The 55,365-nt window shown below is 67.3% G+C and carries 52 protein-coding genes (2 of these 52 running past the window's edge); 29 read left to right on the top strand and 23 right to left on the bottom strand.

All coding sequences use genetic code 11. The features are described 5' to 3' along the window. Together ACSFBF_RS30625 and ACSFBF_RS30620 are read right to left on the bottom strand one after the other, a co-directional pair. On the bottom strand, positions 1-665 hold the 5' portion of the coding sequence (locus ACSFBF_RS30625) for an NAD/NADP octopine/nopaline dehydrogenase family protein (RefSeq protein WP_435473607.1). Its footprint begins 415 nt before the window's first position; 665 of the gene's 1,080 nt are visible here — the first part of the coding sequence; the start codon lies at positions 663-665; its stop codon lies off the left edge, out of view. Further along, the gene (locus tag ACSFBF_RS30620) at positions 658-1,632 is read right to left on the bottom strand and encodes a Bug family tripartite tricarboxylate transporter substrate binding protein (RefSeq protein ID WP_435473605.1); all 975 of its coding nucleotides are present in this window, start codon (positions 1,630-1,632) and stop codon (positions 658-660) included. Before ACSFBF_RS30620 ends, ACSFBF_RS30625 begins: the two co-directional genes overlap by 8 nt. Before the next feature lie 161 nt (positions 1,633-1,793). On the opposite strand from ACSFBF_RS30620, the gene leuS reads away from it, so the two are divergent. The 6 genes from leuS to ACSFBF_RS30590 all read left to right on the top strand — a co-directional run bounded on the left by leuS (position 1,794) and on the right by ACSFBF_RS30590 (position 10,923). After that, positions 1,794-4,424, top strand: a complete 2,631-nt coding sequence (leuS, locus tag ACSFBF_RS30615) for a leucine--tRNA ligase (protein ID WP_435473603.1) — start codon at positions 1,794-1,796, stop codon at positions 4,422-4,424. An 11-nt stretch (positions 4,425-4,435) separates the two neighbouring features. Continuing rightward, positions 4,436-4,981, top strand: a complete 546-nt coding sequence (locus ACSFBF_RS30610) for an LPS-assembly lipoprotein LptE (RefSeq protein WP_435473601.1) — start codon at positions 4,436-4,438, stop codon at positions 4,979-4,981. A gap of 28 nt (positions 4,982-5,009) precedes the next feature. Next, positions 5,010-6,083, top strand: coding sequence for a DNA polymerase III subunit delta (gene holA / locus ACSFBF_RS30605; RefSeq protein WP_435473599.1), 1,074 nt, complete (start codon positions 5,010-5,012; stop codon positions 6,081-6,083). A 79-nt stretch (positions 6,084-6,162) separates the two neighbouring features. Then, positions 6,163-7,455 carry a glutamate-5-semialdehyde dehydrogenase gene (locus ACSFBF_RS30600; protein WP_093076969.1) on the top strand — a complete coding sequence of 431 codons (1,293 nt, stop codon included), beginning with the start codon at positions 6,163-6,165 and terminating at the stop codon, positions 7,453-7,455. 97 nt (positions 7,456-7,552) lie between these two features. Next, entirely contained in the window at positions 7,553-8,875 is a 1,323-nt protein-coding gene (gene gshA, locus ACSFBF_RS30595; protein ID WP_435473596.1) for a glutamate--cysteine ligase, read from the top strand. A 179-nt stretch (positions 8,876-9,054) separates the two neighbouring features. Further along, positions 9,055-10,923 (top strand): potassium transporter Kup, encoded by a 1,869-nt coding sequence (locus ACSFBF_RS30590; RefSeq protein WP_435473594.1) that lies wholly within the window; start codon positions 9,055-9,057, stop codon positions 10,921-10,923. 17 nt (positions 10,924-10,940) lie between these two features. On the opposite strand, the gene ACSFBF_RS30585 is transcribed toward ACSFBF_RS30590, so the two are convergent. Together ACSFBF_RS30585 and ACSFBF_RS30580 are read right to left on the bottom strand one after the other, a co-directional pair. Continuing rightward, the gene (locus tag ACSFBF_RS30585; RefSeq protein WP_435473592.1) at positions 10,941-11,864 is read right to left on the bottom strand and encodes a polysaccharide deacetylase family protein; all 924 of its coding nucleotides are present in this window, start codon (positions 11,862-11,864) and stop codon (positions 10,941-10,943) included. A 13-nt stretch (positions 11,865-11,877) separates the two neighbouring features. After that, complete coding sequence (locus ACSFBF_RS30580) at positions 11,878-12,306, bottom strand: nuclear transport factor 2 family protein (RefSeq protein ID WP_435473590.1); 429 nt, start codon at positions 12,304-12,306, stop codon at positions 11,878-11,880. 242 nt (positions 12,307-12,548) lie between these two features. Here ACSFBF_RS30580 and gshB point away from each other — a divergent pair, with 242 nt between their 5' ends. Further along, positions 12,549-13,508 (top strand): glutathione synthase, encoded by a 960-nt coding sequence (gene gshB / locus ACSFBF_RS30575; protein WP_093076974.1) that lies wholly within the window; start codon positions 12,549-12,551, stop codon positions 13,506-13,508. Between the two features lie 12 nt (positions 13,509-13,520). Here the strand turns inward: gshB and ACSFBF_RS30570 are convergent, their stop codons facing one another. The 4 genes from ACSFBF_RS30570 to ACSFBF_RS30555 form a co-directional block, all read right to left on the bottom strand. Further along, positions 13,521-15,737: a TonB-dependent receptor gene (locus tag ACSFBF_RS30570; protein WP_435473588.1), complete on the bottom strand. Its 2,217-nt coding sequence runs from the start codon at positions 15,735-15,737 to the stop codon at positions 13,521-13,523. Positions 15,738-15,854: 117 nt separating this feature from the next. Further along, positions 15,855-16,622: a class II glutamine amidotransferase gene (locus ACSFBF_RS30565; RefSeq protein WP_435473586.1), complete on the bottom strand. Its 768-nt coding sequence runs from the start codon at positions 16,620-16,622 to the stop codon at positions 15,855-15,857. A gap of 70 nt (positions 16,623-16,692) precedes the next feature. Beyond that, positions 16,693-17,832: an ABC transporter substrate-binding protein gene (locus tag ACSFBF_RS30560; protein WP_435473584.1), complete on the bottom strand. Its 1,140-nt coding sequence runs from the start codon at positions 17,830-17,832 to the stop codon at positions 16,693-16,695. Positions 17,833-17,901: 69 nt separating this feature from the next. Next, complete coding sequence (locus ACSFBF_RS30555; RefSeq protein WP_435473582.1) at positions 17,902-19,413, bottom strand: DHA2 family efflux MFS transporter permease subunit; 1,512 nt, start codon at positions 19,411-19,413, stop codon at positions 17,902-17,904. Between the two features lie 128 nt (positions 19,414-19,541). On the opposite strand from ACSFBF_RS30555, the gene ACSFBF_RS30550 reads away from it, so the two are divergent. After that, positions 19,542-20,867: a zinc-binding metallopeptidase family protein gene (locus tag ACSFBF_RS30550; RefSeq protein WP_435473580.1), complete on the top strand. Its 1,326-nt coding sequence runs from the start codon at positions 19,542-19,544 to the stop codon at positions 20,865-20,867. Here ACSFBF_RS30550 and ACSFBF_RS30545 read toward each other — a convergent pair. The 4 genes from ACSFBF_RS30545 to ACSFBF_RS30530 are packed head-to-tail and all read right to left on the bottom strand — an operon-like array spanning position 20,858 to position 23,575. Then, a complete protein-coding gene (locus ACSFBF_RS30545; protein WP_435473578.1) occupies positions 20,858-21,094 on the bottom strand; it encodes a cysteine-rich CWC family protein in 237 nt (78 codons plus the stop codon). The two genes, ACSFBF_RS30550 and ACSFBF_RS30545, sit on opposite strands and share 10 nt — an antisense overlap. Further along, on the bottom strand, positions 21,091-22,347 hold the full coding sequence (locus tag ACSFBF_RS30540) for a 6-phosphofructokinase (protein ID WP_435473576.1): 1,257 nt from the start codon (positions 22,345-22,347) through the stop codon (positions 21,091-21,093). Before ACSFBF_RS30540 ends, ACSFBF_RS30545 begins: the two co-directional genes overlap by 4 nt. A gap of 55 nt (positions 22,348-22,402) precedes the next feature. Continuing rightward, entirely contained in the window at positions 22,403-23,218 is an 816-nt protein-coding gene (locus ACSFBF_RS30535; protein ID WP_435473574.1) for an enoyl-CoA hydratase-related protein, read from the bottom strand. Between the two features lie 33 nt (positions 23,219-23,251). Next, complete coding sequence (locus tag ACSFBF_RS30530; RefSeq protein ID WP_435473572.1) at positions 23,252-23,575, bottom strand: DUF2917 domain-containing protein; 324 nt, start codon at positions 23,573-23,575, stop codon at positions 23,252-23,254. A gap of 82 nt (positions 23,576-23,657) precedes the next feature. Here ACSFBF_RS30530 and ACSFBF_RS30525 point away from each other — a divergent pair, with 82 nt between their 5' ends. Continuing rightward, on the top strand, positions 23,658-24,593 hold the full coding sequence (locus ACSFBF_RS30525; protein ID WP_435473570.1) for a LysR substrate-binding domain-containing protein: 936 nt from the start codon (positions 23,658-23,660) through the stop codon (positions 24,591-24,593). 7 nt (positions 24,594-24,600) lie between these two features. Here ACSFBF_RS30525 and ACSFBF_RS30520 read toward each other — a convergent pair whose 3' ends face one another. Continuing rightward, complete coding sequence (locus ACSFBF_RS30520; protein ID WP_435473568.1) at positions 24,601-25,173, bottom strand: fasciclin domain-containing protein; 573 nt, start codon at positions 25,171-25,173, stop codon at positions 24,601-24,603. Positions 25,174-25,574: 401 nt separating this feature from the next. Here ACSFBF_RS30520 and ACSFBF_RS30515 point away from each other — a divergent pair, with 401 nt between their 5' ends. The 3 genes from ACSFBF_RS30515 (at position 25,575) to ACSFBF_RS30505 (ending at position 27,102) form a co-directional block, all read left to right on the top strand. Further along, positions 25,575-25,799 carry a hypothetical protein gene (locus tag ACSFBF_RS30515; protein ID WP_435473566.1) on the top strand — a complete coding sequence of 75 codons (225 nt, stop codon included), beginning with the start codon at positions 25,575-25,577 and terminating at the stop codon, positions 25,797-25,799. Continuing rightward, positions 25,792-26,583: a hypothetical protein gene (locus tag ACSFBF_RS30510; protein ID WP_435473564.1), complete on the top strand. Its 792-nt coding sequence runs from the start codon at positions 25,792-25,794 to the stop codon at positions 26,581-26,583. Before ACSFBF_RS30515 ends, ACSFBF_RS30510 begins: the two co-directional genes overlap by 8 nt. 81 nt (positions 26,584-26,664) lie before the next feature. Beyond that, on the top strand, positions 26,665-27,102 hold the full coding sequence (locus ACSFBF_RS30505; RefSeq protein ID WP_435473562.1) for an EamA family transporter: 438 nt from the start codon (positions 26,665-26,667) through the stop codon (positions 27,100-27,102). Here ACSFBF_RS30505 and ACSFBF_RS30500 read toward each other — a convergent pair. Further along, on the bottom strand, positions 27,092-28,399 hold the full coding sequence (locus tag ACSFBF_RS30500; RefSeq protein WP_435473560.1) for an MFS transporter: 1,308 nt from the start codon (positions 28,397-28,399) through the stop codon (positions 27,092-27,094). The two genes, ACSFBF_RS30505 and ACSFBF_RS30500, sit on opposite strands and share 11 nt — an antisense overlap. A 145-nt stretch (positions 28,400-28,544) precedes the next feature. Here ACSFBF_RS30500 and ACSFBF_RS30495 point away from each other — a divergent pair, with 145 nt between their 5' ends. Then, positions 28,545-29,753: a PDDEXK nuclease domain-containing protein gene (locus tag ACSFBF_RS30495; protein ID WP_435473558.1), complete on the top strand. Its 1,209-nt coding sequence runs from the start codon at positions 28,545-28,547 to the stop codon at positions 29,751-29,753. Between the two features lie 59 nt (positions 29,754-29,812). Here ACSFBF_RS30495 and ACSFBF_RS30490 read toward each other — a convergent pair whose 3' ends face one another. Then, positions 29,813-31,999 carry a malate synthase G gene (locus ACSFBF_RS30490; protein WP_435473557.1) on the bottom strand — a complete coding sequence of 729 codons (2,187 nt, stop codon included), beginning with the start codon at positions 31,997-31,999 and terminating at the stop codon, positions 29,813-29,815. A 206-nt stretch (positions 32,000-32,205) separates the two neighbouring features. Between ACSFBF_RS30490 and hisC the strand changes: the two genes are divergently transcribed. Continuing rightward, the gene (gene hisC / locus ACSFBF_RS30485) at positions 32,206-33,183 is read left to right on the top strand and encodes a histidinol-phosphate transaminase (RefSeq protein WP_435473555.1); all 978 of its coding nucleotides are present in this window, start codon (positions 32,206-32,208) and stop codon (positions 33,181-33,183) included. A 46-nt stretch (positions 33,184-33,229) separates the two neighbouring features. Continuing rightward, complete coding sequence (locus tag ACSFBF_RS30480) at positions 33,230-34,198, top strand: Bug family tripartite tricarboxylate transporter substrate binding protein (RefSeq protein WP_435473553.1); 969 nt, start codon at positions 33,230-33,232, stop codon at positions 34,196-34,198. A 9-nt stretch (positions 34,199-34,207) separates the two neighbouring features. On the opposite strand, the gene ACSFBF_RS30475 is transcribed toward ACSFBF_RS30480, so the two are convergent. After that, positions 34,208-34,948: an IclR family transcriptional regulator gene (locus ACSFBF_RS30475; protein ID WP_435473551.1), complete on the bottom strand. Its 741-nt coding sequence runs from the start codon at positions 34,946-34,948 to the stop codon at positions 34,208-34,210. A gap of 124 nt (positions 34,949-35,072) precedes the next feature. Here ACSFBF_RS30475 and ACSFBF_RS30470 point away from each other — a divergent pair, with 124 nt between their 5' ends. From ACSFBF_RS30470 to ACSFBF_RS30445, 6 genes are all read left to right on the top strand, one after another. Further along, complete coding sequence (locus tag ACSFBF_RS30470; protein ID WP_435473549.1) at positions 35,073-36,008, top strand: hydroxymethylglutaryl-CoA lyase; 936 nt, start codon at positions 35,073-35,075, stop codon at positions 36,006-36,008. After that, positions 36,001-37,191 (top strand): CaiB/BaiF CoA transferase family protein, encoded by a 1,191-nt coding sequence (locus ACSFBF_RS30465; RefSeq protein ID WP_435473547.1) that lies wholly within the window; start codon positions 36,001-36,003, stop codon positions 37,189-37,191. The genes ACSFBF_RS30470 and ACSFBF_RS30465 overlap by 8 nt, the downstream gene beginning before the upstream one ends. Positions 37,192-37,195: 4 nt before the next feature. Continuing rightward, positions 37,196-38,176, top strand: a complete 981-nt coding sequence (locus tag ACSFBF_RS30460) for a Bug family tripartite tricarboxylate transporter substrate binding protein (RefSeq protein WP_435473545.1) — start codon at positions 37,196-37,198, stop codon at positions 38,174-38,176. Positions 38,177-38,225: 49 nt separating this feature from the next. Then, the gene (locus tag ACSFBF_RS30455; RefSeq protein ID WP_354337108.1) at positions 38,226-39,152 is read left to right on the top strand and encodes a LysR family transcriptional regulator; all 927 of its coding nucleotides are present in this window, start codon (positions 38,226-38,228) and stop codon (positions 39,150-39,152) included. A 61-nt stretch (positions 39,153-39,213) separates the two neighbouring features. Continuing rightward, positions 39,214-39,666 carry a DUF2214 family protein gene (locus tag ACSFBF_RS30450; RefSeq protein ID WP_093054094.1) on the top strand — a complete coding sequence of 151 codons (453 nt, stop codon included), beginning with the start codon at positions 39,214-39,216 and terminating at the stop codon, positions 39,664-39,666. A 7-nt stretch (positions 39,667-39,673) separates the two neighbouring features. Beyond that, positions 39,674-41,722: a spermidine synthase gene (locus tag ACSFBF_RS30445; protein WP_435473542.1), complete on the top strand. Its 2,049-nt coding sequence runs from the start codon at positions 39,674-39,676 to the stop codon at positions 41,720-41,722. Positions 41,723-41,796: 74 nt separating this feature from the next. On the opposite strand, the gene ACSFBF_RS30440 is transcribed toward ACSFBF_RS30445, so the two are convergent. Continuing rightward, positions 41,797-42,135: a hypothetical protein gene (locus tag ACSFBF_RS30440; RefSeq protein ID WP_435473540.1), complete on the bottom strand. Its 339-nt coding sequence runs from the start codon at positions 42,133-42,135 to the stop codon at positions 41,797-41,799. Positions 42,136-42,266: 131 nt separating this feature from the next. Between ACSFBF_RS30440 and argS the strand changes: the two genes are divergently transcribed. The 7 genes from argS to ACSFBF_RS30405 all read left to right on the top strand — a co-directional run bounded on the left by argS (position 42,267) and on the right by ACSFBF_RS30405 (position 50,414). Further along, on the top strand, positions 42,267-43,952 hold the full coding sequence (gene argS / locus ACSFBF_RS30435) for an arginine--tRNA ligase (RefSeq protein WP_435473538.1): 1,686 nt from the start codon (positions 42,267-42,269) through the stop codon (positions 43,950-43,952). A gap of 11 nt (positions 43,953-43,963) precedes the next feature. After that, positions 43,964-44,728, top strand: coding sequence for an SPOR domain-containing protein (locus ACSFBF_RS30430; protein WP_435473536.1), 765 nt, complete (start codon positions 43,964-43,966; stop codon positions 44,726-44,728). A 142-nt stretch (positions 44,729-44,870) separates the two neighbouring features. Continuing rightward, positions 44,871-45,518 carry a thiol:disulfide interchange protein DsbA/DsbL gene (locus tag ACSFBF_RS30425; protein WP_435473534.1) on the top strand — a complete coding sequence of 216 codons (648 nt, stop codon included), beginning with the start codon at positions 44,871-44,873 and terminating at the stop codon, positions 45,516-45,518. 154 nt (positions 45,519-45,672) lie between these two features. After that, complete coding sequence (lptA, locus tag ACSFBF_RS30420; RefSeq protein ID WP_354337104.1) at positions 45,673-46,386, top strand: lipopolysaccharide transport periplasmic protein LptA; 714 nt, start codon at positions 45,673-45,675, stop codon at positions 46,384-46,386. Continuing rightward, positions 46,383-47,177: an LPS export ABC transporter ATP-binding protein gene (gene lptB, locus ACSFBF_RS30415; RefSeq protein WP_435473532.1), complete on the top strand. Its 795-nt coding sequence runs from the start codon at positions 46,383-46,385 to the stop codon at positions 47,175-47,177. The genes lptA and lptB overlap by 4 nt, the downstream gene beginning before the upstream one ends. A gap of 17 nt (positions 47,178-47,194) precedes the next feature. Next, positions 47,195-48,796 (top strand): RNA polymerase factor sigma-54, encoded by a 1,602-nt coding sequence (gene rpoN, locus ACSFBF_RS30410; protein WP_435473530.1) that lies wholly within the window; start codon positions 47,195-47,197, stop codon positions 48,794-48,796. Positions 48,797-48,806: 10 nt separating this feature from the next. After that, positions 48,807-50,414 carry a phospholipase D family protein gene (locus tag ACSFBF_RS30405; protein WP_435473528.1) on the top strand — a complete coding sequence of 536 codons (1,608 nt, stop codon included), beginning with the start codon at positions 48,807-48,809 and terminating at the stop codon, positions 50,412-50,414. Between the two features lie 10 nt (positions 50,415-50,424). Here ACSFBF_RS30405 and ACSFBF_RS30400 read toward each other — a convergent pair whose 3' ends face one another. The 6 genes from ACSFBF_RS30400 to ACSFBF_RS30375 all read right to left on the bottom strand — a co-directional run bounded on the left by ACSFBF_RS30400 (position 50,425) and on the right by ACSFBF_RS30375 (position 55,265). After that, positions 50,425-51,069 (bottom strand): LysE family translocator, encoded by a 645-nt coding sequence (locus ACSFBF_RS30400; RefSeq protein ID WP_435473526.1) that lies wholly within the window; start codon positions 51,067-51,069, stop codon positions 50,425-50,427. A gap of 46 nt (positions 51,070-51,115) precedes the next feature. After that, a complete protein-coding gene (locus ACSFBF_RS30395) occupies positions 51,116-51,484 on the bottom strand; it encodes a hypothetical protein (protein ID WP_435473524.1) in 369 nt (122 codons plus the stop codon). Between the two features lie 9 nt (positions 51,485-51,493). Then, positions 51,494-52,138: a YceI family protein gene (locus ACSFBF_RS30390; protein WP_435473522.1), complete on the bottom strand. Its 645-nt coding sequence runs from the start codon at positions 52,136-52,138 to the stop codon at positions 51,494-51,496. 65 nt (positions 52,139-52,203) lie between these two features. Further along, positions 52,204-52,791: a YceI family protein gene (locus ACSFBF_RS30385; protein WP_435473520.1), complete on the bottom strand. Its 588-nt coding sequence runs from the start codon at positions 52,789-52,791 to the stop codon at positions 52,204-52,206. Further along, positions 52,791-53,384: a cytochrome b gene (locus ACSFBF_RS30380; protein WP_435473518.1), complete on the bottom strand. Its 594-nt coding sequence runs from the start codon at positions 53,382-53,384 to the stop codon at positions 52,791-52,793. The genes ACSFBF_RS30385 and ACSFBF_RS30380 overlap by 1 nt, the downstream gene beginning before the upstream one ends. A gap of 87 nt (positions 53,385-53,471) precedes the next feature. Beyond that, entirely contained in the window at positions 53,472-55,265 is a 1,794-nt protein-coding gene (locus ACSFBF_RS30375; protein ID WP_435473516.1) for a sensor histidine kinase, read from the bottom strand. An 82-nt stretch (positions 55,266-55,347) separates the two neighbouring features. Between ACSFBF_RS30375 and ACSFBF_RS30370 the strand changes: the two genes are divergently transcribed. After that, positions 55,348-55,365: the beginning of a THUMP domain-containing class I SAM-dependent RNA methyltransferase gene (locus ACSFBF_RS30370; protein WP_435473514.1), read on the top strand. 1,230 nt of this gene lie beyond the right edge of the window; 18 of the gene's 1,248 nt are visible here — the first part of the coding sequence; it begins with the start codon at positions 55,348-55,350; its stop codon lies beyond the right edge, outside the window.

Here is a 55,365-nt window from a genome sequence, read left to right as displayed (position 1 = left end):
TGCGGCCAGTTCTCGGCGCGCTCGATGCGGGTCCAGTTGAAGACCGCGAGCGGGCCGTGCGACTGTGGGTTGACGTTGGCCAGGGCGCTGGCAAGGGCGCTGTCTTGCGCGGAGAAGCCGTCGCCGAAGAGGGCGGTGCACAGTGCGACGGCCTCGCCGACTTTCGAGCCGGGCAGGGCGGAGACGCCGATGGCCTTGCGCCGCGTCATCACTCTGACCTGCGTGCCGGACTCGCGGCGCGCGGTCAGAACGGTGGTGCCGAAGCTGGCGACGGTGATCTGCCGGCCGGCGCGGCTGGCTGCTTCATGGAGATACAGCGACGACAGCGAGGCCATCGAACTGACGATCACAGTCTGGCCGTCGCGCAGGGAGGGCAGCAACGCATCCATCACGCGCTTGTGGCCGTTGACCGGCAGGGCCAGCAGCAGTACGTCGGAGGCCGCGCACAGCCCGGCCGCGTCGTCGGCGACTTCGACGGTCACTGAAAACGACTGGATGCCGCTGGCCTCCAATGCCTGCGTGCGCAGGGCCTCGGCGCCCTGGCCGCCTGGCGACCACATGGTGACGCCGTGGCCCGCCTGCCGCAGCCATGCCGCGCTGGCCAGCGCGATCGCCCCGGTACCGGCGATGCCGACGCGGTACTTTGCGCCCGAAACCTCAGTCAACCTTGATCCCGCCCTGCTTGATGACTTTGGCCCAACGCTGGCTGTCTTCCGTCACGACCTTGCCCAAGGCAGCCGGGCCGCCACAGGTGTTCACCGCACCCAACTGGGCGAAGCGCTGCTTCGTCTCTGGCAGATTGCAAACCTCGATCAGTGCCGCTGACAGCTTCTCGACGCTTGCCGCCGGCATGCGCGAGGGCGCCATCACGCCGACCCAGACCGGCACTTCCATCCCCGGCAGACCGGTGGCCTCGCCGATGGTCGGGGCCGAGCCCATGCTGGGAAGGGAAACCCGGGAGAAGGTGCCGAGCACGCGCGCCTTGCCGCTGGCGACCATGGGTTCGATCGAGGCCACGCTGGTCACGATGGTCGCGACCTGCCCGCCCAGCAGGTCTGTCATGGCGGGGGCGGCGCCCCGGTAGGGCACATGCAGCAGGTTCGTGCCGCTCGCCTGCGCCAGCAGCGCCCCGGTCAGGTGCGAGACGGTGCCGTTGCCGGTTGAGGCATAGGTCACCTGGCCCGGCCTGGCCTTGGCGTCGCGCAGCACGTCGGCCACCGTCTTGTAGGGGCTCTCGGTGCGCACGGACAGCGTCATCGGCGTGTCGGCCACCAGGGCCACCGGCACCAGTTCGTGCACCGGGTCGTAGGGGAGCTTGGGCTGCAGGTGGGGCGCGATGGTGATCGCGCCGCCGGTGGCCAGCAGCACCGTGGCCCCGTCGGTCGCCTTGGCCACCGCGTCGGCGGCCACGATGCCGCCGGCACCGGCCTTGTTGTCGATGATGACGGGCTGGCCCAGCTTGTCGGTGAGCTTGGCGCCCAGGTAGCGCGCGATCACGTCCTGCGCGCCGCCGGTGGCGAAGGGCACGACGATGCGCAGGGGCTTGTCGTTCTGCTGTGCCCACAGAGGCGTGGCGGCGAGGCCGGCGGCGGTGGCCAGGCCCAGGGCGAGGTATTTCAGGCGCAGTTTCATGGTGTTCCAGGCGGTGCGAAAAACCTGCCGGGCGGCAGGCGTTACCCGCGCAACACGCAGGTTACGTGCCCCGAGTCTAGAGTCTGCCGGCCGGGGCTTTCGCCCGGGCGCGATAATCCCGCGTTCCCGGCCGCCTTGCGCCGGGCTCTTGCCGAACCGCCATGAATCCCAGCTACAAACCCAGCGACGTCGAGTCCGCTGCCCAGGCGCAATGGAGCGCCGCCGATGCCTACCGCGTCACCGAGGACACGAGCCGCAAGAAGTACTACGCCTGCTCGATGCTGCCGTACCCCAGCGGCAAGCTGCACATGGGCCATGTGCGCAACTACACGATCAACGACATGCTCACGCGCCACCTGCGCATGAGCGGCTACAACGTGCTGATGCCCATGGGCTGGGACGCCTTCGGCCTGCCGGCCGAGAACGCGGCGCTGAAGAACGGCGTGCCGCCGGCCAAGTGGACCTACGAGAACATCGCCTACATGAAGGGCCAGCTCCAGGCCATGGGCCTGGCCATCGACTGGAGCCGCGAGATCGCCACCTGCGACCCCAGCTACTACAAGTGGAACCAGTGGCTGTTCCTGAAGATGCTCGAAAAGGGCATTGCCTACCGCAAGACCCAGGTCGTCAACTGGGACCCGGTCGACCAGACCGTGCTGGCCAACGAGCAGGTGATCGACGGCAAGGGCTGGCGCACCGGCGCCACGGTCGAGCGCCGCGAGATCCCGGGCTACTACCTGAAGATCAGCGACTACGCCGAGGAACTGCTCGAACACACCCAGCACAAGCTGCCGGGCTGGCCCGAGCGCGTCAAGCTGATGCAGGAAAACTGGATCGGCAAGAGCGAGGGCCTGCGCTTCGCCTTCACGCATGACATCAAGGACGCGAGCGGCAAGCTGATCCAGGACGGCCGCATGTACGTGTTCACCACGCGTGCCGACACCATCATGGGCGTGACCTTCTGCGCCGTGGCGCCCGAGCATCCGCTGGCCGCGCACGCCGCCACGCTCGACCCCAAGGTCGCGGCCTTCATCGAGGAGTGCAAGAGCGGCGGCACCACCGAGGCCGAGCTCGCCACGCAAGAGAAGAAGGGTGTGCCCACCGGCCTGACCGTCAAGCACCCGATCACCGACGAGCAGGTGCCGGTGTGGGTCGGCAACTACGTGCTGATCGGCTACGGCGACGGCGCCGTGATGGGCGTGCCCGCGCATGACGAGCGCGACTTCGCCTTCGCCAACAAGTACGGCATCGAGATCATCCAGGTGGTGCTGATCGACGACGAGCCGCACTTCGACTATCACAAGTGGCAGGACTGGTACGGTGACAAACAGCGCGGCGTGACCATCAACTCCGACAACTTCAGCGGCATGTCGCACAAGGAGGCCGTGGCCGCCGTGGCGCATGCGCTGGGCCAGAAGGACCTGGGCGAGCTGCAGACCACCTGGCGCCTGCGCGACTGGGGCGTGAGCCGCCAGCGCTACTGGGGCACGCCGATCCCGATCATCCATTGCGACGAACACGGCGCGGTGCCGGTGCCCGAGAAAGACCTGCCCGTGGTGCTGCCCACCGACTGCGTGCCGGACGGCTCGGGCAACCCGCTGCACAAGCATGAAGGCTTCCATGCCGGCGTGGTCTGCCCCGTCTGCGGCAAGCCCGCGCGGCGCGAGACTGACACGATGGACACCTTCGTCGATTCGTCGTGGTACTTCATGCGCTACTGCGACCCGAAGAACGAAGAGGCGATGGTGGCCGGCGGCGCCGACTACTGGATGCCGATGGACCAGTACATCGGCGGCATCGAACACGCGATTCTTCACCTGCTGTACGCGCGCTTCTGGACCAAGGTGATGCGCGACCTTGGCCTCGTGAAGGCCGACGAGCCCTTCAGCAAGCTGCTGACGCAGGGCATGGTGCTCAACCAAATCTTCTACAAGCGCAATGAAAAGGGCGGCAAGGACTACTTCCCGCCCAGCGAAGTCACGACGGTGCTCGATGCGCAGGGCCGCATCACCGGCGGCACCACCGCCGACGGCACGAAGGTCGAATACGGCGGCGTCGGCAAGATGGGCAAGAGCGAGCGCAACGGCGTCGACCCGCAGGACCTGATCGAGAAATACGGCGCCGACACCGCGCGCCTGTACACCATGTTCACCGCGCCGCCCGAAGCCACGCTCGAGTGGAACGACGCGGCCGTCGAAGGCAGCTACCGCTTCCTGCGCCGGGTGTGGAACTTCGGCGTGGCGCAGGCGGAACAGCCTGTGACCCTGGGAGGGCCACCGGCGTACGGCAAGAATGCACAGGCGCTGCGCCGCGAGGTGCACACCGTGCTGCGCCAGATCGACTACGACTACCAGCGCATGCAATACAACACGGTGGTGTCGGGCGCGATGAAGCTGCTCAACGCGCTGGAAGGCTTCAAGTCCGACGGCAGCGCGGGCGACGCGGCAGCGCTGCGCGAGGGCTTCGGCATCCTGCTGCGCTGCCTCTACCCGGCCACGCCGCACATCGCCCAGCAGCTCTGGAACGAACTCGGCTACGACAAGGATCTGGGCGGCCTGCTCGATGCGCCCTGGCCCGTGGTCGACGTCGGTGCGCTGGTGCAGGACGAGATCGAACTCATGCTGCAGGTCAACGGCAAGCTGCGCGGCAAGCTCAGCGTGCCGGCCGGCGCATCGAAGGACGAGATCGAGAAGCTCGCGCTCGCCTGCGACGATTTCGTCAACTTCGCCGAAGGCGCGCCGCCCAAGCGCGTGATCGTGGTTCCCGGCCGTCTGGTCAACGTGGTCCTTTGAACGACTCAAGCATGAACACTCGCAATGTCTCGCTGCCGCGCCGCGGCTTTCTTCTCGGATTGACGGCGGCGGGCGCTTCGCTCGGCCTGGCCGGTTGCGGCTTCGAGCTGCGCAAGGCGCCTGTCTTCGCGTTCAAGACGCTGCAGGTGTCGGGCAACTCGGCCATCATCAACCAGATCCGGCGCGAGCTGCGGGCGACGGGCACCGTGACGGTGGTGACGCCTGAACCGTCCGTCGCCGGCAGCCCGGCACCGGCCTCTACCGCCGACGTGGTGCTCGAGATCCTGAGCGAGGACCGCAACCGCATCGTGATCTCGACCAACTCGGCCGGCCTGGTGCGCGAGCTGCAGCTTCAGCTGAAGGTGCGTTTCCGACTGCGCACGCCGGGCGGTAAAGACCTGCTGCCGGCCACCGACGTCTCGCAGACGCGCGACCTGAGCTTCAACGAAACCAACGCGCTGGCCAAGGAAGGCGAGGCCGACCTGCTGTTCCGCGACATGCAGTCGGACATCGCGCAGCAGCTGATGCGCCGCCTGGCAGCCGTCAAGGAAATCTGAGCCCGCGCGCTCCGGTCATTCCATTTCCATGCAACTTGCCAGCGCCCAGCTCGGGGCCCACCTGCAGAAGGGCCTGAAGCCGCTCTACACGATCCACGGCGACGAGCCGCTGCTCGCGCAGGAAGCGGCCGACGCCATCCGCACCGCCGCGCGCACGCAGGGCTACACCGAGCGCAGCTCGTACACCGTGGCCGGCGCGCACTTCGACTGGAGCGCGGTGCTCGCGGCCGGGGGCTCGCTCTCGCTGTTCGCCGACAAGCAGATCGTCGAGATCCGCATTCCCTCGGGCAAGCCCGGCAAGGACGGCAGCGCGGCCCTGCAGCAGCTGGCCGAGTCCGCGCCCGGCAACGACAGCACGCTCACGCTGGTGATGCTGCCGCGGCTGGACAAGGCCACGCGCACCGGCGCCTGGTTCTCGGCGCTGGAGAACAACGGCGCGAGCATCCAGGTCGACCCGATCGAGCGCAACGTGCTGCCGCAATGGATCGCGCAGCGCCTGGGCCAGCAAGGGCAGCGAGTGATGCCCGGCGACGAAGGCCAGCGCACGCTGCAGTTCTTTGCCGATCGCGTGGAGGGCAACCTGCTCGCCGCGCACCAGGAAATCCAGAAGCTCGCGCTGCTGCATCCGGCCGGCGAACTGAGCTGGGAGCAGGTCGAAGGCGCGGTCAATAACGTGGCGCGCTACGACGTGTTCAAGCTCTCCGAAGCCGTGCTGGCCGGCAATCCGCAGCGCGTGGCGCGCATGCTCGACGGCCTGCAGGCCGAGGGCGAGGCAGAGGTGCTGGTGCACTACACGATTGCCGAGGACATCCGCGCGCTCAAGCGCGTGAAGGACGCGATGGCCTCGGGACGCCCGCTGCCGATGGCGCTGCGCGAGAACCGCATCTGGGGCCCGCGCGAACGCGCCTTCGAGCGCGTGCTGCCGCGGCTGGACGACCGCATGCTGACCCGGCTGCTGCGCTCGGCGCATGTGGTGGACGGCATCGTGAAGGGGCTGAAGCAGCCTGACTGGCCCGCCAGCGGTTGGCAGGCCCTGCAGCGGCTGGCGCTGATGCTGTGCCGCGCCTGTAGCAGCGCGGCGGCCGCTCCGCGACGCGCCTGATCCGGCCCGGGCACGATGGCTCCAGCCATCAAAAGGCCCGTGTAAGCCGGGTCACAGGTCGGCGTGGGAAAATGAGCGCATGAACGCGTTCAACGTCAGCGAGCACATGCAGACACTGGGTCTGCAAGCCAAAGCCGCTGCATTCCTCATGGCCCGTGCGGATGCAGCTACCAAAAACATAGCATTGAAGGCGCTGGCCCGGCGCCTGCGCGAAGCCGGCCCGGTGCTGGCCGTCGCCAACCAGAAGGATCTGGAACGCGCCACTGCCGCAGGCCTCTCGGCTCCGATGGTCGACCGCCTCAAGCTCACGCCCAAGGTCATCGAGACCGTAGCCCTGGGCTGCGAGCAGCTCGCCGGCATGGCCGACGTGATCGGCGAGATCATCGGCATGAAGCAGCAGCCCAGCGGCATCCGCGTGGGCCAGATGCGCGTGCCGATCGGCGTGTTCGGCATGATCTACGAGAGCCGGCCCAACGTGACCATCGAGGCCGCGAGCCTGGCCATCAAAAGCGGCAACGCGGCCATCCTGCGCGGCGGCTCGGAAGCCATCGAGTCGAACAAGGCGCTGGCGCTGCTAGTGTCGGAGGCACTGGCCGAAGCCGGCCTGCCGGTCGAGGCGGTGCAGTTGGTGCAGACCACCGACCGCGAGGCCGTCGGCCAGCTGATCGCCATGCCCGAGTTCGTCGACGTGATCATTCCGCGCGGCGGCAAGGGGCTGATCGAGCGCATCAGCCGCGACGCCAAGGTGCCGGTCATCAAGCATCTGGACGGCAATTGCCACGTCTACGTGGACGACACGGCCGAATTCGACATGGCGCTGCGCATCGTCGACAACGCCAAGACCCAGAAGTACAGCCCCTGCAACGCCGCCGAAGGCCTGCTGGTGTCGGCGTCGGTGGCGGACGACTTCCTGCCCGAGATCGCCGCCATCTTCGCGGCCAAGGGTGTGGAAATGCGCTGTGACCCGGCTGCCGCCGCCATCCTGCGCGCCGACGAGGCGCTCGATCCGAAGGCCCGGGTGGTCGATGCGGTCGAGTCCGACTGGTCCGAGGAATACCTGGCCGCCGTCATCAGCATCAAGGTGGTGGCCGGCGTGGACGAGGCCATTGCGCACATCAACCGCTACTCGAGCCACCACACCGATGCCATCGTCACGCGCGACCACGTGCATGCGCAACGCTTCCTGCGCGAGGTCGATTCGGCCAGCGTGATGGTCAATGCGAGCACACGCTTCGCGGATGGCTTCGAGTTCGGGCTGGGCGCCGAAATCGGCATCAGCACCGACAAGTTCCACGCCCGCGGCCCGGTGGGCATCGAAGGACTGACCTCGCTCAAGTACGTGGTGCTGGGGCAGGGCGAAGTCCGGACCTGATCCGATGCGCCCGCGTGCGGTCTTGTCATTGGGGCGGCCATCCCCAAATCCTACAATTCCGCTCCACCTTTAAGCACAAAACCAACAAGGCCGCCGCATGGTTCCGCATCTCGTCACCGCCCTGACCGGCCCGATCAACGAACTGGAGCAGCGGGTGCTCGACTCGATGCCCGCCATCGAGCGCTGGTTCCGGCTCGAGTGGATGGAGCACACGCCGCCGTTCTACAGCGCCGTCGACATCCGCAACGCCGGCTTCAAGCTGGCTCCGGTCGATACCAACCTCTTTCCGGGTGGCTGGAACAATCTCACCAAGGAGATGCTGCCGCTGGCGGTGCAGGCCGCGCAGGCGGCCATCGAGAAGATTTGTCCGGAAGCGCGCAACCTGCTCGTCATTCCGGAAAATCACTCCAAAAATACCTTTTATCTCGCCAACGTCGCGCAACTGGTGCGCATCTTCCACATGGCGGGGCTCAACGTGCGCATCGGGTCGATCGACCCAGCCATCAAGTCGCCCAAGAAGATCGAACTGCCGAACGGCGAGACCGTGACGCTCGAACCGGTGGTGCGCAGCAAGCGCCGACTGGGTCTGAAGAACTTCGATCCCTGCACAATTTTGCTCAACAACGAGCTTTCTGCAGGAACGCCCGGCATCCTCGAGGATTTGCACGAGCAGTATCTGCTGCCGCCGCTGCACGCAGGCTGGTCTGTGCGTCGCAAGAGCAACCACCTGCACAGCTACGAGGAACTGTCCAAGCGCCTCGGCAAGTTGCTGGGCATCGACCCCTGGCTCATCAACCCGATCTATGCGCGTGCCGAAGGCGTGGACGTGGCCGAGGGCCGCGGCATTGACGTGCTGACCAGCCATGTGGATGCGGTGCTGACCAAGGTGCGCCGCAAGTACAAGGAATACGGCATCAACGAGAAGCCGTTCGTGGTCGTCAAGGGCGGCCACAGCGGCAGCGGCAGCCCGGGCGTGGTGACGGTGCGCGATGCCAAGGACGTCGAGGCGTTGATCGGCAAGCCGCGCGGCACCGCCAGCAGCGCCCCGGCCAGCAAGGCCGGCGCCGGCCGCGAGCTGCGCGAACCCACCGAGCTGATCGTCCAGGAAGGCGTGCTCACCAACGAGCGCGTGCACAACGGCGTGGCCGAACCGGTGGTCTACATGATGGATCGCTACGTTGTCGGCGGTTTTTACCGCGTGCATGCCGAGCGCGCCGCTGACGAAAACCTGAAGCTGCCGGGCGCGAGCTTCGTGCCGCTGGCTTTCTCTGAAAGTGCGCACTTGCCACAGCCCGGCGCCAAGCCTGGCGCCAGTGCGCCCAACCGCTTCTACATGTATGGCGTGGTCGGCCGGCTGGCCATGGTGGCTGCCAGCTACGAGATGGAAGCGACCGACCCGGACGCCGAAATCTACGAATGATTGCCGGGGGCGGCTTGTGGCGGCTTGCGCCGACCACAAGCAACGGCAAAATAGCGGCCCCACAGCAACGGAAACAAAAGGGCGGGAGGGTGACGCGAGTGGACTAAAGTTCGCACTTGCCTCGCCCCGGCGTGTCTGACGCGTCGATTCCAGCAGCCTGCCCTTTTCCCATCGACTTCGTGTCAGCCCCCAAAAATCTCTCAGCCGGCCTCATCGTCGGCGCCATCGGCGTCGTCTATGGCGACATCGGCACCAGCGTGCTGTATGCCGTCAAGGAAGTGTTCGGCCACGGCCACGTGCCGTTCACTGTCGAGAACGTCTACGGCATCCTCTCGATGTTCTTCTGGACGCTCACCGTCATCGTCTCCATCAAGTACGTCGTGCTCGTGCTGCGGGCCGACAACGAAGGAGAGGGCGGCTTGGTTGCCATGCTGGCGCTGGCCTCCCGCGCGGTGGCCGACAAGCCCAGGCTGCGCCACCTGCTGCTGGTGGTCGGCATCTTCGGCACTTCGCTCTTCTATGGCGACGGGGTCATCACCCCGGCCATCTCGGTGCTCTCGGCAGTCGAGGGCCTGGAGGTGGTGTCGCCGCACTTCACGCATTACGTGATTCCGCTCACGCTGGTCGTGCTGTTCTGCCTCTTCGTGGTGCAGAAGCGCGGCACGGCGGGCATCGGCAAGTTCTTCGGGCCGGTCACGCTGGTGTGGTTCCTTGTGATTGCCGTGCTTGGCGTGTCGCAGATCCTGCACCACCCCGAGATCCTGAAGGCGCTGAACCCGTTCTATGCGCTGAAGTTCATGTGGGACAACCCGGGCACCAGCTTCATCCTGCTGGGCGCCACCGTGCTGTGCGTGACCGGCGCCGAGGCGCTGTACGCCGACCTGGGCCACTTCGGCAAGAGCCCGATCCGCATTGCGTGGTTCTCGGTCGTGATGCCGGCGCTGACGCTCAACTACTTCGGCCAGGGCGCACTGCTGCTGGAGAACCCCGAGGCGGTGAAGAACCCGTTCTTCATGATGGCGCCCGAATGGGCGCTCATTCCGCTGGTGCTGCTGGCCACGGCGGCCACGGTGATCGCGTCGCAGGCCCTCATCACGGGCGCCTTCAGCGTCACGCGCCAAGTCATCCAGCTGGGCTACCTGCCGCGCCTGAACATCGAGCACACCAGCGTGCGCACCGCGGGGCAGATCTACATTCCGCTGGTCAACTGGGGCCTGTTCGTGGCCATCGTGCTGGCGGTGGTCATGTTCCGCTCGTCGAGCAGCCTGGCCGCGGCCTACGGCATTGCCGTGACCACCGACATGCTGATCACCACGGTGCTGACCTTCTTCGTGATCCGCTACGCGTGGAAGCTGCCGCTGGCGCTGTGCATCGCATCGACGGCAGTCTTCTTCGTGGTCGACTTCCTGTTCTTCGCGTCGAACCTGCTCAAGCTGTTCGAAGGTGGCTGGTTCCCGCTGCTGATTGGCGGCTTCGTCTTCACGCTGATGATGACCTGGAAGGAAGGCCGCCGCCTGATGGGCGAGGCGCAGCACGCCGACGCGATCGACCTGAAGTCCTTTCTCGACTCGGTGTTCGTGAGCCCGCCGGCGCGCGTCGACGGCACGGCGGTGTTTCTCACGGCCGAGCCGGGCACTGTGCCGAATGCGTTGCTGCACAACCTGAAGCACAACAAGGTGCTGCACGAGCAGAACATGTTCGTCACCGTGCGCAACCACGAGGTGCCGTGGATTCCGATGGACAAGCGCATCGAGATCGAGGCGCTGGGCCACCACTGCTGGCAGATCATCGTGCACTACGGCTTCAAGAACGACATCGACCTGCCGCGCGCGCTCGACAACGCGCGCATGCGCGGTTGCCAGCTGGAGCCGATGACGACCAGCTACTTCCTGTCGCGCGACGTCGTGATCCCGACGCTCGGCAGCGGCATGGCACCGTGGCGCGAGAAGCTGTTCGCGCAGATGCACCACAACGCGAGCGGGGCGGCGGCGTTCCTGGGGCTGCCGAACAACGCGGTGGTGGAACTGGGGTCGAAGATCGAGATTTGAGGCTTGGGCAGGGCGCCTCAGTCGAATTCCCCCGGCCGCTCCCTCGCGAGCTGTTCCACGTGCGAGGCGATCGCGCCCGGCGTGGTTAACCAGATGTCGCCCCGGTCGCGCGCATGCGCCAGGTGCGCGAGCGCGGTGCGCAGGTGCCGCAGCCGGTAGGGCTGGCCCACGATGTACGGATGCAGCGCCAGGCCCATCACCAGCGGCTGCGTGCGTGACTGTTCGAGCATCTCCTCGAAGTTGTCGATCACCATCGCGCCGAAGTCCTTCGCGTCCATCAGGCGGCCGACGATCATCGGGATGTCGTTGAGCTCCTGCGGATACGGCACCGACCACAGCGAGCCGCCGCCGCGCGTGCGCATGCGCAGCGGCTGGTCGTCGTGGCACCAGTTGAGCGTGTAGCTGTAGCCGGTCTCGGCCAGCAGGTCGGGCGTGACGGCGCTCTCCGAGATCCATGGCGAGAGCCAGCCGGTGGGCGCCTGACCGCTCTCGCGCACCATGCGTTCGCGGCAGCGCTGCAGCAGCGCTCGCTCGTGCACTTCGTCGAGCGCGCCCTGGCGTTCGGCGTTGCTGTGGCCGTGGCCGATCAGCTCGTCGCCGCGCGCCACCAGCGCCTGGACCAACTCGGGGCAGTGGTCGTACAGCGCGGTGTTGACGAGCGCGCCGGTGGGCAGCGCGAGCGCATCGAACAGCTCGAGGCAGCGCCACGCGCCGACGCGGTTGCCGTATTCGCGCCAGCCGTGGTTGAGCACGTCGGGCTGCGGCGAGGCCGGGCCGATGCATGCGCCCAGCCCGTCGCCGAAGGCGAAGTGCTCGACGTTGAAGCCGATGTACACCGCCAGCCGCGCGCCGTTCGGCCACACGTAGTCGGGCCGCCGCGTGATGGGCCGGTAGTCGAAGCGGTCGTGCGTAGGGAGCCGGTCGGGCCAGCGCGTCGTCATGCTCGCGGCCTCGTCACAGCACCGCGAGGCCGGCGCGTATCAGCAGCCATTCGGCGCTGTCGTTCCACACGTCCATCTGCACGATCAGGCCATGGCGCACCACGTAGCGGTCGACATAGCGATTGCCCTCGAAGGCCGTGCCGTCGGGCCATGCACCGTAGAGCGTGCCGAGGCTGTAGACCACCGTTTCCTCGGGCGTGCCGCCGGTCACCGTCTCGGTGCGCTCGATCTTCTTCTTCACCCAGGCATAGCGCTTGGCATTGAAGGCCGAGGTGTCGCCGGGCGCCTGCATCGGGCGGTTGCCGGTGAAGCGGATGCGGATGTCGGGCGCGGTGAAGCGGGAGGCCGACTGCGGGTCGGGAATCATCACCAGGCGAAGGAACTCGTCAACCACGGCGGCGGGGTCGAGCGTGGGGGCGGTCTGCGAAACGGAGGCGGTCACGATGTTCTCCAGTCTTTGTGGGCCGTGGCGGTGCACGGCGGGATATCGCGACTGGGTTCGTGCAATTCCCGTGCCTGATTGTTGACATTGTGGAACTCAGATTGTTGACAATCTGGTGCTGCCGGCCTCCCGGCACAATCGCTCGAAAAGGCCCCGCCCGGCAAGGACATCGCCGCTTCCGGCAACATCGCGCCCGATACCCCAGTGCCCGCCGCTCCTGGCAACGCAAGAAAGAACGCCTGATGAAAAACATCCTCTTCGTCGCCGATCCGCTCGATCATTTCAAGATCTACAAGGACACGACCTTCTCGATGATGCGCGAGGCGCAGCGCCGCGGCCACCGCATCGCGGCCTGCCTGCCGCAGGACATTCAGTGGAAGTCGGGCGGCGTGGTCACGGCCACGGTGCAGCAGATCACGCTGACCGGCGACCCGAAAGATTGGTATAGCGTCGACATCACCGAGGCCAAGGCGCTGAAGGACTTCGACGCCGTGCTGATGCGCAAGGACCCGCCCTTCGACGCCGAGTACATCTACGCCACGCACCTGCTGGAGCAGGCCGAGCGCGAAGGCGCGCAGGTGGTGAACAAGCCGCGCGCGCTTCGCGACCACCCCGAGAAGCTCGCGATCATGGAGTTTCCGCAGTTCACCACGCCCACGCTGGTAACGCGCAGCTCGCAGGCCGTGCGCGACTTCCACGCCGAGCACGGCGACATCATCCTGAAGCCGCTCGACGGCATGGGCGGCATGGGCATCTTCCGCGTGCGGCAGGACGCGCTGAACCTCGGCTCCATCGTCGAGACGCTCAACAAGGATGGCGCCGAGACGATCATGGTGCAGCGCTTCGTGCCCGAGATCGTGCAGGGCGACAAGCGCATCCTGATCATTGCGGGCGAGCCGGCGCCCTTCGTGCTGGCGCGCATTCCGCAGGGCACCGAGGTGCGCGGCAACCTGGCGGCCGGCGGCAAGGGCGTGGCGCAGCCGCTGACCGCGCGCAACCGCGAGATCGCGGAGACTGTGGGCCGTGCGCTCGCGCCGCGCGGGCTGCTGCTGATCGGGCTCGACGTGATCGGCGATTCGGTGACCGAGATCAACGTGACCAGCCCGACCTGCTTCCAGGAAATCACCGAGCAGACCGGCTTCGACGTGCCGGCGATGTTCATCGATGCGCTGGAAGAGACCCTGCGCAAGCAGGGCCGCTGACGCAGCGGTCGATCAGAAGTCGATGGTGCCGCTCACCGCGAGGGTGCGCGGTGCGCCGAGCACCAGGTAGTTGCTGCCCTGCGTGCCGCCCACCGAGGCCCAGTACGACTTGTTGAACAGGTTGTCGATGCGCGCGCGCAGCGTGAGCGCACGGCCGTTGCCGAGGTCGACCAGGTAGCGCGCGCCGATGTCGAAGCGCGTCCACGACGGCACCGACTGCGTGTTGGTGGCGTTGGCGTACTGCTTCGAGGTGTACAGCACGCGGGCGTTCAGCGACAGGTTGCGCACGCCGGGCACGTCCCATTCGGCGCCGAGGTTGGCCTGCTGCTTGGCCACGCCGATGGCGGTGAGGCCGTCGGTCGCGCCGCCTTGCGTGTTCTTCTGCTTGGCATCGAGCAGCGTCAGGCCGCCGAGCAGGCGCAGGCCCTTGGTGGGCTGGCCGAACACCGAGAACTCGAGGCCCTGGTTGCGCTGCTTGCCGTACAGGCCGTAGGTCTGGCCCGAGTAGTAGTACGTCGGCTGGTCGGTGGTGAAGAACGCGGCGCTGGCACCGAGCGTGCCGCCGTCGTACTTGACGCCGATTTCCTTCTGCTTGGCCTGGTACGGCGCGAAGATTTCGCCGGCATTGGTGACGGGGCGGTTGTTCACGGTGGTGCCCGCGACGTTGCCCTTGACGAGGCCTTCGATGTAGTTGGCGTAGGCCGAGACGGTCGGCGTGATCTTGAATACGACACCGGCCACCGGCGTGGTCTTGCTCTTGTCGTAGGTGCTCGTCTGCCTGAGCGTGGTGTAGGCGAAGCTGGTCTGCTCGATGGTCTGGCGGCGCGCGCCGAGCGTGACGAGCAGGCGGTCGTCCATGAACGACATGGTGTCGGCGATGGCAATGCTCGATGTGTCGATCTTGTCGGTCAGCCGCGGGTTGTCCAACGTGTTGGCCGTGACGCTGTTCGCAAACGGATAGGGTGATGCGTATGGTGCGTAGATATTGTTGCGCAGGGGCGCGAGGGCTGACGAGGTGGTGTAAGCGTTGTCGCGATCGTTGCTGTACTTGGCCGCCGAGACCACAAGGGTGTGCTTTACGGAGTCGGTGGTGAACTTGCCGCGCACGCCCAGTTCGGCCGTGCCGATGCGGTCCTTGCGGGTGTTGCTGAAGCGCGTGTTGCTGGTGTTGCCAAACGCGTCGATGAGTGTCGGGTTCGACAGCACGTTGTCTTCGTTGCTGCGACGCACGCCGCCAGCAGCCCAGGCGGTGATGTTGTCGGTGATGTCGACTTCGCCGCGGAAGGTGGCGAATTTGTCTTTTTCCTTCGCGTAGGTCCAGGGCTGGGCAAAGTTGGTGCGGGCGTCGGGCGCGCGGGGAATCGGCAGCGTCGACGAGGGCGTCAGGCTCGGGCGGCCGTCCTTCAGGTCGTAGTCCTGGTAGCCGAAGTCGGCCGACAGACGCACATTGCGGTTGTGCCAGTCGAGGCCCACGCCGAAGGCGCTGAGCTGCTGGCTTTCGTTCTTCACGCCGGTGCCGCCTTCGCGGCGCACGGCATTCACGCGAATGCCCAGGCTGTCGTCGGGGCCGAAGCGGCGTGCCAGGTCGAGGTTGACGAAGCCCTGGCCGCCAGTCTGCACGCCGAAGCCGACGCGGGTGAGCGGCTCGTTGGGTGCGCGCTTGGGCAGCAGGTTGATCGCGCCGCCGATGCCGCTGCCGCCGGGCGCGGCGCCGTTCAGGAAGGTGTTGGCACCGCGGAACACTTCCACGCGCTCGAAGAATTCAGAAGCGATGTACTGGCGCGGCAGCATGCCGTAGAGGCCGTTGTACGAGACGTCGTCCGAGTAGACGGGAAAGCCGCGCACGACGTACAGCTCCTGGAAATTGCCGAAGCCACGCGCCTGGCGCACCGACGGATCGTTCAGCAGCACGTCGGCCACGCTCTTGGCCTGCTGGTCCTGGATCAGCTCGTTGGTGTAGTTGGTGCTGGAGAAAGGCGTGCTCATCATGTCCTGGTTGCCCAGGATGCCGACCCGTCCGCCGCGCGCCACCTGGCCGCCCGCATAGGGCTTGGTCAGGCCTTCGGCCGATGCATCGGCGCTGGCTTCCACGGTCACCGTGGAGAGCGTGCCGCTGGCCGCTGCCGCAGCCGGCTCGGCAGTGGTGGTTTGGGCCATGGCAGCCACAGTATTGAGCGCGAGCAGCGACGCGACCACGGTCGGCCGGAGGAAGAAGCGGGGAGCGGGCATGGACGATCCAGATAAGATGCAAATGAGAACGGTTATTGTTCACTCAATTGCATTCATCCGTTGATACTTTCTTGCAATGTTGCAAAAAAGTGTCGGTCGAAAGGCCTCACATCTGCGTCAGAACCCGGATCGCTGCCCGTCCACAAACACATGCAGCTCGCCCGGCGCGAAGGGCGTCCACGTCTCGTTGGTGGTCAGCGGCGCGGTGACGACCACGGCCACGCGGTCGTTGGGCGTGGTGTGTTGCGCGAAGTCGATTTCCACGTCTTCGTCCGACAGCTGCGCGGTCACGAAGGGGTGGCGGCGCTCCACGTACCAGAGGTTGGTCGAGGCATGCGCCCACAGCGCCTGCCCGTTGGACAGCATGAAGTTGAAGGTGCCGTGGCCCGCGAGCTGCGGCGCCAGTTCGCGCAACGTGAGCGTCAGCTCCTCGATGCTCGGCACGCCCGCATGCGACTTGGCCAGCTCCTGCATGATCCAGCAGAAGGCGTGTTCGCTGTCGGTGTTGCCCACCGGATGAAAGTTGCCATGCAGGCGCGGACGGAATTCCTTCAAATCGCCGTTGTGCGCAAACACCCAGTAGCGCCCCCACAGTTCGCGCACGAACGGGTGGCAGTTCTGCAGGTTGACCTCGCCCTGCGTCGCCTTGCGGATGTGCGCAATGACGTTGCGGCTCTGGATGGGATAGCGCCGGATCAGCTCCGCCACCGGCGATTCGCTCGCCGGCTGGTGGTCGACGAAGTGGCGCAGCCCGCGGTCCTCGAAGAACGCGATGCCCCAGCCGTCGGCATGGTGGTCGGTGCGGCCGCCGCGTTGCGCGAACCCCGTGAAGCTGAAGGTCACGTCGGTCGGCGTGTTGCAGTTCATCCCTAGCAATTGGCACATGGCTGCAATTAGACCGCGATTCCCCGCCCGCTTTGCCCGCCGCGCCGCTTACTCGACCGTCAAACTGCCGCTAGCGGATGAATTTGCCTTCCTTCGTGACGCGGACCATCTCGATGAAGCGCGAACCCGTGTTGCTGGCTCCGGTGAAATCGATCTCCATGCCGCCGACGCGCAGCTTCATCGCCTTCAGCGTGGCATGCAGCTTGGCGCGCGTCAGTTCGCGGCCGGTGCGGCGCAGGCCCTCGAGCATCACGAGTGCATTCACATAGCCCTCATAGGCCAGGTAACCCATGTCCACCTTGGCGCGTTCAGCCAGCTGGCGGAACTCGCGTGCGGTGGTGTCGACTTCGCTCCACGGGTACGGCACGATCTGCGAAATGGCCAGCCCGCTGGTCTTGTCGCCCACCAGCTTGGCCGTGACGTCGCCCGGCACGATCGACATGCCGTAGTACATCTGGCGTCCGCCCGCGGCCCAGGCCGCCTTCATCACTTCGCCGCCGATGCCGCCACCCAGGTACATGACCACGGCCTGCGCCTTGCTGTCGGCCAGCGTCTTGCCGGCCGCCTCGTTGGTCGTGCCGTCGCCCTTGACCGCCACCGCGGCCTCCGGCTTCAGCTTCAGCGTGTCCAGCGCGGCTTCGACCAGCTTGGCGACTTCCGCGCCGCCCGGGTTGTCGAGGTAGGCCACTGCGATGCGCGAGACGCCGATGGTCGTCAGGTGCTGCACCAGTGCCTGGGCTTCGCGCGCGAAGGTGGCGCGCACGAAGTAGCCGGCGGCGCCGACCTTCTCGCGGGCCGAGTCTGACACCGCATAGCCGCCCACCGTTGGCGCGCCGCTCTGGTTCAGCACCTTGGCCCCTGCGGCCGTGGTCGCCGAGCCTACACAGCCGAAGAAGGCGAAGACGCGATGCTCCGCCAGCAGCTTTTCGTAGTTGGCAACGGCCTTCTCGGGCTTCAGTTCGTCGTCGAGCGAAACCAGCCTGATCTTGCGGCCCGACAGCCCGCCCTGCGCATTGACCGCATCGAAGGCCAGCCCGGCCCCGGCCATCACGACCTTGACCGGCACGCCGAGCGGGCCGCTCAGGATGCCGGTGTGGCCGAGGACGATTTCACCGTCGGTGACGCCGTTCTCGGCGGCATGGGCGGACGAAAGATGGCCAAACCCGGCCACGGCCGCAGCCGAGGCGGCAATGAAATTTCTGCGCTGCATGGGACCATTTCGCTATTGATACAACTGATAACAATTGAATGCGAAACTGTCACTCTCCACCGCCGGGGTTTACCCCGTGTTGCGCGTCGGCCCTTTCGGCTCCATAGGCCCTTGGCGCAACTGCCAGGCCGCACAAACCGCCAGCGCGCAGAGCCCGGCCAGCATTGCGAACACTTCGTCGAACGCCGCCAGCCGCGCCGGGCTGCTCATCGGATTGGCCAGCGAATCGCCGTGCGCCGCCAGCCGCCACTCGAGCACGATGGCGCACAGGCTCACGCCGGCCGCGCCGCCCAGCATGCGCACGAAGTTGATGGCGCTCGCGCCCTGCGGGATCAGCGGCTTGGCCAGCGGCCGCATCGAGCCCAGGTTGAGCGAGGGCAGGATGAAGCCCAGCCCGATGCGCCCGATGATCGCGAAGGCCACCAGCAGCCACAGCGCGCTGTCGAGCCGCAGCAGCATCATCAGCGCGAACGAGGCCGCCAGCAGCACGAGCCCGATCGTCACCAGCACCCAGGTCGGATGCTTGTCGGCCAGCCGGCCCACGCCGGCGATGGTCAGTGCCAGCACGATGCCCGCCGGCAGCAGGATGGTGCCCACGTGCGATGCGGAAAGGTGCAGCCCCACCTGCATGTACACCGGCAGCAGATACGTGGAGCCGAACAGCGCCGTACCGTAGATGAAGGCGACCACGCTGCCCATCGCGAACTGCCGGTACTGGAACAGCGCCAGGTTCATCAGCGGCGTGCCGCCCGAGGCCGCGAGCCGCCGCTGCCACCACACGAACACACCGAACGCCACCAGCGCGCCCACCAGCAGCAGGCCCGCCTGCAGCGGCGAATCGCCGCGCAGCGCGACCAGCCCGTTCAGCAGGCACAGCGTGCCGACCGTGCCCAGCGCCAGCCCGCGCGCGTCGAGCCCGCTGCCGCGCACCGCGGCCACGCCGCCGGGCGCGGTCTTGGGCACGAACTTGTAGGCCAGCCAGAGCGAGGCCAGGCAGAACGGCACCACCATGAAGAAGATCGAGCGCCAGCCGAACAGGTCGACCAGCACCCCGCCGATGCTCGGCCCGATGGCCGGCGCCAGCACCACGCCCATGCCGAAGATGCCGCTCGCGCGCCCCTGCTCGTGCGGCTCGAAGGCCCGCAGGATGATGATGGCCGGGATGGGCTGCACAACCCCGGCGGCCAGCCCTTCGGCCACCCGCGCGAACAGCACCAGCGAGAAGTTGTTGGCCACGCCGCCCACGATGCCGCCCACCAGCAGCAACAGCATCGTGCCCACGTACGTGCGCCGGTAGCCGTAGCGCGACAGCAGCCACGGCGTGGTGAGCATCGACACCGTCATCGCCACCATGAAGCCCGAGCTCACCCACTGCGCGCGCTCCTGGCCGAGCGAGAAGTGATGGCTCATGCCCGGGATCGCAACGTTGACGATGGTCGACGACATGATCGACGCCATCGTCCCCACCATCACCGACAGCAGCAGGTACCAGCGGTAGCGTTCGCCATAGCGCTCGCGCAGCGAGCCGATGGAAGGCGGGGCCGGCGCAATCGCGGCTTCGGGAGTCTGTGGGGAGGTCATGGGGCGGCGGAATGTCTCGGGGTCCGTCGTCCTACAAGCATATCGGTCTTTGCACGGCCGGGACTGTGCGGGGCGGCCGCACAATGCATCCGCTGTCCCCTCCGCGTCAAGAAGATCAAGACAAGAACATGGACTCTTCACCCGACGAACAAGCCAATGCCCAGCCGGTCTTCAACGAGCCCGAAGGCGCGCCCACACTCGCGGCCGAACTGGCCGCGCCGACCGTCAGCCGCGCCTACCGCTGCCAGTGCGGCCGCCCCGTCTTCCTGCGCAACAGCGAATGCCTGGCCTGTCATACCCCGCTGGGCTACGTGATCGACCGGCTTGGCGTCATGCCGCTGGCACCCGCAGTGGGCGAGGGCGCTCAGCCCGACACCTTCACCGTGTTCGGCGACCAGCACGGCAACACCTACCGCCGCTGCGCGAACCTCATGACACCCGCCGCCTGCAGCTGGATGGTGCCCGCCGCGCGCGACGGCAAACAGCTGCCCGTCGACACCCAAGGCCTTGCGCCGGGCTACTGCCTGGCCTGCAGCGTCACGCGCACCATTCCCGATCTCTCGGTGGAGAGCAACGGCGGCTTCTGGCGCAAGCTCGAAACCGCCAAGCGCCGGCTCATCTCGCAGTTGCTTGCGCTCGGCCTGCCCGTGGTGAGCCGCCATGCCGACCCGGTGCACGGGCTGGCCTTCGACTTTCTCAGCAACATGCCGGGCGGTCCGCACGTGATGACGGGCCACGAGCACGGCGTGATCACCCTCAACGCAGAAGAAGCCGAAGACGCCGTGCGCGAACGCATCCGCGCCGAGATGCGCGAGCCCTACCGCACGCTGCTCGGCCACTTCCGCCACGAGATCGGCCACTACTACTGGGACCTGCTGGTGCTGCCCACGCCGTGGATCGACGACTTCCGCGCGCTCTTCGGCGACGAGCGCGCCGACTACGCCGCCGCGCTGCAGACGCACTACGAGCAGGGCCCGCCACCCGACTGGGCCGACCGCTTCGTGAGCAGCTACGCAAGCACGCACCCGTGGGAAGACTGGGCCGAGACCTGGGCTCACTACCTGCACATGGCCGACACCGCAGACACAGCCATGAGCTTCGGCGTCGACGCGACCACCGTCGAACTCACGAGCGACCTGTTCACCCCCGACGACCTGTGGCAGCCTGAAGATCCCGATGCCGGCAAGTTCCTCGATTTCATCAACGGCTGGGTGCTACTCACCAACGTGCTCAACGAGTTGTCGCGCAGCATGGGGCAGCCCGACTACTACCCCTTCGTGCTGCCGCGCGTGGCGGTGGGCAAGCTGCAGTTCATTCACCGCGTGATCACGCAGCAGCGGCCGGGCGATGCGCCGACGATGGTGGTGGCTGGCGATGTGGCTGACTCTGCACCCGAGCAGATGCAATCACAGGCGCAGTCGCAATCTCAGTCGCAGAACCCCGGTCAGCCCTGAGGCGGCGGCGCGCCCGTCGCGCAGCGCATGCAGATGCACGCCAGCCCGCGCATGTCTTCCGGCAGGTTCGTGAGCGGCGCCCTGCTGAAGTCGACCTGCATGCACCAGCAGGGCGGCTGCGTTTGCCCCGTTTCTCGTTCGATTTCCATCGCGCAGCGGTTCGGCTCGCCGCACAGCGGACAGCGCGTGGCGTCGATCAGGCCAGGGACTGCCGCCAGAGTGGTCATGCGATTTCGAAGGCCGGCAGCTTCTTCGGCACGGCCACGTTCTGCAGCGTCACGTACACCGGCAGCCCGCCGCTGTAGGCCGGGTAGTCCTCGCCCTCGATCAGCGGCAGCAGATAGCGACGGCACTTCTCGGTAATGCCGTAGCCGTCGTCCGAAATGAAATCGCGCGGCATTGGCTTCTCGACGTTGGCGACGGACTCGAGCGGCGCGCTGCCGAGGCGATAGGCATACGGCACGTCAGAGGTTCGTTCGATGGTCGGCATCACCGCGTTGCGGCCTTCGAGCGCGAGCTCCACCGCGCGCTGGCCCAGTTCGTAGGCCTGCTTCACGTCGGTGGCAGAGGCGATGTGGCGCGCCGCGCGCTGCAGGTAGTCGGCCACCGCCCAATGGAACTTATGGCCCAGCGCTTCCTTGACCATCTGCGCCACCACCGGCGCCGCGCCGCCGAGCTGCGCATGGCCGAAGGCGTCGCGCGTGCCCTGCTCCGCGAGGAATGTGCCGTCGGGGTGATGGCAGCCTTCGGACACCACCACCGAGCAGTAGCCGTGCTGCTTCACCAGTTCATCGACACGCGCGATGAAGCGCGCCTTGTCGAACTCGACCTCCGGGAACAGCACCACCACCGGAATGCCCTGGTCCGCAGCCAGGCCGCCCGCCGCGGCGATCCAGCCTGCGTGACGGCCCATTACTTCGAGCACGAACACCTTGGTCGAAGTGGCGGCCATCGAGCGCACGTCGAACGAAGCCTCGATGGTCGACACCGCCACGTACTTCGCGACCGAGCCGAAGCCCGGGCAGCAATCGGTCAGCGGCAGGTCGTTGTCGATGGTCTTGGGCACGTGGATGGCCTGCAGCGCATAGCCCATCGACTGCGACAGCTGGCTCACCTTGAAGCAGGTGTCGGCCGAGTCGCCGCCGCCGTTGTAGAAGAAGTAGCCGATGCCGTGCGCCTTGAACACCTCGATCAGCCGCTCGTACTCGCGCCGGTTCTTCTCCAGCGACTTGAGCTTGTAGCGGCACGAACCGAAGGCGCCCGAAGGCGTGGTGCGCAGCGCGGCGATTGCCTCTGCCGATTCGGCGCCGGTGTCGATCAGCTCCTCGGTCAGCGCGCCGATGATGCCGTTGCGCCCGGCGTAGAGCTTGCCGATGCAGTCCGGGTGTCGGCGTACCGTCTCGATCACGCCGCAGGCCGATGCGTTGATGACCGAGGTGACGCCGCCCGACTGGGCGTAGAAGGCGTTGAGGATGGGCATGCGCGGCATTGTCCCGCAGCCCCCTGGCAGGCGCCAGTGTCAGCGTGTCAGGATGTCAGCGGCTCTCGAAGACCGGTGGCCGCTTCTGCAGGAAGGCGCTCACGCCTTCGCGGAAGCTGGGGCGGTCGATCAGCTCGCGTTGGCGCTCGCTCTCGTAGTGCAGCTGTTCCTTCAGCGTGTGGTGCTCGGAGGCCTCGAAGGCTTCGCGCGCTTCGAGCACGGCATGCGCCGGCAGGCGGGCGAGGCGCCGCGCGATGCTCTTGGCTTCTTCCATCAGCTGCTCGTCGTCCACGCAGGCCCAGATCAGGCCCCATTGCACCGCGCGCCCCGCGCCCACGCGCTCGTCGAGCAGGGCCATGCCCATCGCGCGCGCCCGGCCGGCGCGGCGCGGAATGACCCAGGTGCAACCCAGGTCGGGCACTATGCCGAGCTTCGGCAGGAAGGGCAGGTAGAAGTAGGCGCTGCGTGCGGCGATGGTCACGTCGGCAGCCAGTGCCAGGCCCACTCCGGCACCGGCTGCCGGGCCATTGACTGCGGCAACTACTGGCACCGGCAAGCTGCGCAGCGTTTCGATCAGCGGGTTGCTGAGCTCCTGCATCCACTCGGCGGTCTGCGTGCCGAGCGACTTGTCTTTTTCGCCCGGCGCCATCGCGCTCAGGTCGGCGCCCACGCAGAAGGCCTTGCCGGCGCCCGTGAGGATCACGGCGCACACCGAGCGGTCGTCGCGGATGCGCTCCAGTGCGTCGCGCAACTCGACCTGCAGGCCGTGCGCGATCGGGTTGAGCTTGGCGGGCAGGTTCAGCGTCAGCGTCGCGATGCCGTCGGCCAGTTCATGGAGGATGAAGGGTTGTGTCGGTGCGTCGGTGCTCATGGGCATCGATGGTTCGGCGCCCATGGAGCCCGGTCAAGCCGGGGACAACCCGTGGGGCAGAAGTCGCCAAGGCGACCATGCGCGCGAACTCGCGGGCAACGGCATCGCGGCCGGCCGTGCGTCCGACACCGTGATGCACGACGACTCCAGCGCCGACACCAGCACGCGCCTGTGGTCGGTGCTCTCGAAGCGATCGCCGGGCTCCAGCACGATGTCGCGCGTATCGCGGTCGAGCGTGACCCACACCGAGCCGCTGCGGCATTCGATGCCCACGCCCGCGCCGTCGGGCACGGTGAAGACGGAACGTTTCGGCAGATTGACGTGGAAGCGGGAGGTGTTGGAAGAAGAGGTGCTCATGGCAAGCTCCATTGCATTCGTGATACGAATGAATATAGTGAGCCGACCTCCCCTTTGCACACGGTCATTCGGAACTCGTTGCATGCACCCAGAGAATGTGAAAGCCCCCGGCGCCATGAGTGGCGAGCTGCCGCCGCTCGAACTTCTGCGCAGTTTCGAGGCGGCCGCGCGCCGGCTGAGCTTCACGCTGGCGGCTGGCGAACTGCACCTGACGCAATCAGCAGTGAGCCGGCAGATCCAGCAGCTCGAAGCCAATCTGGGCGTTCTGCTGTTCGAGCGCCGCCACCGCGCGCTGGCGCTCACCGAGGCCGGCGGCGTGCTGCAGCGGGCCGTTACCGACAGCCTGGAGCGGCTGCGCGACGCCACGGCGCGGGTGCGAGCGAGCTCTGCGCCGCGCCAGGTGGCGATCACCACCACGCCGGGCTTCGCGTCGATCTGGCTCATTCCGAAACTGGCGCGCTTCACCGGCAGCCATCCGCAGGTCGACGTGCGCGTGTCGGCCACGCTCGATGTGCTCGACCTGGAAAGCAGCCGCATCGATCTGGCGGTGCGCTTCGTGCCCATTGGCCGCGGCATCGGACCGGCGCTGTTCGAGGAGTCGGTGATCCCGTTGTGTTCGCCGCAACTCGCCGCGTCGCTGTGCCAGCTGTCGGATTTCTCCAAGCTCACGCTGCTGACCGTGGAATACCCCGACCACAGCGAAGCCCCGACCGCTGACTGGGAACCCTGGCTCAAGGTGATGGGGCTGGAAGACCTGCGCATGAAGAGCACGCTGCGCTTCACGCAGTACGCCGACGCTGTGGCCGCCGCAGTGGCGGGGCAGGGCGTGGTGATCGGCCGGTTGCCGCTGTTGAGCGAACTGGTGCGCGACGGCCGGCTCGTGGCGCCGCTCGGCGAGGGCGCCGCGTCGCACCGCGGCTATTTCATCGAGATGTCCAGGCGCGCCGCGGGCAACCGCGACGCGCAGGACTTCGCGCAGTGGCTGCGCGACGAAGCCGAGGCCGCGCAGCGAAGCTGACTGACGATCAACCCGGCAGCAGCACCTTGTTGACGACGTGAATCACGCCGTTCGACTGGTAGACATTGGCGATGGTCACCATCGCCGTGCCGCCCTTGGCGTCGGTCACCATCACGTTGCTGCCGCTCATCGTCGCGGTCAGCGTGCCGCCGCTCGCGGTCTTCAGCGTGGCCTTGCCGCCGCCTGCGTTGATGGCGCTCATGAGCGCCGGGCCGTCCATCCTGCCGGGCACCACGTGGTAGGTCAGCACCTTGGTCAGCGTGGGCTTGTTCTCTGGCTTGAGCAGCGTGTCGACCGTGCCGGCCGGCAGCGCGGCAAAGGCCGCGTTGGTCGGTGCGAACACGGTGAACGGGCCGGGGCTCTTCAGCGTGCCGACAAGGTCCGCGGCCTTCACGGCAGCGACCAGCGTCGTGTGGTCCTTCGAATTCACGGCGTTGTCGACGATGTCCTTCGTCGGGTACATCGCGGCACCGCCGACCATCGGGTTCGTCGACGACATGGCGCCGCTGCTGCCGCCCATGCCGCCCGCGCAAGCGCCGAGCAGGACCGAGACGCCGACTGCAATCATGAGTTTTTTCATTGAAGGCTCCTGGAAAGAATGGTTCTTGAAGTTCTCTGCGGAAACCGCCAGCAGCTCGGAGGCGCGATGCGCTTGAGTCGAATACGGCGCGGCCGCGCAACTGGATTCACGCGGCGTCATCGCGTCGGCTTTGCGCCACAACAGCGCATGCGGCGCTTGCACATCACGAGCGCGCTCGACAGAATCCGCCCTTCGTTTTTCAGCAACAGTTTCTTTTCACCGCGCCTGGCGACGACCAACCTCCCGGGCGACAAACCAATTCAATGAACCGTTTCCTGAACACCTGACCCGCACACCGACCGCCCCGGCCGGACGTGCATCCACGCATCCGCCGAGGCCCATCGACAAAGGCCCCGCGCAGCCATTCGCCGGGGCCTTTTTGTTTTTCGGAGTGTGTGCACATGAGTGCTCAACGAAAGGCCCGCGACGACGACAAGCGTCTGGGCCGGTTTTATTTTTCGGTGCCGACTGCGGCACCTCGCAATCCAGTGGTGGCCGCGATGGCGCGCGGTGAATCGAGCCAGGGCGCGGGACGCCATCTGCGCACGCACCGCGCCGAGCGGCGTGCGCAGAAGGTGGCGCTGCAGAAGGCTGCGCGCAGCATCGGGAGGACTGACGATGCGTGAAGACATGGACAAGGTCATCGTCGAGCGGCCGCGCCGCGGCGGCAGCTGGCAGGGCGATGGGCGCGCCTGGCGCAACAGCAAGGAGGCCGGGGCGCATCTGGGCATGAAGCGCGGCTACCACCATACGAAGCGACTCAACGAAAACCTCGCGCCGCTCAAGCGCTGGCTGCACAAGCAGGTGCACCGGCCGTGGGACAAGGTGTACGCCGAACTCTGCAGCGGCATCGATCGCCGCAGCACGGTGCAGGCACACATCTTCGAGCACATCGACGACTTCGTGGAGCGCAGGGCCGTGTTGCGCGATGGCGAGGTGTGGGTGAGTTCGTCCTGGTGGGCGCGCGGTGGTCGCGTGCCACTGAGAGAAGCCTCGCATGTGGAACTCTTCGTGCATCCGGCCACCGGCATCCTGCTGCCCAACCGGCGCCTACGAGAGGCAGGCGAGGCCCGAAGGGAAGCGCAGCGTGCCGCAAGGAACAGGCATGAGGCCGAAAGGCCATACGCGAACTTCCACGTGATCGACAGGGACACGCAATGGCATCGCGTCGACGGCTGCTGGTTCGAGGTCACCCTCGCGCCGCTGCCGCAGGTACGGCGGACGGTGCTCGAGGTGACGTACTATGACGTGCTGCGCCGCTGCCCGGTCACCCGCAGCGGTGGTTGCGAGCGGCCGGCTTTCGGTTCGGCCAACCACCGCGCGATGTATGGAAGGGATCACGTGTATGCCGCCGCCATGCGCAGGCTTAGCCAGCAGGAGGTGCGGGAGCGTTTCTGCAAGGCAGGCTGAGGCCTTGCGTTCCCGCTGTCGAGCCGGCGCCTGATCAGCGCGATGATGGAGGCTACATCGTTGCCCACGAAAGAAAGCACCATGAGCATCACCGCCTCCAACTGGTTCGTCTGGGCCGCCCTGTCGGCCGTCTTCGCCGCATTGACGGCCATCCTCGCCAAGCTAGGCCTTGCCGGCGTCGACTCCGACATGGCCACGCTGGTGCGCACCGTGGTGATCCTTGTCGTGCTCGCGGCCTTCGTGCGTGCCACGGGCAAGTGGACGAACCCGCTGGAACTGTCTCCGCGCACCTGGCTGTTCCTCGTGCTCTCGGGGCTCGCGACGGGCGCGTCGTGGGTCTGCTACTTCCGCGCGCTCAAGGTGGGCGACGCCTCACGCGTCGCGCCGGTGGACAAGCTCAGCGTCGTGCTGGTGGTGCTCTTCGCCGTGATGTTCCTCGGCGAGCGCCCTTCCGGCCGCGAATGGGCCGGCGTCGCGATGATCGCGGGCGGCGTGCTGATGCTCGCGATCAAGCGCTAGGCCGCACGGCCGCTGGCGCCCGCGGCAGCAGCAGGAACGCGAGCGTGCCCAGTGCCAGCATGCCCGCCACCGTGAGGAACACCGCGCGGTACGGCTCGACCTCATGCGCCACAGCCCACGATGCGGCCACGCCGGTCGTCCATTGCATCAGCGAGACGCCGAGGAACATGGCCATGTTCATCAGCGCCATCGCACGCCCCGTCATGGCCGCCGGGTAGGCGTTCTTGGTGTACGCGTACTGCAGCACGCTATAGCCGGAGAGCAGGCCGTAGATGATGGGCAGGCCGATGTCCACCATGCGCGAATGCGTGAGCGCCATCGCGCCGAACATCAGCGCACCGGCGAACGCGCAACCCATCATCCAGCGCGTGCGCCGCGCGCCGCCCGGGTCCATGCGGCCGAACAGCATCGGGCTGATCATGCCGGCGACGGTCATCACCAGTGCGACGTTGCCGCTGGACACCAGCGAGAGGCCGTGGCGGTCGTGCAGCACCGGGCCGAGCCACAGGCCACGCAGCGTGATGAAGGCCGCATACGACACGCAGGCGAAGCACACCAGCCCCAACGTATGGGGCATCGCGAACAGCGGCAGCAGTTCGCGCACGGCCTTGCGCAGCGACTGGCGCTCGGCCGGTTCGGGCTGCAGGCTCGCACGCACAGCGGGCTCGCGCACGCGCCAGAAAATGACCAGCCACGAGAGCACGGCGAACGCGGCCAGCACTGCGTAGCCGGCGCGCCAAGACGCAGCCTCGATCAGCAAGGCCAGCGGCGTGCCGGTGAACAGGATGCCCAGCCCGGCCATGCTCATCACCAGCCCCGACATCGCGGTGAAGCGCGAGGCATCGAAATGCCGCGCGATGAACACCGTGCAGGCCAGGAACGCAGGCGCGCAGCCGACGCCGATCAGCGCCTGCCCGAGCAGCAGTGCGTGAAAGTTCGGCGCTACCGCGCACAGCGCGGCGCCCGCGACGGCCAGGGGAAAGGCCGTCAGCACCGTGCGGCGTACGCCGAACATGTCGATCGACACGCCCATCGCGAGCTGCATGATCCCGAACATGAAGTGAAAGGTGCCCGCCCACATGCCGAGTTGCTGCGGCGTCAGGCCGAAGTAGCCGCTGAGCGGCGTGGCCATCATGGCGCCGACGGTGCGGAAGGCCTGGCTCAGGGCGAAGGCGGTGGCAAGGGCGACCAGCATCGCGGCGGTCGAGGTGGACCAGCGGGAAAAACGGGAAAGGCGTGAGCCGGGGCCGGGGTTGCCGGGGTGCTCCGCGGGCTTGGATGCCGCGTTCGGGTTCATGGGACGAGAGACCAGGAAGGATGGGGCGACCTGGATGCTAATTGATCGTCGAGCGCGCGTGGTCGCGGTGGCGACGCCTTGTGCGCATTCGACCGCGCACGACAGGTGCCCCCATAATTTCCGAACAACCCTTGAGAGCCTCGCATTGCCAACGCCCTCCACCTCTTCCAGTACCCGCACAGCAAAGCTGGAGCGCGCAAAGGCTGCACAGCCGCTTTTCAGCCGTGTGCGCGAGATCCTGGATGCCGCGCGTGCCGGCGTGGCACGTACGGTCAACACGACACAAGTCGCAGCCAACTGGTTGATCGGACGTGAGATCGTCGAGGAAGAGCAGCGAGGGCAGCGCCGGGCGGGCTATGGCGCCAAGCTGCTCGCCGATCTGTCGATGCGGCTGAACGCGGAGTTCGGTCGCGGCTATTCCGTGGACAACCTCGAAGCGTTCAGGCAGTTCTATCTGGACTATCCGCAACTGATTTCCGAGACGGCGTCTCGGAAATCGACCGCACCGCCGGCGTTACCTCTTCAGGCCAGTTCCGAGACACCGTCTCGGAAATCCAATGGCGACACGGACTGGCGCCCCGGATCGCTGCACCCGTCTCTTTCATGGAGTCACTACCGTCATCTCTTGCGTGTGACGCGGCCGCAAGCGCGTGCCTTCTACGAGATCGAAGCGATCCGAAGCGCGTGGTCTGTGCGTGAACTGCAGCGCCAGACGGCCAGCCTGCTGTACGACCGCCTGGCCAAGAGCAAGGACAAGAAGGGGCTGATGCGATTGGCAACACACGGCCAGGAGGTGATGCAGCCGCTCGATGCCTTGAAAGACCCGGTGGTCATCGAGTTCCTCGGCCTGCCGGAGTCACCGAGGCTGGTCGAGTCCAAACTGGAGCAGGCGCTCATCGACAACCTGCAAACCTTCCTGCTCGAGCTGGGCAAGGGCTTTGCATTTGTGTCGCGCCAAGAGCGCATCACCATCGATGGCGATCATTTCTACATCGACCTGGTCTTTTATCACGCGGTGCTCAAGTGCTATGTGCTCATCGATCTCAAGGTTGGCAAGCTGACCCATGGCGACCTCGGCCAGATCCAGTTCTACGTGAACTACTACGACCGCGAGCGCCGCACCGAAGGCGACAACCCGACGCTGGGTGTGATCCTCTGCCCGGACAAGAACGACGCCGTGGTGAAGTACACCTTGGGCGAGCAGCAGGAGCGCAATATCTTCGCCAGCCGCTACCAGTTGCACCTGCCAACCGAGCAAGAACTCGAGCGGGAGTTGCGCCGTGAAATCCGGCAGTTGTCCATGGCGACGCCACTCAAGACGGCCTCCAGGAAGAAGGCCAAGCCGGGCGCATGAAAAACGCGGCACCCGAAGGTGCCGTTCGTATGGCTTCGCGGCCTTGCCTGATCGAGCTGTCAGGCCTCGTCCTTCACCTTCAACCGCCACGCATGCAGCAGCGGCTCGGTATACCCGCTCGGCTGCTCGATGCCCTTGAACACCAGGTCCTGCGCCGCCTTGTAGGCCGACGAGGTCGTGAAGTTGCCGGCCATCGGCTGGTACAGCGCATCGCCCGCGTTCTGCTCGTCGACCACCTTGGCCATGCGCTGGAAGGTCTCGTCGACCTGCGCCTTGGTCACCACGCCGTGCAGCAGCCAGTTGGCGATGTGCTGGCTGGAGATGCGCAGCGTGGCGCGGTCTTCCATCAGGCCGACGTTGTGGATGTCGGGCACCTTCGAGCAGCCCACGCCCTGGTCGATCCAGCGCACCACGTAGCCGAGGATGCCCTGCACGTTGTTGTCGATTTCCTGCTGGCGCTCTTCGGCAGTCCACCTGGCGTCGGCAGCGATCGGCACCTGCAGCAGCGCGTTGAGGATGTTGTCGCGCTCGATCACTGGGTCAGATTGGGCGTCGATCTTTTCCAGCTCCTGCTGCACCGCGGTCACGCTGACCTGGTGGTAGTGCAGCGCATGCAGCGTGGCGGCGGTGGGCGAGGGCACCCAGGCGGTATTGGCACCGGCCTTGGGGTGGCCGATCTTCTGCTCGAGCATGGCGGCCATCAGGTCGGGCATGGCCCACATGCCCTTGCCGATCTGCGCCTTGCCGCGCAGGCCGCTCGACAGGCCGACCAGCACGTTGTTCTTTTCGTAGGCGCCGATCCACGCGCTGGACTTCATGTCGCCCTTGCGGATCATCGGGCCGCCCTGCATGGCGGTGTGCATCTCGTCGCCGGTGCGGTCGAGGAAGCCGGTGTTGATGAAGGCCACGCGCGCGGCGGCCTCGGCGATGCAGGCCTTCAGGTTCACGCTGGTGCGGCGCTCTTCGTCCATGATGCCGAGCTTCACGGTGTTGGCGGGCAGGCCGAGCAGTTGCTCGACGCGGCCGAACAGCTCGCTCGCGAAGGCCACTTCGGCCGGGCCGTGCATCTTCGGCTTGACGATGTAGATGCTGCCGGTGCGCGAGTTGCCCCTGCGCTTCAGGTCGATGGTGGCGATGGTGGTGGTCACCACGGCGTCGAGGATGCCTTCGGGAATCTCCTTGCTGCCTGCGTAGAGGATGGCCGGGTTGGTCATCAGGTGGCCCACATTGCGCAGGAACATGAGCGAGCGGCCATGCAGCTTCACGGGCTTGCCGTCGGCGCCGGTGTATTCGCGGTCGGGGTTCAGGCCGCGCGTGAAGGTCTTGCCGCCCTTGGCGACTTCTTCCGTCAGCGTGCCTTCGACGATGCCGAGCCAGTTCGAATACGCGACCACCTTGTCGGCCGCATCGACCACGGCCACCGAGTCTTCGAGGTCGAGGATGGTCGAGAGCGCGGCTTCGAGCACCAGGTCGCTCACGCCGGCCGCGTCGCTCTTGCCGATGGGTGTGCTGCGGTCGATGCGAATGTCGAGGTGAATGCCGTTGTGCTTGAGCAGCACCGACGACGGCGCGGCGGCATCGCCCTGGTAGCCGATGAACTGCGAGGCATCGGCCAGGCCGGTGCTGCTGCTTTGCAGCGCGACGACGAGCTTGCCGTCCTTCACGCTGTAGCCGGTGGCGTTCTTGTGCGAGCCGTTGGCCAGCGGCGCGGCCTGGTCGAGCACGTTGCGCGCGAACTCGATGACCTTGGCGCCGCGCACGGGGTTGTAGCCCTTGCCCTTTTCGGCCCCGCCGGTTTCGGGAATCGCGTCGGTGCCGTAGAGCGCGTCGTACAGCGAGCCCCAGCGCGCGTTGGCGGCATTGAGCGCATAGCGCGCGTTCAGGATCGGCACCACCAGCTGCGGGCCGGCCTGCAGTGCGAGTTCGGAGTCGACGTTGGCCGTGGTGGCCTTCGTGCCCTTGGGCTGTGGCAGCAGATAGCCGATCTTCTCGAGGAAGGAGCGGTAGGCCGGCATGTCGGCGATCGGGCCGGGGTTCTTCTTGTGCCAGGCGTCGAGCTCGCTCTGCAGGCGGTCGCGCTCGGCGAGCAGGGCGATGTTCTTCGGGGCGAGGTCGCTGACGATGGCGTCGAAGCCCTTCCAGAAGACATCGCTGGCCACGCCGCTGGCGGGCAGGACCTTGTCTTCGATGAAGCGGTGGAGCTCGGTCGCAACCTGGAGTCCGTGGGCGGTGGTGCGGGCGGTCATGGGGTTTCTCCTTGAGAAAAATGCAATCCTGGGACGAACTTTATTCGATACTTTGCTGGCCAGTAAGAGCCGGAAGCGGGATTTATCCGTGACAAAAATGAAGGTAATCGCTGGCAAGCGGCCTGGGGCCCAAAGGGTAGGCACTGATAAGAACACCGCAGGTGCGGGATATATTTAACTTCTTAAATAAATCCCGACCCGTTTCCATGATCCTCCTGGCCTCCAACGAAAACCCCCTCGGCATGCCCGAATCGGCCCGTCGCGCGGCCGCCGCCGCGCTCGAAGGCGCCGGCAACTACCCCGACAGCAACGGCACCGCGCTGAAGAACGCGCTGGCCGCCCGGCTCGACGTGCCGGCCGACTGGCTCACGCTGGGCAGCGGATCGAGCGAAATCCTCCATCTCGCGGCGCAGGTAAGCCTGAAGCCGGGCGAGGGCGTCGTCTATTCGCAGTACGGCTTCGTCGTCTACGTGCAGGCCACCGCGCAGGCCCATGCGCATGCAACTGTCGTGCCCTCGCGCGACTTCGGCCATGACCTGGGCGCCATGCGCGCTGCCATCGGCGACGACACGAAGCTGGTGTTCGTGGCCAACCCGAACAACCCGACCGGCACCTTCATCGATGCCGCGCCGCTGCTGGCCTTTCTGCAATCGGTGCCCGCGCACGTGACGGTGCTGCTCGACGAGGCCTACACCGAATACCTGTCGCCCGCGCAGCGCTACGACAGCATCGAGTGGGTGCGGCGCCTGCCCAACCTGATCGTGGCGCGCACCTTCTCCAAGGCCTTCGGTCTGGCCGGGCTGCGCATCGGCTACGGCGTGTCGCAGCCGGCGCTCACGGCGCGCATGAACGCGCACCGCCCGCGCTTCAACGTGACGACACCGGCGCAGGCCGCGGCGGTGGCGGCGCTGGGCGATGCGGATTTCCTCACGCGCACCTACGAGCTCAACACGGCCGGGCGCGAACAACTCGCAGCGGGCTTCAAGGAACTGGGCCTTGAGTGCATCTCTTCCTCGGGTAATTTCCTCATGGTGCAGGTCGGCGACGCGCAGGCCGTGCACGCGCGCTTGCTGGCGGCCGGCATCGAGGTTTCGCTGCTCGGCAACTACGGCCTGCCGCAGTGGCTGCGCATCAGCATCGGCCTGCCCGAGCAGAACCGCGCGGTGCTGGCCGCGCTGCGCTGAGCAGGGCGGCACTGCTTTTTCAACAACGCCCCGAGGAGACAAGACCATGAAACGCCGTCAGTTCGCAGCGCAGTCCGCTGCCGCCTTTGCCATCGCGGCCGCTGCGCCGCTGGTGTTCGCGCAAGACCGCACGGTGCGCATCCTGGTCGGGTTTCCACCGGGCGGCTCGGCGGACGTGGTGGCGCGGGTGCTCGCCGAGAAGATGCGCGTGTCGCTCGGGCAGAACGTCATCATCGACAACAAGCCCGGCGCGGCGGGTCGGCTCGCGCTGGGCGAACTCAGGCGCGCGGCGCCGGACGGCAATACGCTGGTTTTCTCGCCGAGCGGCGCGATGGTGATCCACCCGTGGCTGTATCCGAACCTCGGCTACGACCCGGCGAAGGACTTCACGCCGATCGCGCTCGGCAGCACCTTCGACTTCGCGGTAACGGCCGGCCCCGGTGCGCCCGCCGGCGACCTGAAGACGGTGCTGGCGTGGATGAAGGCCAACCCGGCCAAGGCCAACTACGCCACCTCGGGGGCGGGCACGGTGCCGCACTTCGCCGGACAACTGATCGCCCAGGCGGCCGGCGTGCCGATGACGCACGTGGCCTACCGCGGCGGCGCGCCGGCGGCACAAGACCTGATCGGCGGGCAGGTGCCGCTGATGGTCGACACGGCTTCGGAAACCATCGAACACCACCGCGCCGGCAAGGTCCGAATCCTCGCGGTGACGGGCGAGCATCGCAGTCGCGCGCTGCCCGACGTGCCGACGCTGAAGGAGGCGGGCATCAACGTGACGGCCGATGCGTTCTTCGGCCTCTATGGCCCGCCGGGGATGTCGCCCGAAGTGGTCGCACGGATCGACAAGGCCGTGGCCGATGCGCTGCGCATGCCCGATGTGCAGGAGAAGATCTATTCGCTGGGGCTTGTGCCTGCGCATGCCGGGCCGAGCGAGTTGGCGGCCATCCAGGCAGCGCATCTCAAGCGCTGGGAAATGCCGATCAAGAACTCGGGCTTCAAGGCCGAGTCCTGAGCCCTCGACTCAAACCTGGCCGCTGAGTTCTTTCGCCGCAGCACGCACCGGCTCGATGTAGCGCTCTTCATAGCGGTGCGTGGGCATGGTCAGCGTAACGGCAGCGGCGAGGCTGCCGTCCGCATGGAACACCGGCGCCGAGATGCCCGCCAGCTCCGCCGTGCGGTCGCCCACCAGCGCGCAGTAGCCCTGCGCGCGGATGCCGTCGTACAGCTTGCGTTCCTTCGTGCCGCGCGGCCGCTCAGCCTCCGGGCCGAAGGCGATCAGCACGCGCGCGCCTGCGCCACGGTCGTTAGGCAGCAGGTCGCCGGCGCGCACGTGGTCGCGCACCACGTGCGATGAATCGACCCTGAACTGGCACAGGCGCACCCAGCTGTCGCCCTGGTCCTGCCGCACGTGGTACGCAGCGCTTTCGCCCGTCGTCGCGGCGAGCGAGCGCAGCACCGGCAGTACGATGCGGTCGAGCGACAGCGACGCCGCGTACAGCCCGTGCAGCCGCGCGATCTCCATGCCCAGCGCGTAGCGCCCGTCGTCCTGCCGGCGGATCAGCCGCGCATGTTCGAGCGAAGCCAGCAGCCGCAGCACGGTGCTCTTGTAGAGCTGCGTGCGTTCGGCGAACTGCGCGAGCGACAGCGCCTCGTCGCCCGGCTGGAAGGCCGAGAGCAGGCTCAGCGCGCGGTCGACAGCGGCCGCGCCGCCGGGGGCGGCGTTGAGGTCTGACACGGATTCGGTCTGGGCTTTGCGGGGCATGAGGAAGGAATGGCTCGGCTTGACAGTCGGATGTATCGACGGTCTAATTCTGTTTAACGGAATATAGTTCTGCAAGATAGAACAGTCAAGCGATTCCACGATTCCATCGAAGGAGACAAATCCGATGACACCCCCCGACGTCCTCATCAGCGAGGTCGGCCCGCGCGACGGCCTGCAGTCGGTCAAGGCCACCATGCCCACGGCTGACAAGCTGCGCTGGATCGACGCGCTCTACGCCGCCGGTATCCGCGAGATCGAGGTCGCCTCTTTCGTGCCCGCGAAGCTGCTGCCGCAGATGGCCGATGCCGCCGAGGTGGTGCGCCACGCCGTCACGCTGCCCGGCCTCACCGTGATGGCGCTGGTGCCCAACCGCAAGGGCGCGCAGGCCGCGCTCGACGCCGGCGTGCACAAGCTCACCATGCCGGTGTCTGCCAGCGTCGCGCATTCGCTGGCCAACGTGCGCAAGACGCCGACCGAGATGGTCGAGGAGGTGCGCGCCATCTCCGATCTGCGCCGCGCCATCGCGCCGCAGGTGAAGCTTGAAGCCGGCATCTCCACCGCCTTCGGCTGCACGCTGCAGGGCCTGGTGCCCGAAGACGACGTGATCCGCCTGGCCGCGCAATGCATCGAGGCCGGTGCGGATGAATCGGGCCTGTCCGACACCGTGGGCTACGCCAACCCCGCGCAGGTGCGCCGCCTCTTCAAGCGGCTGCGCGCGGAGATCGGCAAGCACGCGGGCGGGGCCCACATGCACAACACCCGCGGCCTTGGCATCGCCAACTGCCTTGCGGCGTGGGACGAGGGCGTGCGCACCTTCGACGCATCGCTTGGCGGCCTCGGCGGCTGTCCCTACGCACCGGGCGCCTCGGGCAATGCCGTCACCGAAGACCTCGTGTTCATGTTCGAGGCCATGGGCGTGCGCACAGGCATCGACATCGAAAAACTCATCGCGGCGCGCGCGCCGCTCATGGCCGGCCTGCCCGGCGAACCGGTCTATGGCATGACGCCCGAAGCCGGTCTGCCAAAAGGCTTTGTTCAGGAAACCACCGCACATGTCTGAAGCGAATCCACTGCCCTATGCCGGCGTCCGCGTCGTCGAATTCACCCACATGGTCATGGGCCCGACCTGCGGCCTGCTGCTGGCCGACCTCGGCGCCGAGGTCATCAAGGTCGAGCCCATCGAGGGCGACAACACGCGCCGCCTGCTCGGCTCGGGCTCGGGCTTCTTCCCGACCTTCAACCGCAACAAGAAGAGCATCGCGCTCGACCTGAAGAAGCCTGAGGGCGTGGAGGCCGCGCTGCGCCTCATCGCCACTGCCGACATCGTCAGCGAGAACTTCAAGCCCGGCACGATGAAGAAGCTGGGGCTCGATTACGACACGCTCAGCAAGCTCAACCCGCGCCTCGTCTACGTGAGCCACAAGGGCTTCCTGCCCGGCCCCTACGACCACCGCACCGCGCTCGACGAAGTGGTGCAGATGATGGGCGGCCTCGCCTACATGACCGGCCGCTCGGGCGACCCGCTGCGCGCGGGCACCAGCGTGAACGACATCATGGGCGGCATGTTTGGAGCCATCGGCGCGATGGCTGCGCTGCGCCAGCGCGACCTTACCGGCAAGGGTTGCGAAGTGCAGTCCGCGCTGTTCGAGAACAACGTGTTCCTGGTCGCGCAGCACATGATGCAGTTCGCCGCCACCGGCAAGGCGGCCGACCCGATGCCCAGCCGCATCTCTGCCTGGGCCGTGTACGACGTGTTCACCGTGAAAGACGGCGAGCAGATCTTCCTGGCTGCGGTAAGCGACAAGCAGTGGGCCATTTTCTGCAAGGCCTTCGGCCTCGAAGACATGCTGGCCGACCCGCGCCTGAAGACCAACAACGACCGCGTGCTGGCGCGCGAATGGATGATGCCCATCTTGCGCTCGCACCTTGCGAGCCACAGCGCGGCCGAACTCAGCGCGGTGTTCGAGCAGAACGAGCTGCCCTTCGCCCCCATCACCAAGCCACAGGAACTGTTCGACGACCCGCACCTGAACGCCACCGGCGGCCTTGCGCCGGTGCGCATGAACGACGGCAGCACGGCCAAGGTGCCGCTGATGCCGTTCACGCTGGGCGGCGAGCGGCCCGGCATAAGGCTGCAGCCGCCGCACGTTGGCGAGCACAGCCGCGAGTTGCTGAAAGAAGTGGGCTACAGCGACGAAGAAATCGCCGCGCTCGAAACACAACACATCACCCTCGGAGACTGACCCCATGTTTTTCACCACACGGCGCGCCTTGCTGGCGTGCGCCGCGGCCGCCGCATGCCTGAACGCCGCCCCCGCCCTGGCAGACACAGCCTGGCCCGACAAGCCCGTGCGCCTCGTCGTGCCCTACACGCCCGGCGGCGCCACCGACATCGTGGCGCGCCTCATCGCGCAGAAGCTCGTCGACGACACGAAGTGGACCTTCATCGTCGACAACCGCGCGGGTGGCAACGGCAACATCGGTATGGACGTGGTGGCCAAGTCCAAGCCCGACGGCTACACCGTCGGCCTCGGCCAGACCGCCAACCTCGCGATCAACCCGACGCTGTTCCCGAAGATGCCCTACGACGCGCTGAAGGACCTGGTGCCGGTATCGGTCGTGGCTTCGCAGCCCGTGGTGCTGGTGGTGCGCGCGGACGCGCCGTACAAGTCGCTGGCCGATCTGGTCGCCGCGGCCAAGGCCAAGCCCGGCGAGATCAAGCAGGCGCTCGCCGGCACCGGCACGCTGGGCCACATGGCCGGCGAGGTGCTCGCAAAGCGCGCGGGCTTCCAGGTGCTCAACGTGCCGTACAAAGGCGCCGCGCCCGCCATCACCGACCTGCTCGGCGGCCAGACCGACTACATGTTCGCCACGCCGCAAGGCGCGCTCGCCATGGTCAAGGGCGGCAAGCTGCGCGCGCTGGCCGTCACATCGGCCAAACGCCTGCCGGTGATGCCCGAGGTGCCGACCGTGGGCGAGAGCTACAAGGGCTTTGAGGCGGTGGACTGGAAGGCGCTCGTCGTGCCGGCCGGCACGCCCGCCGACATCGTGAAGAAGCTCAACGCCGCGGTCGACAAGGCGCTGGCCAAGCCCGCGACCATCTCGCAGCTGCTGGCCGAAGGCAGCACGCCCGTGGGCGGCAGTCCGGAGCAGGCGGCGCAGTACATCAAGGCGGAGCATGCGCGCTGGGGCGAAGCGGTGCGCGAGGCGGGCGTGCGGCCCGAATAGGCGCCCTCCAACTAACCAACAAACAGGCGGGCGATATAGTTTCCGCCCCATGGACCGCCTCAAGCAGCTCGAATCCTTCGTCTCGGTCGCGACGCGCGGCGGGCTCACGGCCGCGGCCAAGGCCGAAGGCGTGGCGCCCGCGATCATGGGGCGGCGGCTCGATGCGCTGGAGGAGCGCCTGGGCGTCAAGCTGCTGGTGCGCACCACGCGCCGCATCACGCTCACGCACGAAGGCAGCGCCTTCCTCGAAGACTGCCAGCGCCTTTTGACCGAGTTCGCCAACGCCGAAGCCAGCGTGAGCGCCGGCGGCATCAAGGCCAGCGGCCATCTGCGCGTGACGGCGCCGGCCGGCTTCGGCCGCCGGCACGTCGCGCCGCTGGTGCCGCGCTTTCATGCGCTGCACCCCGAAGTGACGATCTCGCTGAACCTCAGCGACCGCGTGGTCGACGTCACCGGCGAGAGCTTCGACTGCGCGGTGCGCGTGGGCGACCTGCCCGATTCGTCGCTCGTGAGCGTGCGGCTCGCCGACAACCGCCGCCGCTGCGTTGCCACGCCTGAGTTCGTGCGCCGGCACGGCATGCCCAAGCACCCGGGCGAGCTCTCGCGCTTTGCCTGCCTCACGCTGTCGAGCGATGCCTCGCAGACGCGCGGCTGGGCCTTTCGCATCGTCAACGAGGAAGGCAACCAGGAGCTGATCCACCTGCGCCCCAGCGGCCCGCTCGATTGCTCCGACGGCCAGGTGCTGCACGACTGGTGCCTGGCCGGCCACGGCATCGCCTGGCGCAGCACCTGGGAGGTCGAGGCCGAGATCGATGCCGGCCTGCTCGTGCCCCTGCTCGACGAGTTCGCCGCGCCGCCCAACGGCATCTACGCGGTGTTCGCGGGCGCCAAGCACCTGCCGCTGCGGGTGCGACTGTGGCTTGATTTCCTCAAGGAGCAATACGGCAACCCGGAATTCTGGGGTGGGAGGGCCTGAGGCGCATCGGCGGCGTCACAATCTGTTTGCATTTGCAACCCCACTCGGAAGAAAGCCATCGATGACGCTCGAAGCCATCCTCGCGTATCTGCATCTGCTTGCCATCCTCACGATGGTTGTCTTCATTTCCAGCGAGGCGGCGCTATGCCGCGTGCAGTGGCTCAATGCCGCGGTGGTCGAGCGGCTGGCCAAGGTCGACATGGTCTACGGCATTGCCGCCATCGCGGTGCTTGCCACGGGCATCGCGCGCACCTGGTGGGGCGTGAAGGGCACGGCCTGGTACTGGACCAACCCGCTGCTGCACGTGAAGCTGGGGCTCTTCATCATCGTGGGCGTGCTCTCGATCTTCCCGACGCTCACCTACTTCCGCTGGCGCAAGACGCTGCGCGCCACCGGCAAGCTGCCGGCCGAGGCCGACATCAAGAAAACGCGCAAGCTGGTGATGGTGCAGGCGCACCTGATAGCGCTCATTCCGCTGGTGGCGGTGTTCCTGGCACGCGGCTTCGGCAAGTAAGCCCGGCATGGGACACCCCGGCATCCAGCTTCTGTTTGCCGGAACCATCTTCAGCAGCGCGTTCCTGCTGTTCCTGGTCCAGCCGCTGATCGCGAAGCAGATTCTTCCGTGGTTCGGCGGCTCGGCCGCGGTGTGGTCGATCTGCATGGTGTTCTTCCAGGTGGTGCTGCTGGCGGGGTACGCGTATTCCGACTGGGTCACGCGCCATCTGCGCATGCGGGCGCAGGCCGTGCTGCACGTGGGGCTGCTGCTCGCGAGCCTGGCGTTTCTTCCGATCGTGGTGGGCGCGAACTGGAAGCCCACGGGCACCGAAGACCCGGCCTGGCGGATCCTGGGTCTGCTGTTCGGCACCATCGGCCTGCCGTACTTCCTGCTCTCGACCACCGGGCCGCTGGTGCAGTCGTGGGTGGCGCGCACGCCGTGGGGCGCGCAGGTGTACCGATACTTCTCGCTGTCGAACCTGGCGTCGCTGCTGTCGCTACTGAGTTATCCGGTGCTGATCGAGCCGCGCAGCACGCTGCTGCAGCAGGCGCACGGATGGTCGTGGGGCTATGGCGCGTTCGTGGTGCTGTGTGCCGGCACGACGCTGTACATGGCGCGGCGATTGACGGCCGAGGCAGTGCCGCTGCAGCCATCGCCGGGCCAGGCGGCCCAGGTTGTCGTGGAGGACGAGCCGCCGCGCGTCGCCGACTACCTCCTGTGGCTCGCGCTGCCGGCACTGGCGTCGTGGCTGCTGCTGGCCGTGACGAACCACATCACCCAGAACGTTGCCGCGGTGCCTTTCCTGTGGGTGCTGCCGCTGTCGCTGTACCTGCTGACCTTCGTCCTGTGCTTCGAGAGCGACCGCTGGTACCGGCGCGGCGTGTTCCTGCCGCTGGCGGCCGTCATGCTGCTGCTGTGCGCCTTCGGCCTGCAGCATCACATCGGCGCCGAAGTCCGCATCGCGCTGCCGCTGTATGTGTCGGGGCTGTTCGTGCTGTGCATGTTCCTGCACGGCGAAACCGCGAAGCTGCGGCCGGGGCCGCGCTACCTCACGCGCTTCTATCTGATGATGTCGCTCGGCGGGGCGCTGGGCGGGGTGACGGTCGGGCTGGTCGCGCCGCATGTGCTGGTGGCGTACTACGAGCTGGGGCTCGGCCTGATGCTGACCGCGCTGGCGGCCGCGGCTGTGCTGCGTCAGCGGGTGTGGCTGCGGGTCTGCTGCGTGGTGCTGGCCGCGTGCTGCACGCTCTTCCTGCTGCTGCAGGTCGGCAGCGACCGGTCGGGCGCGCGCAGCCTGCAGCGTAATTTCTATGGGGCGCTGCTGGTCTACGACACGACGGGCGATCCGCCGTCCGACAACGTGCGTCAGCTGGCGCATGGGTCGATCAAGCACGGCTCGCAGTTCCTGGACCCGGAGCGTCGGCACGAGCCCACCACCTACTACGGCGAGACCTCGGGCATCGGCCGCGCAATCGACTCTGCGCCGTCCGCGCCGCGCCGCGTGGGCCTGATCGGGCTGGGAGCCGGCACGCTCGCGACCTACGGCCGCAGCGGCGACGTCTACCGCTTCTACGAGATCAATCCGCAGGTGTTCGCGCTGGCGGACAAGGAATTCAGCTTCCTGCGCGACAGCGAGGCGCGCATCGAACGCGTGCTCGGCGATGCGCGCCTGGCGCTGGAGCGAGAGCCGGCGCAGGGTTTCGACGTGCTCGCGGTCGACGCCTTTTCAGGTGACTCGGTGCCGGTGCACCTTCTCACGGCCGAGGCGATGGACGTGTACCTGCGCCACATGAAGCCCGACGGCGTGATCGCCTTTCACGTGACCAACCGGTTCCTGGCGCTCGCGCCCGTGATCGCCAAAGTGGCCGAGGCCCGGGGGCTGCACGCGGTGCTGGTGCACGACGAGGCCGAGCAGTCCGATTGGCTGCATCGCACCGACTGGGTGCTGGTCGCGCGCGATCCGCAGGTGCTGGCGCGCGAGCTGATACGGGAGGCCGCGACGCCGATCGCCACGAAGCCCGGGCAGCGGCCCTGGACCGACGACTTCAACAACCTGCTGGGCGTGCTGAAGTAGCGAACACCGGCTCAGCCATGAAAAAGGCCCGCACGTGGCGGGCCTCTTTTCACAATTGTCAGTGCAGCGTGGCTTCAGGCCTTGGCGTCTTTCTCGCACTTCTTGATGAAGCTGTTCTTGGCGGCGCCGGCCAGTGCCTTGCCGTTCTTGTCGACGGCCTTGGCAGCGCAGGCGGGAGCCGCTGCAGCCTTGGTGTCTTTCTCGCACTTCTTGATGGAGCTGGCCTTGGCCGCGCCTGCCAGTGCCTTGCCGTTCTTGTCCACAGCCTTGGTTTCGCAGCTTGCGCCGGCGGCGGCAGCGGGTGCAGCAGCGGCGGCGGGGGCTGGTGCCGGGGTGGCGGCCTTGTCTTGAGCCTGTGCGGCGCCGAAGGAAAGGCAAAGGCCCAGTGCGACCAGGGAAAGGAGCTTCTTCATGGTGATGTGTCCTCGCAAGGTTGAGTTGTGACAGGTTCCCCGCCTCGGGGCAGACCATCGTAACGGGCGAAGACAGGGATCGGATGACCATCGTCAACTGCTCTCGGGTTTGCCCCCGGTAAAATTCCCGGATGCTATTGGTCAAACAGGAGCTGCTCGCGGCGCTCGCGAACACGCTCGAATCCTTCTCGCCCGGCGCTGGCTCCAAAGCCGCGTTCGAGTCACCCAAGGTGGCTGCGCATGGCGATTTCGCCAGCACGGCCGCCATGCAGCTCGCCAAACCGCTGGGGCGCAAGCCCCGCGAACTGGCCGAGCAACTGAGCGCTGCGCTGCTCGCCACCCCCGCTTTCGGCCAATGGGTCGAGGCCATCGAGATCGCCGGCCCCGGCTTTCTCAACATCCGCCTGAAGACGACGGCCAAGCAGCAGATCGTGCGCGAGGTGCTGTCGGCCGGGAATACTTTCGGGCAGCAGCCGGCCACCGGCGAGAAGGTGCTGGTCGAGTTCGTCTCTGCCAACCCGACCGGCCCGTTGCACGTCGGCCACGGCCGCCAGGCCGCGCTGGGCGACGCCATCTGCAACCTGCGCGCCTCGCAGGGCGAAAGCGTTTGGCGCGAGTACTACTACAACGACGCCGGCGTGCAGATCCAGACGCTGGCCACCAGCACGCAGCTGCGCGCCCGTGGCTTCAAGCCCGGCGACGCCGAATGGCCCAGCGGCGAGAAGGCCCCGGCCTATAACGGCGACTACATCGCCGACATCGCCGAAGACTTCAAGGCGAAGAAGACCGTCAAGTCGGAAGACCGCGAAGTCACCGCCAGCGGCGACATCGACGACCTCGACGCGATCCGCGAGTTCGCCGTGGCCTATCTGCGCCGCGAGCAAGACCTGGACCTGCAGGCCTTCCGCGTGCATTTCGACCAGTACTACCTGGAGTCCAGCCTCTACACCAGCGGCCGCGTCGAAGCCGCGGTGCAGAAGCTCGTGGCCGCTGGCAAGACCTACGAACAAGACGGCGCGCTGTGGCTGAAGTCGACCGACTACGGCGACGACAAAGACCGCGTGATGAAGAAGCAGGACGGTACGTACACGTACTTCGTACCCGACGTGGCGTACCACATCGCCAAGTGGGAGCGCGGCTTCCACAAGGTCATCAACATCCAGGGCACCGACCACCACGGCACCATCGCCCGAGTGCGCGCCGGCCTGCAGGCGGCGGGCGAAGGCATTCCCCAGGGCTACCCCGACTACGTGCTGCACACCATGGTGCGCGTGATGAAGGGTGGCGAAGAGGTCAAGATCAGCAAGCGCGCCGGCAGCTACGTCACGCTGCGCGACCTGATCGAGTGGACCAGCACCGACGCCATCCGCTTCTTCCTGCTCAGCCGCAAGCCCGACACCGAATACACCTTCGACGTCGACCTCGCGGTGACGAAAAACAACGACAACCCGGTTTATTACGTGCAGTACGCGCATGCGCGCATCTGCTCGGTGCTGGCCGGCTGGGGCGGCGACGCCGCCACGCTCAAGGACGTCGACCTGTCGCCGCTCGAAAGCCCGGCCGCCCAGGCGCTGATGCTGCTGCTGGCCAAGTACCCGGCCATGCTGACGGCTGCGTCGAAGGACTTCGCCCCGCACGACGTCACGTTCTACCTGCGCGAGCTGGCCGCCAGCTACCACAGCTACTACGACGCCGAGCGCATCCTGGTCGACGACGAAAAGGTCAAGCTGGCCCGCCTGGCGCTGGTCGCCGCGACCGCGCAGGTGCTGCACAATGGCCTCGCGATTCTCGGCGTCAGTGCGCCGAGCAAGATGTGAACCTCCTCACCATGAAGAAGACAACCAGACAACGCGGCAACATCGTCATCGGCCTGATCATCGGGCTGGTGCTCGGCCTGGGCGTCGCGCTGGGCATCGCGGTCTACGTGACCAAGGTGCCGATCCCGTTCGTGACCAAGACGCAGCGCGGCGGCGCCGAGCAGGACGAGGCCGAAGCCCGCAAGAACCGCGATTGGGACCCGAACGCGCCGCTGGCCGGCAAGGCAGGCGCCGCCAAGCCGGCGCCCGCACCCACCGGCCCGGTTAACCCCGTCACCGGCGAGCCGGCAACTACCGCCGTGGCCCCGGTCACCGCACCACCCACGACCGCACCGCCGGTGCCCGTGGTGGTGGCGCCCAAGCCGCCTCGCACGGCGCCGGTGCCGGCCGAAGCCAACGCCCTGCCGCCGTCGAACGATCCGCTGGGCGACCTGGCCCGGGCGCGCTCGGGCGGCGGTGCCAGCTCCGGCAGCACGACCACCGCGTCGGCCGCACCGAGCAGCAACAGCAACGCCGGCAGCAGCAGTTCGGGCCCCGATCCGTTCATGTACTTCGTGCAGGCCGGCGCCTTCCGCACCACCGACGACGCCGAGGCGCAGCGCGCCAAGCTGTCGCTGATGGGCGTCGAGGCCAAGGTCACCGAGCGCGAGCAGGCGGGCCGCACCGTCTACCGCGTGCGCGCCGGCCCCTTCAACAAGAAGGACGACGCCGACCGCCTCAAGGAGCGGCTCGACGGCGGCGGCATGGATTCGGCCCTGGTTCGTGTGCAGCGCTGACCCGGCAGCCGACACAAATAGCCCCTAAGCTTCGCCGCGCGGTGTTTGCCGCCACCATCCACTGCCTCGGGCGCGCCGGACACGGGGGAACTCCCCGCCGCGCGCCGGCTCAGTCTGCCGTAACAACTGGAGAGCTCTTTCAATGAAACGTCGTGACTTTTCGCTGGCCGCCACTTCGCTCGGGCTGCTGTCCCTGGCCGCCAACCCGGCCCACGCCCAGGCGCGTGCACCCAAGGCCGGCACCGAGTACCTGGTGCTCGACAAGCGCGTGCCGGTCGACGCGCCCGCCGGCAAGATCGAGGTGGTCGAGTTCTTCTCGTACAACTGCCCACATTGCAACGACTTCGAGCCGGCGCTGGAAGCCTGGATCAAGACGGTGCCCAAGGAAGTTGCTTTCCGCCGCATCCCGGTGCCTTTCGTGGGCAACGACGTCGAAGCCAAGCAGCGCCTGTACTACGCGCTCGAAGCCATGGGCAAGGTCGACGAATATCAGCCGAAGGTGTTCAACGCGATCCACGCGCAGCGCCAGAACGTGAACGGCGACGCCAACATCATTGCCTGGGCCACCGCCAACGGCCTGGACGGCGCCAAGTTCAAGGAAACCTTCACTTCCTTCGGCGTGGCCAGCAAGGCCAAGCGCGCCTCGCAAATGACCGACGCCTACAAGGTGGCTGGCGTGCCGGCAATGGCCGTGGCCGGCCGCTGGTATGTGGACGGCGAAACCGCCGGCAACATGACCAAAGTGCTTCAGGTCGTGAACTATCTGATCGGCGAAGCGAAGAAGGGCTGACCCCCCAAGATCGCGGCCCGGCGGAGCCGGTTCCGCGGTGTTCCCGGAAGGAATCCAGGAAGAAAGTCAAGCCCGCATCGGCGGGCTTTTTCATCTGTGCGTGCGGGGCTGACGCAATCAGCCGCATACAATGCCGAGCAAGTTTCGTGCCTCTATGACATTGCACTCTCACCCCACCACTCCCTTCCTCCGTCGCATCGGCCGCTTGGCCGCCGGCGCGCTGTTGCTGGCCGGCCTTGCCTCGGGCGCCCTGGCCGAGACCGCCGACCGCACCAAGCCGATGAACATCGAGTCGGACTCGATGCGCTACGACGACCTGAAGCAGACCAGCGTGTTCACCGGTAACGTGCTCGTTACGAAGGGCACGATCATCATCCGCGGCGCGCGCATGGACGTACGCCAGGACCCCGAGGGCTACCAGTACGGCGTGGTCACGGCGGCACCGGGCAAGCGGGCCTACTACAAGCAGAAGCGCAATGCGCCCGACGAGTGGATCGAGGGCGAGTCGGAAGTCATCGAGTACGACAGCCGCGCCGACAACGTCAAGTTCATCCGCAACGCCACCATGCGCCGCCTGCTCGGCGCCACGCCGAACGACGAGAGCCAGGGCGCGTTGATCGTCTACGACCAGAGCAACGACACCTACACGGTCAACGGTTCCACCGTGCCGCCGAACACCGCCGTCAACGCGTCCACCCCGGGCGGGCGCGTCAAGACCATCCTGACCCCCAAGGCCGCCACCGCACCGGCGGCCGGTGCTTCGGCTCCGGCCGGCGCGAAGGCGCCGCCGCCAGCGCCCACGCCGGCACCAGGCAAGGGCCTGCGCCAGAGCACCACGCTCAGTGACCAGGGAGAAACCCGCAAGTGATCGAAACCGCTGGAACGCAGGACGCCAACGGCGCACCGGGCAGCCGCCTGGTCGCGCGCGGCCTGAAGAAGAGCTACGGCAGCCGCACGGTCGTGAAAGACGTCTCGCTCGACGTGCAAAAGGGCGAAGTCGTCGGGTTGCTCGGGCCGAACGGCGCGGGCAAGACCACCTCGTTCTACATGATCGTGGGGCTGGTGCGCGCCGACGCGGGCGACATCACCATCGACGGCGAGCCCATCGCCCACATGCCGATCCACCGCCGCGCCCGCATGGGCCTGAGCTACCTGCCGCAGGAAGCCTCGATCTTCCGCAAGCTCACGGTCGAGGAAAACGTGCGCGCCGTGCTCGAGCTCCAGATGGAGCCCGACGCGAACGGCAAGATGGCGCCGTTGTCGAAGCAGCACATGGACGAGCGCCTGGCCGAGCTGCTGGCCGACCTGCGCGTCGACCACCTGCGCGATTCGCCGGCGCTTGCGCTGTCGGGCGGCGAGCGCCGCCGCGTCGAAATTGCGCGCGCGCTGGCTACGCAGCCACGCTTCATCCTGCTGGACGAGCCCTTCGCCGGCATCGACCCGATCGCGGTGATCGAAATCCAGCGGATCATCAGTTTCCTGAAGGAGCGCGGCATCGGCGTGCTCATCACTGACCACAACGTGCGTGAAACGCTGGGCATCTGCGATCACGCGTTCATCATCAGCGACGGGCATGTGCTGGCACAAGGCACACCCTCGGAGATCGTCGACAACGCCGAAGTACGCAGGGTGTACTTGGGCGAACACTTCCGCATGTAAGGGCGGGAGCGGTTCCCATGAAGCAAGGGCTATCCCTTCGCGTCTCGCAGCATCTGGCGCTGACGCCGCAGCTGCAGCAGTCGATCAGGCTGCTCCAACTCTCCACGCTCGAACTGAGCCAGGAGGTGGAGCAGATGCTCGACGAGAACCCGTTCCTCGAGCGCACCGCGGAAGAAGCGGCGCGCGAGGAGTTCGGGCTCGACACGGCCGATGCCCCGGTACCGCGCGATGACGGCGGTGATAGCGGCGACGGCGAGAGCGACTTCGCTTCGCCCGCCGCCAGCGCGTCCACTGCTTCCACCGAAACCAGCACCACCACCACGGCCGACACCGACGGCCCCGCCGCCGAAATCGCCGAGCGCGAGCCCGACTGGGAAGGCGACGGCACCGTCGACATGGCGCCCGACGACAGCGAATGGGGCAGCGACGCGCCTGCGCGCCAGAACAACCTGGGCGACGACGAACGCGCCGACGCCACCGAACTCGCGCGCAGCCAGGAATCGCTGCAGTCCTTCCTGCACCGCCAGGCGCTGAGCCTGCGCCTGAACGAAAACGACAGCGCCGCGCTGCGCTTTCTCATCGAATCGCTCAACGACGACGGCTACCTCGAAGACTCGCTGCCCGCGCTGGCCTCGGGCCTGGCCGGCGACGACAACGACCAGTTCGACGACCTCGTGCACCACTTTCAGGTGGCGCTCGGCCTGCTGCAGAGCCTGGAGCCCGCCGGCGTCGGCGCGCGCGACCTAGGCGAATGCCTGGGCATCCAGCTGCGCGCCCTGGCCCGCGAGGACGAGACCGAGCAAGAGGAGCTGGTCCGCAAGATCGCCATTGCCATCTGCAAGCAGCCAATGGAGCTGCTTGCGCGCCGCGACTTCAAGCGCCTGGCCACGCTCACCCGCAGCAATGAGGAACTGGTGCGCTCGGCGCTGCAGATCATTGCGCGGCTCGAGCCCAAGCCGGGCCGGCGCTTCGTGGACGTCGAGCGCAACATCGTCATTCCCGACGTGATCGTCACCAAGACGGGCCGCGGCACCAACGTGAAGTTCCGCGTCATGCTGAACCCCGAGGTCATGCCACGCCTGCGCGTGCACGACATCTACGCCGGCGCGCTCAAGTCGCACAAGGGCGAAGGCAGTCAGGCGCTGTCGCAGCGGCTGCAGGAGGCGCGCTGGTTCATCAAGAACATCCAGCAGCGCTTCGACACCATCCTGCGCGTGAGCAACGCCATCGTCGAGCGGCAGAAGAGCTACTTCGTGCACGGCGAACTCGCGATGCGGCCGCTGGTGCTGCGCGAGATTGCCGACGAACTGGGCCTGCACGAATCGACCATCTCGCGCGTGACCACCGCCAAGTACATGGCCACGCCCTTCGGCACGGTCGAGCTCAAGTACTTCTTCGGCTCGGCACTGGGTACCGAGACCGGCGGCAATGCGTCGAGCACCGCGGTGCGCGCGCTGATCAAGCAGTTCGTCAGCTCGGAGAGCATCAAGAAGCCGCTGTCGGACAGCCAGATCTCCGAGATGCTGAAGGAGCAGGGCATCGAGTGCGCGCGCCGCACCGTGGCCAAGTACCGCGAGGCGCTGCGCATCGCGCCCGCCAACCTTCGCAAGGCCCTGTAGAAAGCCACCGATGACCCGTCGCCTGCTGTCGCTTTCGCGTTGTGGGCACTGGGTTTTCGTCATGGCGGCGGTCTTGCTGTTCGCCGGCTGCGCCACATTGCCCGACGAGGCGCCGCGACCGCCCACCAAGGCCATGGCCGTCTCGGCCGACACCGCCCTCGGCAAGATCGCGCTGGCCTCGCAGCCCGACCCCGACCTGAGCGGCTTCCGCCTCATGCCCGGCGGCGACTTCGCCTTCGACACCCGCATCCAGCTGGCCCGCCGCGCGCAGCGCACGCTCGACGTGCAGTACTACCAGATCGAGAACGACGAGACCGGCCGCTACCTGCTGCGCACCCTGCGCGACGCCGCCCAGCGCGGCGTGCGCGTGCGGCTGCTGATGGACGACCTCTACACCGCCGGCGAAGACGAGCTGCTGCTCGGCCTCGCCGCCACGCCCAACGTGGAGCTGCGCCTGTTCAACCCGTTCCCGGCCGGGCGCGGCAGCCTGCTGAAGCGCTTCAGCGCCTCGCTCTTCGACTTCAGCCGCGTCAACCGCCGCATGCACAACAAGCTGTTCATCGCCGACGGCGCGATGGCGGTGGCGGGTGGGCGCAACATCGGCAACCAGTATTTCAGGCGTACCGCGGGCGAGAACTTTCTCGACCTCGACACCTTCGTCACCGGTGCGCTGGTCCCGCGGCTGGGCAGCCTGTTCGACCAGTACTGGAACAGCATCTACGTGCGGCCGATCCAGTCGGTGGTGAGCAGCGACCTGTCGCGCGAGGAGCTGCAGAAGCGCTTCGACGTCGCCACCGGCCCTGACACCACGCCACCGCCGCCGCCGCCCGCGCCCAACGACCTGCTCGGCTACAGCCCGATGGCGGAAGACCTGAACGCCGGTAAGCTCGGCCTGATCTGGGCCACCGCAGAGGCCTACGCCGATTCGCCCGAGCGCGTGATCGGCAAGACCGCCTCCTACGGCGGCGTGCCGTTGCTCGACGTTGACAGCGTGCGCTACAACGTGGTCGAGCAGATGCGCCGCGCGCGCTCCGAGGTGACCATCGTCTCGCCATACTTGATTCCGGGCGCCTCGGGGCTGGAGGTGATGCGCGAGATCCGCGGCCGCAACGTGAAGATCAGCGTGGTCACCAATTCGCTGGCCGCCACCGACGAGCCGCTGGTGCACACGGCCTACCGCCGCTACCGGCCCGACATGCTCAAGCTCGGCGCCGACCTCTATGAGCTGAGCTCCACGCGTACCCGGCGCAGCGTGCGGCTCGGCCTGTTCGGCACCTCGGTGGGCAGGCTGCATGCCAAGTCGGCGGTGATCGACCGGAGCATTCTTTTCGTCGGCTCGATGAATTTCGACCCGCGCTCGGAGACGCACAACACCGAAATCGGCCTCTTCATCCGCAGCCCCGAGATGGCGCAGCAGGCGTTGAAGCTCATCGATGTGCTCAAGCAGCAGGGCGCCTACCGGCTGCGCTTTGCCGAGGGCAGCAGCGAGTCGCGCATCGAATGGGTCAGCGACGACGCCGGCAAGCTCACCGTGCTGACCGAGGAGCCCGACTCCGGCTTCTGGGACCGGACCATGCTCGAGATCCTGGCGCCGCTGACGCCGGAGAGCCTGCTGTAGCTTCGACCCTTCAGTTGCCGCGCACGGCCGACCAGATGAGCCGCAGGCCCAGCAGCCCCATCACGCCGCCGGCGGCCCGGTCGATCCAGACCTTGTAGCGCAGGTAGGCCGAGCGCGGCGCCGCCGAGGACAGCGCCAGCGCCACGATGGCGTACCAGCCCGTCTCGATGCAGAGGATGACCGCCGGCACCGCGAGTGCCAGCACCAGCGGCACCTCGCGCGGCAAAAAGGCCGCGAAGATGCTGGCGTACACCACCGCCGTCTTCGGGTTGCTGACCTGCGTGGCCAGGCCCAGCAGGAAGGCGCGGCCGCTGCGGCCCTGCTGGCGCGGCGAGGCGCCCGTCTCCTGCGTCACGGCAAGCGGCTGGCGCGCGCCGCTCCATATCCGGATGCCCAGGTAGACGAGGTAGGCGCCCCCCAGGCCCTTGATGGCCACGTACAGCGCCGGCACGGCCAGGAACGCCGCCTGCAGCCCGGCCAGCGCGGCGATCGCGAAGACCAGTCCGCCGGCACCCATGCCCAACGCGGCAGCCAGTCCGTCAGCGCGAGAGCTCACGGCGGTGCGAGCCACCATCACGAAACTTGGGCCGGGGCTCATCGCGCCCACAGTCATGGCGCCGGCGATGCCGAGCAGGGAAAGGGTGGTGTCCATCATTCAGTTTCCTTGGTTGTCGCCGAGCGCAGATCGCCCGTCCGCCGCATCACAGGTTCTTCCATTCCTCGACGACGATCTGGAACCGGTCCTCGTAAAGCACTTTGCCGGGATTGCGCGAGCGCAGCATCCGGACAGCGGTGTCATGTTGGATCAGAAGCGCCGCGAGGCTGCGCATCTGCTGGATCGACTCGGTGGCGCCATCCTTGAACCAGGCTACGGCGTTCCTCGACCAACCGGCACTCGAGAACGGAGGGCAGGGCAGATTCGCGTTGAACCACGCATAGATCGCTTCGAGCCGCTCTTCTTCCGCGGCCGTGAGTTCGCCCTTGTCTCGCAGGATGCGGGTCTCGGTGACGAGCCCGCTGAGCTGCCGGTGATCTTCCTCGTCGCCTCCAACCACGAACCGGATGAACATGAGCCCGTGTCACTGCACGTTGACCGCTTCGACCTGCACCAGCAGCTTCACCTTGTTCTCGAAGCCGAAGTTCAGCCCCCAGGTGATGCCCCAGTCGCTGCGCTCCACCGTGGTCTCGAAGTCGCCGCCGCACACCTGGCGGTTGATCAGCGGGCTCAGGTAGCAGTTGAAGCGCACGGCCTTCAGCGTCACCGGCTTGGTCTGGCCCATCAGCGTGAGCGTGCCAGGCACGTCGACCACCTTGCCGCCGCTGAAGTCGATGCGGTCGGCCACGAAGCGGCCGGTTGGAAACTCGGCCACGTTGAAGAAATCCTTGCTCTGCACGTGGCGGTTGAGCAGGTCTACGCCGGTGTTGATGGAGCTGATGTCCATCGTGATGTCGACCTTGCCGCTGGCGCCGGTGCCGTCGATCTGCACCGAACCGTCCTTGGTGCTGAAGCGCCCGCGGTTGGTGGTGGTGCCGTAGTGGCCCATTTCGTACATCACGAAGGTGTGCGTCGGGTCGACCACGTAGTTGGCGTTTTTCACCGGCCCGCCTGCGGGCTTGGCAGCCACGGCCGGTGCGGTGTATTCGGGCTGTTGTGGTTGCTGTTGCGCCGTGGCGCCGGTGAACGCGGCGGCCGACAGGGCCGTGGCGAGAAGGAGCTTTTTCATGGCGTTGGTTGTGTGGGTCATGAAAGAGGAAGGTGAGTGAGGAGAGGGCGGGCCAGACCGGCGGTTCATAGCGGCCCGAGGCCCGCGAGCGTGAACTTGAAGCGCACCTGCACCTCGTTGCCGACCATCGAGGTGTCGGTCCATTCGCCGTCGCCCACCTTGTAGTCGAGCCGCTGGATCGTAAAGCTTCCGGTGGCCACCGCGTAGTTGCCGCCAGCCGCCGCGATGCTGACGGGCACCGTCACGTACTTGGCCGTGCCCTTGATGGTGAGCTTGCCCGCCATCTCGAACTTGCCGTCGCCCAGCGCCTTGATGGCGCTCGACTGGAAGCTTGCCTGCGGGAAGTGCGCGGCGTCGAACCACGGCTGCTTGGGCAGCTCGGCGTCGCTCATCGGCACGCCGAAGCCGGCGCTGGCCGTGTCGATCTGCAGCGCGACGCTGCCGCCCTCGGGCTTCTTCGGGTTGAAGGCGACCTGTGCGTCGAACTTCTTGAACGTGCCTTCCACCGGCACGCCCATCTGCTTGGTGACGAAGACGATCTGGCTCTTGTCGGCAACGAGTTTCGCGGCCGCAGGCTCGGCGCCCGCTGGCAGTGCCATCGCGAAGGCCAGCGCCGCGAGCGACGGCAAGAGGCGGAAAAACAGGCGCTTCATCATCGAGCAGATTCCTTGCGTGGCCCGGGCCACATGCGTTTCAGAAGACCGTCGCGGTCGATCCAGTGGTGCTTGAGCACGGCAGCCACGTGCAGCAGCGTGACGCCCGCCAGCGCGAAGGCGCAGTTGCGGTGCAGCGGCTGCAGCACCGCCTCGGCGAAGTCGTGGTCGACCGGCACGAAGTCGGGCAGCGGCAGCACGCCGAACCACGCGACCGGCATGCCCATGGCCGAGCTGTAGGCCCAGCCGGACAGCGGCACCGCGAAGAACAGCAGGTACATCAGCGTGTGGCTGATGCGGTAGCTGGCCAGCTGCAGGCGCGTCATGCCCGGCGGGAGCGCCGGCGGGCGGTGCCCCAGCCGCCACAGCAGCCGCAGCGCCGACAGCGCGAGGATCGTGATGCCCGCCCACTTGTGCCAGCTGTACACCTTCAGCCGCAGCGGCGAGAACGGCAGGCCCGTCATGTAGAGCCCCACGCCGAACGAGCCGACGATCAGGGCTGCGAGCAGCCAGTGCAGCGCGATCGCGAGCGGGTCGTAGCGCGGGCTGCGTGGATCGGCGGCGAGGGGAGGGGGGGATGTGTCGGTGGACATCGAAGGCAGGGCTGGCGGCCTGTGCGCGGAGCATATATCGGAAGCCATGACAGCACAGCAGGGCCCGTGCCAGCCCGGTGGCCTCGGTCAGCCCCGCGCCTGCTGCGCCTTCAGCAGCACGCCGCGCAGCTCCTCCGGCTGCACCGGCTTGCGCAGCGCATGCCAGCCGCGCTCGGCGGCGAGCCGCTGGGTGGCTTCGTTGATGTCGGCCGAAATCAGCGCGATCGCCAGCGAGGGCTTCTGCCGCTGCAGCTTCTCGGCCAGCGCGATGCCGTCGAGCGCGCCCGGCAGGCGGATGTCGCACAGCGCCGCGTCGAGCGCGCGCAGGTCGGCCAGCGCCAGCGCCTCGGCGGCGCTGGCATAGACGCGCGGCTCCACTTCCCATTGCAGCAGCAGGGCCGAGAGGCTGTCGGCCACCACCGTGTTGTCTTCCACCACCAGCACGGCGAGTCCGGGGCGCAGTGTGGCGCCGTCGTCGTGCGACATGGACGCAGGGCGCGCCGCCGCCGCCACAGCACCTTCCGGCGCGGCAGGCAGCTCGAAGCTGAACACCGACCCCCGCCCCGGCGCCGAGCGCAGCGACACCGCAATGCCGAGCTGCGCCGCCAGCCGCCGCACGATCGCCAGGCCCAGCCCGTGGCCGCGCTGCAGGTTGCGCTCGACGTTGCCGATCTGCTCGAAGTCGTTGAACACGCGCTGCTGCGCGTCGGCCGCGATGCCGATGCCGCTGTCGCGCACCTCCACGCGCCAGGCCCGGACGGTGCCGCGGCGGCGCGCCCGCACGGCCAGCAGCACGCGTCCGCGCGGCGTGAACTTGACGGCGTTGTCGACCAGGTTGGCGAGCACGCGGCGCAGCGACACCGTGTCGCTCCAGGCGATTGCGTTGTGCGGGCAGCGCACCAGCACCCGGCCGTCGCCCGCCTGCCGGGCCAGTTCCTGCAGCAGCGGCGCCAGCGCCACCGCCACCGGACGCAGCGGATCGACCGCGGCCTCGATGCGGCCGATTTCCAGCAGCTGGTTGGTCAGCCCCTCCAGCGCCTGCTGCGCGCGCGCCAGCGAGCCCACCGTGTGCTGCACCGCTTCCATGTCCGCGCCGTTGTTCAGCTGCTGGCGCAGCACCTCGGCCTGCAGGCCGATGGCCATCACCGGCTGGCGCAGGTCGTGGTTGGCGGCCGAGAAGAAGCGCAGCCGCTCGGCCTGCGCATGCTCGGAGGCGCGCAGGCCAGCCAGAGCCTGCTCGCGCAGGGTGCGCTCGTTAAGCCGCAGGCCGATGTTCTCCTCGAGCTGGCGTGAGCGTTCGGCCACCAGCTTCCACATCATCGCGGTCAGGCCGATGCCGATGACCGCCACGGCCATCATCACCGGCGCGCCCATCCAGAGGCCGGTGACGATGATCGGCGCCAGCAGCAGCGTGATCGCCAACTGCGTGGCCGGTGTGTAGAACGACACCGAGAAGGCCGACGACAGCGTCATGCCCATCAGGATCAGGCCCAGCAGCAGCTGCAGGTCGGCGCTTGCGGGGTTGAACAGCAGCACCCCGGCCAGCCCATGCGCCAGCTCCCAGATGGCCGTACGCAGCGTGTGCGCGCGCTGCGCCTCGCGCAGCGTTTCGGGTGTGAAGGGCTCTGGCAGGCGCTGCGGGAAGAAGCCGCGCATTACCGTCACCCCTGTGACCAGCGCGATCCAGACCAGCGCGCGCGTCAGCGAGTACTGCCACGCGAAGAGCGCCGCCACGCCGCAGTTCAGCAGGTACTGCACCAGCAGCACCGGGCCGATGGGCCGCACGGACAGCCGCAGCACCTCGCACTGGATCGCGAAGCGGTCGTCGCTGCTGTCGCTGGCGGCGGCCGGCGCGGTCGGTGATGCGGGGGTGGGGGTCATCGGCGAATCGACTATATAGAGAAGGTGCGTGACGCGGCGACAATGGAGTCCCCTAGTCGGGTTCCCCGATGGCCTAATTTCCGTGAACGATCTCTCCTTT

Source organism: Variovorax nivicola (genome assembly GCF_051216475.1).
In the GTDB taxonomy this organism is placed as follows: Bacteria; Pseudomonadota; Gammaproteobacteria; order Burkholderiales; family Burkholderiaceae_C; genus Variovorax.
The sequence above is the reverse complement of the archived record's forward strand: the minus strand, read 5'-3'. Positions and strand labels throughout refer to the sequence as shown.

Excerpts from the sequence above, each read along its gene's own strand:
- ACSFBF_RS30490 (WP_435473557.1), bottom strand. The coding sequence starts at position 31,999 with ATGACCGCCCGCACCACCGCCCACGGACTCCAGGTTGCGACCGAGCTC.
- ACSFBF_RS30510 (WP_435473564.1), top strand. The coding sequence starts at position 25,792 with ATGCGTGAAGACATGGACAAGGTCATCGTCGAGCGGCCGCGCCGCGGC.
- ACSFBF_RS30385 (WP_435473520.1), bottom strand. The coding sequence starts at position 52,791 with ATGAAGCGCCTGTTTTTCCGCCTCTTGCCGTCGCTCGCGGCGCTGGCC.
- ACSFBF_RS30375 (WP_435473516.1), bottom strand. The coding sequence starts at position 55,265 with ATGACCCCCACCCCCGCATCACCGACCGCGCCGGCCGCCGCCAGCGAC.
- hisC (WP_435473555.1), top strand. The coding sequence starts at position 32,206 with ATGATCCTCCTGGCCTCCAACGAAAACCCCCTCGGCATGCCCGAATCG.
- argS (WP_435473538.1), top strand. The coding sequence starts at position 42,267 with ATGCTATTGGTCAAACAGGAGCTGCTCGCGGCGCTCGCGAACACGCTC.
- ACSFBF_RS30460 (WP_435473545.1), top strand. The coding sequence starts at position 37,196 with ATGTTTTTCACCACACGGCGCGCCTTGCTGGCGTGCGCCGCGGCCGCC.
- ACSFBF_RS30585 (WP_435473592.1), bottom strand. The coding sequence starts at position 11,864 with ATGACGACGCGCTGGCCCGACCGGCTCCCTACGCACGACCGCTTCGAC.
- ACSFBF_RS30530 (WP_435473572.1), bottom strand. The coding sequence starts at position 23,575 with ATGAGCACCTCTTCTTCCAACACCTCCCGCTTCCACGTCAATCTGCCG.
- ACSFBF_RS30400 (WP_435473526.1), bottom strand. The coding sequence starts at position 51,069 with ATGATGGACACCACCCTTTCCCTGCTCGGCATCGCCGGCGCCATGACT.
- rpoN (WP_435473530.1), top strand. The coding sequence starts at position 47,195 with ATGAAGCAAGGGCTATCCCTTCGCGTCTCGCAGCATCTGGCGCTGACG.
- gshA (WP_435473596.1), top strand. The coding sequence starts at position 7,553 with ATGGTTCCGCATCTCGTCACCGCCCTGACCGGCCCGATCAACGAACTG.
- ACSFBF_RS30450 (WP_093054094.1), top strand. The coding sequence starts at position 39,214 with ATGACGCTCGAAGCCATCCTCGCGTATCTGCATCTGCTTGCCATCCTC.
- ACSFBF_RS30480 (WP_435473553.1), top strand. The coding sequence starts at position 33,230 with ATGAAACGCCGTCAGTTCGCAGCGCAGTCCGCTGCCGCCTTTGCCATC.
- ACSFBF_RS30380 (WP_435473518.1), bottom strand. The coding sequence starts at position 53,384 with ATGTCCACCGACACATCCCCCCCTCCCCTCGCCGCCGATCCACGCAGC.
- ACSFBF_RS30515 (WP_435473566.1), top strand. The coding sequence starts at position 25,575 with ATGAGTGCTCAACGAAAGGCCCGCGACGACGACAAGCGTCTGGGCCGG.
- gshB (WP_093076974.1), top strand. The coding sequence starts at position 12,549 with ATGAAAAACATCCTCTTCGTCGCCGATCCGCTCGATCATTTCAAGATC.
- lptA (WP_354337104.1), top strand. The coding sequence starts at position 45,673 with ATGACATTGCACTCTCACCCCACCACTCCCTTCCTCCGTCGCATCGGC.
- ACSFBF_RS30555 (WP_435473582.1), bottom strand. The coding sequence starts at position 19,413 with ATGACCTCCCCACAGACTCCCGAAGCCGCGATTGCGCCGGCCCCGCCT.
- ACSFBF_RS30540 (WP_435473576.1), bottom strand. The coding sequence starts at position 22,347 with ATGCCCATCCTCAACGCCTTCTACGCCCAGTCGGGCGGCGTCACCTCG.
- ACSFBF_RS30610 (WP_435473601.1), top strand. The coding sequence starts at position 4,436 with ATGAACACTCGCAATGTCTCGCTGCCGCGCCGCGGCTTTCTTCTCGGA.
- ACSFBF_RS30565 (WP_435473586.1), bottom strand. The coding sequence starts at position 16,622 with ATGTGCCAATTGCTAGGGATGAACTGCAACACGCCGACCGACGTGACC.
- ACSFBF_RS30405 (WP_435473528.1), top strand. The coding sequence starts at position 48,807 with ATGACCCGTCGCCTGCTGTCGCTTTCGCGTTGTGGGCACTGGGTTTTC.
- holA (WP_435473599.1), top strand. The coding sequence starts at position 5,010 with ATGCAACTTGCCAGCGCCCAGCTCGGGGCCCACCTGCAGAAGGGCCTG.
- ACSFBF_RS30525 (WP_435473570.1), top strand. The coding sequence starts at position 23,658 with ATGCACCCAGAGAATGTGAAAGCCCCCGGCGCCATGAGTGGCGAGCTG.
- ACSFBF_RS30620 (WP_435473605.1), bottom strand. The coding sequence starts at position 1,632 with ATGAAACTGCGCCTGAAATACCTCGCCCTGGGCCTGGCCACCGCCGCC.
- ACSFBF_RS30570 (WP_435473588.1), bottom strand. The coding sequence starts at position 15,737 with ATGCCCGCTCCCCGCTTCTTCCTCCGGCCGACCGTGGTCGCGTCGCTG.
- ACSFBF_RS30430 (WP_435473536.1), top strand. The coding sequence starts at position 43,964 with ATGAAGAAGACAACCAGACAACGCGGCAACATCGTCATCGGCCTGATC.
- ACSFBF_RS30535 (WP_435473574.1), bottom strand. The coding sequence starts at position 23,218 with ATGAGCACCGACGCACCGACACAACCCTTCATCCTCCATGAACTGGCC.
- ACSFBF_RS30425 (WP_435473534.1), top strand. The coding sequence starts at position 44,871 with ATGAAACGTCGTGACTTTTCGCTGGCCGCCACTTCGCTCGGGCTGCTG.
- ACSFBF_RS30465 (WP_435473547.1), top strand. The coding sequence starts at position 36,001 with ATGTCTGAAGCGAATCCACTGCCCTATGCCGGCGTCCGCGTCGTCGAA.
- ACSFBF_RS30440 (WP_435473540.1), bottom strand. The coding sequence starts at position 42,135 with ATGAAGAAGCTCCTTTCCCTGGTCGCACTGGGCCTTTGCCTTTCCTTC.
- ACSFBF_RS30475 (WP_435473551.1), bottom strand. The coding sequence starts at position 34,948 with ATGCCCCGCAAAGCCCAGACCGAATCCGTGTCAGACCTCAACGCCGCC.
- ACSFBF_RS30520 (WP_435473568.1), bottom strand. The coding sequence starts at position 25,173 with ATGAAAAAACTCATGATTGCAGTCGGCGTCTCGGTCCTGCTCGGCGCT.
- ACSFBF_RS30550 (WP_435473580.1), top strand. The coding sequence starts at position 19,542 with ATGGACTCTTCACCCGACGAACAAGCCAATGCCCAGCCGGTCTTCAAC.
- leuS (WP_435473603.1), top strand. The coding sequence starts at position 1,794 with ATGAATCCCAGCTACAAACCCAGCGACGTCGAGTCCGCTGCCCAGGCG.
- ACSFBF_RS30545 (WP_435473578.1), bottom strand. The coding sequence starts at position 21,094 with ATGACCACTCTGGCGGCAGTCCCTGGCCTGATCGACGCCACGCGCTGT.
- ACSFBF_RS30505 (WP_435473562.1), top strand. The coding sequence starts at position 26,665 with ATGAGCATCACCGCCTCCAACTGGTTCGTCTGGGCCGCCCTGTCGGCC.
- ACSFBF_RS30445 (WP_435473542.1), top strand. The coding sequence starts at position 39,674 with ATGGGACACCCCGGCATCCAGCTTCTGTTTGCCGGAACCATCTTCAGC.
- ACSFBF_RS30600 (WP_093076969.1), top strand. The coding sequence starts at position 6,163 with ATGAACGCGTTCAACGTCAGCGAGCACATGCAGACACTGGGTCTGCAA.
- ACSFBF_RS30560 (WP_435473584.1), bottom strand. The coding sequence starts at position 17,832 with ATGCAGCGCAGAAATTTCATTGCCGCCTCGGCTGCGGCCGTGGCCGGG.
- ACSFBF_RS30470 (WP_435473549.1), top strand. The coding sequence starts at position 35,073 with ATGACACCCCCCGACGTCCTCATCAGCGAGGTCGGCCCGCGCGACGGC.
- ACSFBF_RS30395 (WP_435473524.1), bottom strand. The coding sequence starts at position 51,484 with ATGTTCATCCGGTTCGTGGTTGGAGGCGACGAGGAAGATCACCGGCAG.
- ACSFBF_RS30455 (WP_354337108.1), top strand. The coding sequence starts at position 38,226 with ATGGACCGCCTCAAGCAGCTCGAATCCTTCGTCTCGGTCGCGACGCGC.
- ACSFBF_RS30500 (WP_435473560.1), bottom strand. The coding sequence starts at position 28,399 with ATGAACCCGAACGCGGCATCCAAGCCCGCGGAGCACCCCGGCAACCCC.
- ACSFBF_RS30390 (WP_435473522.1), bottom strand. The coding sequence starts at position 52,138 with ATGAAAAAGCTCCTTCTCGCCACGGCCCTGTCGGCCGCCGCGTTCACC.